Below are 57,671 nucleotides of genomic sequence, written 5' to 3'. Positions count from 1 at the left end.
GAGCGCCAGGTAGGCGCCCAGCGAAAAGCCCACCAGGTGGGATGCCTCGGCACTGCGGCTGGCGATCAGGGCCTGCATCTGCGCGCGCGTGCGGGCCTCGTGCAGGGGCACGTGCTGCACGTCGATGTTGTCGCCCAGCAATGGCGTCAGGCGCGACCACATGCGCGCATCGCACAGGGTGCCGGGGATGCAGTCCACGCGCGTGCGGGGTTGCGGTGTCGGGGTTGGGCTGTTCACGTCGGTCATGGGGCGGGGAAAGAGCGGCATTATCGGTCATTTTGCCCGGCAGGACGGGCCGGCCCGGGCGCCATGGCAGTTTTTTCAATAGTGCGAGGCTGGCAAGGCCCCGGCATTATGGTAGGCTGATGGCTCGACCGGCCAGTGCGCCGGCCGCGCACGTTTTACACCGTATGCAACCTACTAATTAAAAGGAAATACCATGGCGATCAGTCTGCAAAAAGGCGGCAATGTCAACCTGAGCAAGGAAGCTCCCGGCTTGAAGAAAATCGTGATTGGCCTGGGCTGGGACCCGCGCGCCACCGATGGCGCCGCCTTTGACCTGGACGGCAGCGCCTTCCTGCTGAAAACGGACGGCAAGGCCCGTTCCGACGCGGATTTCATTTTTTACAATAACCTGAAGTCGGCCGACGGCTCCATCGTCCACGCGGGCGACAACACCACGGGCGGCGGCGACGGCGACGACGAGAAAATCGCCATCGACCTGGCCAACGTGCCGGCCGACATCGACAAGATCGCCGTGGCCGTCACCATCCACGATGCGGAAGCGCGCAAGCAGAATTTCGGCATGGTGGGCAAGGCCTACATCCGCTGCCTGAACGGCGACAACGGCGCGGAAATTGCCCGCTACGACCTGTCGGAAGACGGTTCGACGGAAGCGGCCATGATCTTCGGCGAAGTCTACCGCGCCGGCAGCGAATGGAAGTTCAAGGCCATCGGGCAGGGCTTCAAAGGCGGCCTGGGACCGCTGGCACGTTCTTTCGGCATCAACGCCTAAGAGCTCCGGAAAACGGCCCATGGCGGCGTTGCGTCACCTCGCCGTACTATTCGTACTGTCTTCGGTGACGCGCCTTGCCCTGAACCGTAGTCCGAAGCTCTTTCAGCTTTGTATAGAACCCGGAACGGCAGTGCATGGCGGCGTTGCTCCGCCATGGACTGCCTGTACATGCGTACTGCCTGCGGACGACGCGCCTTGCCCTGGGCTGCTGTCCGACGCTTTCACACCTGAATAAACAATTCCATGGAAAACCTGATCAAGGGGCAGCGCCTGGCGCTGTCCGGCCTCGTCGCGGGCAATGCCGTGCAACTGGGGCTTGCCGGTGCCGGCCTGGCGCTGGACTTTGCCTGTTTCGGCCTCGATGCCGCCGGCAAGCTGGCCGACGAGCGCTACATGACTTTCTTCAACCAGCCGCGCACGCCGTGCGGCGGCGTGGAAGCGGCGGCGCCGTCCGGCGATGCGGCCGGTTTCCGCTTGCAGCTGGACCGTTTGCCAGCCTCCATTGAGCGCCTGGTCGTCACGGCCGCCGTCGATGGCGCCGCCACCATGGCGCAGCTGGGCAGCGGCCACCTGCGCCTGCTCGATGGCGGGCGCGAACTGGCCCGCTTCGCATTTGCCGGGTCTGATTTTGCGCAGGAAAAAGCCGTCATGCTGTTTGAACTCTACCGCAAGGATGGCGGCTGGCGCTGCATGGCCGTCGGCCAGGGTTTCAACGGCGGCCTCGATGCCCTGGTCGCGCATTTTGGCGGCGAGGTGGCGCAGCCGGCCGCCGAGCCTGCACCGGCGCCGAAAATTTCCCTGTCGAAAATCTCGCTGACCAAGGCGGGCCAGACGCACAAGGTATCGCTGGAAAAGGGCGCGGGCGCGCCGAAGAAACTCACCGTCAAGGCTACCTGGGTCGATAACGGCGATGGCGATGACGATAACGACGATCTGGACTTGCGCGTCGGCATCCTCTTGCCGAATGGCCAGATGCGCTTCATCCAGGCGCCCGATACGCCCGGCAGCTTCGACAGCATGCCCTTCGTGCGCCACCTGGGCGATGTGGCGGGCGCGTCGGGCAAGGAGCCGGCCACGGAAACGGTGGAAGTCAATCCGGCGCTGGCGCGGCATTACGGCGGCACGGTGGGGCTCGTCTTCAGCGTGTACTCGGCGCTGGCCAACGGCGCCGTGTCGGTGGCGTCCATGCGGCCGAAAATGGTCATGCAGTATGGCGAGCAGGTCGTCGAGTGCGATTTCGACTTCCGCCTGTCCAAGGCGGCCGACGATGACACGGTCTACACCTATGTGATCGGCATGGCCCGCATCACGCCGGACAGCATCATCCTCGAACCGTCCGGCAAGACGTCCGATCCCGGCAGCGAGGCAACGCCCTGGCTGAGCTGGCAGGGCGAGAACCTGCAGCTGGCCGTCAACGGCCCCGTCGTCTTCAAGGGCGAGGACAAGGAAGACGAGGACGATTTCAATGCCGGCAATCCGCGCCGTTATATTGCATAGGAGATATTGATGGAAACCTTGACCAAGGGACAGCGCTTGCCGCTGGCCAATCTCGTTCCCGATGGCGTGCTGGAACTGGGCATCGCCGCGCAGGGCCTGGCGCTCGATGTGGCGTGTTTCGGCCTCGACGCCGCCGGCAAGCTGGCCGACGAGCGCTACATGACTTTCTTCAACCAGCCGCGCACGCCGTGCGGCGGCGTGGAAGCGCGCACGGGCAGCGGCGGCGACCTTGCCGCCTTTGCCGTGCAGCTGGGGCGCTTGCCGTCCGCCATAGACCGCCTCGTCGTGACGGCGTCCATCGACGGCGGTGGCGTGATGTCGCAGCTGCAATCGGGCCACGTGCGCCTGCAGGCGGGCGGGCGCGAACTGGCCCGCTTCGCCTTCGCGGGTAATGATTTCGCCCAAGAAAAAGCCGTCATGCTGCTTGAACTCTACCGCAAGGACGGCGGCTGGCGCTGCATGGCCGTGGGCCAGGGTTTCAACGGGGGCCTGGACGCGCTGGTGCGCCACTTCGGCGGCGAAGTCGAGCAGGCCGCGCCTGCGGCGGCGCCGGCATCGGCCGTCATGCAGTCCAAGCTGAACCTGGAAAAGCGGGTGGAACGCGAGGCGCCGCAGCTGGTCAGCCTTGTCAAGCAGGCCGGCGTGTCCTTGCAAAAAGTGGGTTTGTCGGAACACCGCGCCAAGGTGTGTCTGTGCCTCGATATTTCCGGCTCCATGGGGCGCCTGTATAAAGAGGGCCTGGTGCAGCGCTTTGCCGAGCGCATCCTGGCCCTGGGCTGCAAGTTCGACGACGATGGCGAGATCGATGTTTTCCTGTTCGGCAAGAACGTCCACCATCCGGCACCGATGGCCTTGAGCAACTGCAATACCTATGTGGGCCAGGCCATACAGCGCCATCCGCTCGAGGGCGATACGCGCTATGGCGCCGCCATGCAGGCCATCCGCGCCTTTTATTTCCCCGATGCCCGTGGCGGCGAGCGCACGCGGCCCGTCGCCGCCGCATTGCCCGTCTACGTCATGTTCGTGACTGATGGCGGCACGAGCGACCAGGCGACGACGGAAAAGCAGCTGCGCTGGGCCAGCCATGAACCCATCTTCTGGCAATTCATGGGCATCGGCAAGGGGCGCAAGTCGAAGAGCAAGTTCCTCGCCGCCTTTGCCGATTCCGACTTCCCCTTCCTGGAAAAGCTGGACGAGTTGCAAGGGCGCCTGGTCGACAATGCGAATTACTTTTCCGTCGGCTCGCCCGACGAGCACAGCGATGCGGAACTGTATGACTTGCTGATGACGGGATATCCGGGCTGGCTGAAACTGGCGAGGGGCCATGGCTTGCTGAAGTAGCATCTTCTCCAGCCGGATTTCCAGCCTCGCCCATCCCGGATGAGGCTGGAATGCCACAAGCGCAAGAGATTTGTAAATTGAAGTAAATAACAATGGTTCGCATTTGCTTTGCTCATTGCAGTCGTGGCATGCTTTCGGTGTGCCCTCACGCCGCGGCGTAGCGCCTCATCCGTAGCGTCTCGATTACTTTCTTGGTCCAATGCATAAAATCCTTTTCCATTGTCTGGCGGGCGGCAGCCTGCTCGTTGCCGGCGCCGCCCAGGCGCAAACCACCACCGGCGATGCCGCCGTGAAGCCCGCACCAGCACCTGTACCGGCCAAGGCGCCGGCCGTCGATGCGCCTGCGACCGTCAGCGTGACGGCCGAACGTCCCACGGGCCGTATCGACCGCCAAGTCTACGACGTCAAGTCCGACGTCGGCAGCACGAACGGCACGGCGGCCGATGCCTTGAACAACGTGCCGTCCGTGGCCGTCGATCCCGATGGCAGCGTCTCCCTGCGCGGCAGCAGCAATGTGCAGATCTTGATCGATGGCAAGCCATCGGCCATGCTGCAGGGCGACTCGCGCGGCGCCACCCTGAATGCCATGGCGGCCGACGACATCGAATCCGTGGAAGTGATCAACAATCCCGGCGCCCAGTTCGGCAACGAGGCCGGCGGCGGCCCGATCCTGAACCTGGTGATGCGGCGCAACCGCAAGCCGGGCGGCTTTGGCACCGTGAATGCGAATGCGGGCATCGCCGGGCGCTACAACAGTGCCGTCTCCGGCAGCTACAACGAAGGTCCCTGGGGCTACCAGGGCGGCATCAATGTGCGCCACGACGGCCGCAATTCCGTGGGCGAAGTCAGCCGCGAACGCCTGGACCGCGGCACGGGGGCGTTTGCCCCCAGCAGCCAGCAATCCACCAGCAATGGCTTGAACGACTCGCTGGGCTTGAACGGCACCGTCAATTACAACCTGAACGCCAGCGACACCCTGGCCGCCAGCGCGTCGTTTAACGGCCGCAGCAATGACCAGCGTTCGCTGGACCGCTACCTCAATGGCGACAGCCTGGGCAACACCATCGGCGACTACACGCGCAGCACCGTGCGCAATGGCGACAGCCGCAATTACAGCTGGGGCGGTCGCTACGACCACAAGGGTGAATTGCCGGGCGAAACCCTGAAGATCGATCTGCGCGTGTCCTCGTCCACCAATGAAAGCGACAGCGATTACGCGAATGCCTACGCGGTGGCGCCCGTCAACGCCTTCGACAGCCGCGCGCGCCAGCACAGCGAGACGGGCAACCGCATCGTCGACTTCAGCGGCGACTACGAGCGGCCGCTGGCGGGCGGCACGGCCAAGCTGGGCTACAAGGTGGCCGACAACAAGAGCAGCTTCGACACCCTGTACGCGGACATCAACCCGGCCAGCCTGGCGGAGACCGTCAACCCCATGCGCAGCAACCGTTTCGAGATGGACGAACGCACCATCGCCCTGTACGGCTCCTACCAGATGCGGCTGAACGAGCGCTGGGGCGCGCTGGCCGGCCTGCGCGCCGAGTACACGGACCTGAACGTGCGCCAGATCACCAGCGGCAGCGAGGCCAGCAATAATTACATCAACTACATTCCCAGCCTGTTCGCCACGTACAAGGTCAGCGACGAGAGCAATTTGCGCTTCAGCTATGCGCACCGCATCCGCCGTCCGAACGCGGGCGACCTGAACCCCTACGTGGTGTACCGCGACGAGTTCAATGTGTCGGCCGGCAATCCCAAGCTGAAACCCACGCAGACGGATTCGTACGAGATCGGCTATGAAACCCGGCTGTTTGGCCTGGAAAGCAGCTTGCGCGCCTACCACCGGCGCGACACGGATGCCATCGTCGATTACCGTTACTTTATCAGTGACAATGTGCTGCTGACCACGCGCCAGAACGGCGAAGGCAGCCATTCGAGCGGCCTGGAGTTCAGCGTCAGCGGCAAGCTGACGCCATCCCTGACCCTGAACACGAGCGGCAACCTGGCGCGCAGCCAGCAGACCAGCTCGGACGACCTGGGCAATCTCAGCACGCGCACGGCGAATGCCCTGAGCGGCCGCGCGCGCCTGAACTACCAGTTCGACACGAGCAACCAGCTGCAGCTGGCCCTGCAAATGCAAGGCAAGATGCTGTCGGGGCAGGGCTACCGCTCGCCCAACAATACCTTGAACCTGAGCTGGCGCCACACGGTGACGCCGCAATTGAGCCTGGTCATGAATGTGACGGATGTGTTCAGCACCAACAGGATGGAAACCGTCATCAACAGCGCCTCGCTGCGCGAGACGAGCACGCGCCGCTTCGACGGGCGCATGCTGTACGTGGGCCTGTCGTACCGCCTCGGCGGCGCCACGACGGCGGCGAAAGAGGGCGAGCGCGAGCCGCGCTTCGGTCCGCCTGGTGGCCGCGGCCCCGGTGGCCCGGGCGGCCCCGGCGGTCCGGGCCCTGGCGGGGAAGGGTGATGCCCGCCTGACGTTGCGGCGTCAGGCGGTGGCGATCTCCTGGAGGAAGGCGACAAAACTGTCCGCATGGCGCGTGAACTGCCAGGCGCCGGCGCCATGCGCGGCCGTGTAGACGGGCGCGTCGCCATCGGCGATGGCGTGCAGGTCCAGGCAATACGGATCGGCGCCCGCGTCGGCAATCACCAGGTAGCCTTCCGGCCAGCCGCCGATGCTTTCCTGCGTGACAGGATTCCACGCATAGCCGTGCTGCGCCTCGATCAGCTCGGCCGCGCCATACAGGTTCAGGCCCTGAAAATAGTCCGCATGCGCGATGTGCACGCGCAGGGGCGAGTAGCAGGCGAGGAAGCGTTGATAGTGCTCTGGCAAGGTCCAGCGTGCATTGATCTGCGTCATGTCCGCCGTGCTGGCGATGGCCAGCCAGTTTGACGGCTGCGCCAGGTCCTGTTCGCGCCGACGGCGGGTCGCCAGTTTCTGCTCCAGCCGCGCGGCCGCTTTTTCCAGGGGCGTGCGCGGCGCTGCCAGCGAGGCATGCGTGGCGGGCGGCGCAAAGCCGTGGCCATCCGGGCAGCCGTCCGCCTGCCAGGCCAGCACCTCGGCCACGCGCAGCTGCTCCGCCTTCCAGTGGCCGGGATCGACCATCAAGCCCCGGTCGAAGGGCTGGCCGCTGAAGACGGCCAGGCTCTTGATGGCCTTGGCGCGTGCGCTGCGCCCGGCATCTTCCCTGGTGGCGAGCGCCACCAGCGGGCCATACGCGGCCTTGCCCATGCTCTTGAACATGCCGTCGACGGCCCAGTAGCTGAGGTCGGGCACTGCCAGGCAGTCCGTAAAGAAGTCGCCGCACTCGCCCGGCTCGGCCAGCGCGATGATGTCCGTCATGAGGAAGTTGCGCCAATGCAGCAGCTGGCCCTCCCTGGCGTAGCCGATGAGGATGCCCAGCACGGCGCGCCGCTCGTCCACTCCATGCTTGTTGATCAGCCGGTCTTTCAGGCGCGCGAACTTATTGCCATCCGTTTCGTCAAACAGCTTGCGGTGCAGGGCGGCCAGGGGCGTCACCGCCATCAGACGGCCATCGCCGCCTTGATGGGCGCATGGTGTTCATAGCCTTCCAGCGAGAAGTCGGACGGTTCGATCTTTTCCAGCCATTCCGGTTCGTACTTGCCCGTCTTCGCGTAGTCGGGCACGCGCTCGGAAATGACGAAACGCGGCGCCGGGAACGGCGTGCGTTTCAACTGTTCTTCCACCATGTCGAGGTGGTTTTCATAGATGTGCGCGTCGCCGATGAAATACGTGAACCAGCGCGGCGTGTAGCCCGTCAGGCGCGCCACCAGGTGCAGCAGGGCGGCCCCTTCGGCGATGTTGAAGGGCGTGCCCAGGCCGATGTCGTTGCTGCGCACATACAGGCACAGCGAGATTTCGCGCGTGCTGGCGTTGGGGATGAACTGGTACAGCAAATGGCAGGCGGGCAGGGCGACGGCGTCCAGCACGGCCGGGTTCCAGCCGTGGAACAGGATGCGGCGGCTGCCGGGATTGTTCATGATGGTGTCGAGGCATTCGCGCAGCTGGTCGACGGCCTTGTACAGCAGCACTTTCTGCACGCCGTCCTCGACGATGGGGGCGATCAGCGTGAAACCGTTCGCTTGCGCGTCGGCGATCTGCGCGGGCTTGGCCGCGTCGAGCAGCTTGTACGCGGGCCATTGCCGCCATTGCACGCCGTACACGGGACCGAGGTCATCCTCGCCTTCGCGGTAGGGATTGGCCAGCCATTGCGCGTTTTCATTCGCGTTCTGGTCCCACACCTTGCAGCCCAGGGCGCGGAACTCGGCCGCATTGCGCGAGGCGCGCAGGAAGGCGCACAATTCGCCGATCACGGATTTGAAAGCCAGCTTCTTGGTCGTCACGGCAGGGAAATTGCCATTGGCCAAGTCGAAACGCATCATGGCACCGGGTACGCTCAGGGTGCGGATGCCCGTGCGGTTGTCTTGCCAGCTGCCAGTGTCGAGGACGGTCTTGATCAAATCTTGATATTGCTGCATGTAACACTCTCCAACGGTAAGGATGGTGATTGTAACGCAGGCGCGACAGGCGGGATGCGGGGCGCATAGATAATTACGCGGCTGCCTTACCTGCAATCATGACTCTGTGGTAATTTGTGTGTCCCTAAGGAAATACAGAAATGGCAGATGCTGCACCATGTTCTTGCGACAATTCGTAAATAATAATAACGCCGCCGTGGTGGAGATGAGCAAGGCCGATTTTCTCAGGGCAAACCTGCGCCTGATCCTCGCCTGGCCCCTGCTATGCCTGGCCCTGTGCGCCGTGCTGTGGACGGCCACCCTGCTGCAGCTGGAAGCGGAAAAGAAGGTGGCCCAGCAGCAGGCGCTCGACAGCGTGGCCTCGCAGGCTAAGGCGTATGGCCAGTATCTGCTGCGCACCCTGGAACAGATGGACCAGCTGACCCTGCAGCTCAAGTATGAATGGGAAAACTCGCACGACCACCTGCGCCTGGACCAACTGAAGACGCAGGGCATGTATGCCTTGCAGCAATTTGCCATCGTCGCCATCCTCGACCGCAAGGGCCATGCCGTGACGGCCACGGCGCCCCTGACGCGGCTGCGCACGAACGAGCGCAGCGATTTCCTGCTGCGCCACTGGCGCAGCAATTCCAGCGCCCTGCGCATCGCGCTGGGGCGGGCGAATGGGGCCAACGGCGCCGCGGCGCCCGGCGCCGACGACAGCCTCGTGCACTTCACGCGCCGCCTGGAAGACGAGGACGGCAATTTTGACGGCGTGCTGCTCATTTCCATCCATTCCAGCTATTTTTCCGAGTTTTATGACAGTGTCAACTTTGGCAAGCTGGGCATGTCCGCCATGGTGGGCGAGGAGGGGGAGCTGTTCAGCACGCGCCTGGGGTCGCGCGTGCTGCCCGTGCACGGGGGCCAGCGTAGCCAGGGCACGCCGTTTCTCGACACGAGTTTCCTGGAAACGGACAGCGGCGCCATGGAATCGGGCGGCCGGGTGGCTTTTTCCGACAAACAAAATCGCTACGTGGGCTGGCAGGCGCTGAAAGCCTATCCGTTCACGGCCGTCGTCGGCCTGGCCGACAGCGAAATGCTGCATCCCTACGAGGAAACGCGCACCATCTATACCGTCATCGCCCTGGGCGTGACCGTGCTGCTGCTGGCTTTCACGGTGATTGCCACCGTGCTGTCGCTGCGCCTGGGCTGGCGCCACCACCAGTCCGAAGGCGTGCGCAATGCCTACCGCATGGCCACCGAAGGCACGAGCGACGGCTTTTACATCATTTCCGCCCTGCGCGGCGACGATGGCGCCATCGCCGACTTCGAGATCGTCGATTGCAACGAGCCGGGCGCCGGCTATTTCGGCGTGCGGCGCGAGCAGCTGCTGGGCATGCGGCTGCAGTCGCGCGCGCACGAGCCGTATTTCCGCGACCTCATCCATAATTACCGGGCCGCCATGCAGTCGGGCTTTTCCGAGGAAGAGATCGAATTGCCGGATGGCAATCCATTCAAGCTGCGCTGGATACGCCGGCGCCTCGTGCGCAGCGGCGACCGCCTGGCCGTCACCCTGCAGGACATCAGCACGGCCAAGGAGCACGAGCGCGACCTGCGCCGCCTGGCCAACGAGGATGGCTTGACGGGCTTGCCCAACCGCTACTGGCTGCAGCAGTTCCTGCCCGGGGCGCTGGCGCGCGCCGCCATCGCGCAGCATATGCTGGCGCTGCTGTTCATCGACCTGGATGGCTTCAAGGATATCAACGACACCCAGGGCCACGCGGAAGGCGACAAGGTGCTGCGCGCCGCCTCCTTGCGCCTGAAGGCCGTGCTGCGCCCGGGCGACCACGTGGTGCGCCTGGGCGGCGACGAATTCGTCGTCGTGCTCGACCCGGTGGAAGACGACAGCCGCGCCGAGCAGGTGGCGCAGCGCATCGCCATCGCCTTCGACGAGCCCTTCTACCTGGGTAGCGAACGCCATAAGATGGGGGCGTCGATCGGCATCAGCCTGTACCCGCGCGACGGCGCCGAGACGGAAGTGCTGCTGAAAAACGCCGATATCGCCATGTATGCCGTGAAAGTGGCGGGCAAGGGCCACCACCGCTTCTTCCAGCCCGAATTGTTCGAAACCATCCGCAACCGCCGCGAACTGGAGCAAAGCCTGGTGGCGGCGCTGGAGCAGGACCAGTTCCTCGTCGTCTACCAGCCGAGGGTGGACGCCATGAGCGGGCAGCTGTGCAGCATGGAAGCGCTGGTGCGCTGGCGTCATCCGCAGCACGGCATGGTGCCGCCGCTGGAGTTCATCCCCGTGGCCGAGAGCAGCGGCCTCATTTCGCAGCTGGGCGAGGTCGTCATCGAAAAAGTGTGCCAGCAGATGGCGCGCTGGCAGGCGGCCGGGCAGGAGCTCGTGCCCGTGTCCATCAACGTCTCGGCGCGCCAGTTCGGGCGCGGCGACGTGCACCAGGTGCTGGCCTCCGCGCTGGCGCGCCACCGCATCGACGCGCGCATGATCGAGGTGGAGATCACGGAATCGGCCATGATGGATGAACAGAACCGCGCCGTGGAGCAGCTGTCGGCCATCCGCGCGCTGGGCGTGCGCCTGCTGGTGGACGATTTCGGCACGGGATACTCCTCGCTGTCGCAGCTGCAGAAATTCGCCATGGATGGCTTGAAGATTGACCGCGCCTTCACCATGGAACTGGGCCGCTCGGAGCAGGGCGAGGTCTTCGTGCGCGCCATCCTGTCGATGGCGCATGCGCTGGGCATGAGCGTGGTGGCCGAAGGGGTGGAAACGCGCGAGCAGCTCGACATCCTGCGCGCCTTGCAATGCAATGAGGTGCAGGGCTATTTCATCTCGCGTCCCGTGCCGGCGGAGCACATGCTGGCGCTGATGCGCAAGCGCTTCTTGATACCGCTTGCCGCCCCCGTGCTGCCCCCCTACAGCACCGTGCAGAGCGCAGAAAACAACGTCGTTTCATAAAAAGAGCGATCGTTCGCTTTTTTTTCAAAAATATTATATGCTTCGCTCATGCCGTCTGTGAATTGGAGTTCACGGCGGCAAGAAAAGTGCAGGACGGGCGAGATGGACTGCCCGAGACAGTGTGCCGAAGAAACTGAACACGCCTGGAATAGCCGTCGCGGACGGACGAGAGCTGTGGCCGGGAAGTCCAGCCGTGCACATGCACGGCGGGCATCGCAGGCGACACACCGCGCCGCGCAGCAGGTTTTTTTGCCGGGTGTTTTAATTCATATAATAAAGAGAGACCAACTTGAAACATAAATATCTGCCCCTCCTGATCGTCGCCGCGTTTGCCGGCATTTCCTCCACCGCACAAGCTTCGGGCTACCGCTTCGGTTCGCAAAGCGTATCGGGCCAGGGCACGGCCGACGCTAACAGCGCCGAAGCCGCCGACGCCTCGACCATTTTCTACAATCCGGCCGGCATGTCGCGCCTGGAAGGCACGCAGCTGGTCGGCGGCGGCACCATCGTCGTGCCCCATTCGACCTACGATGACACGGGGTCGAAGACGTTCACGGGCCGCAACCCGGGCGGCACGACCAAGGATTACGCGCCCGACGCGGTCTTTGCGCCAGCCTTGTACGCAAGCAAGAAGGTCAACGACCAGTGGACCGTCGGCATGGGCCTGTTCGTGCCGTACGGCGCCAAGCTCGATTACGGCAACGACTGGAGCGGCCGCTATGCGATCACCAACATCAAGCTCGAAGCCATCGCCCTGAATCCGTCCGTGTCCTTCAAGCTGGACCAGCACCATTCCTTCGGCTTTGGCGTCACGGCCGAATACATGAAGGCCGAACTGGGCCAGGCCGTCGACGTGCCGGGCACCGTGGCCTTCCTGGGCGCGCATGCGCCAGCCGCATCGCAAGCCTTCCTGGCCAATATCGCCAAGACGCAGGGCCTGGCCGCGGCGCAGGCTGCCGGCGCCGCCCTGCAGGGCGCCAAGGATGGCCATGCCTCGATGGATGGCGATGACTGGGGCTTCGGCTTCAACCTGGGCTACCTGTACCAGCTGAACGAAGGCACGCGTTTCGGTATTTCCTACCGCTCGTCCATTTCGCACAAGCTGAAAGGCGACACGATCTGGGACTTCTCGCAAGTGTCGAACAACGCCGCCGTGAATGGCTTCATTTCCGCCGCCTCGGGCAAGGTCAATTCCAAGGCGCTGGTGGAAGTGCGCACGCCGGAAACCGTGTCGATCAACGCCTTCCACCAGATGGATGACAAGTGGGCCTTGATGGGCGACGTCACCTGGACCCGCACCTCGCGCCTGGAAAACCTGGATATCCAGTTCCCGCCGACGGCCGAAGGCCCGGAACGCATCCGCCAGAACTGGAAGGATACCTACCGCGTGTCGCTGGGCACCAACTACAAGTACAGCGAAAACCTGCTGCTGCGCGCCGGTATCGCGCACGACCAGGCGCCCGTGCGCAGCGCCGAACTGCGCCACCCGGCCTTGCCGGACAGCGACCGCATGCAGTACTCGATCGGCGCCAACTGGAAGCTGAACGCGAACTCGTCGCTGGACCTGGCGTACAGCTACATCGACTTCAAGGATGCTGACGTGAACTACACGAATAACTGCTCGCCAGTGACGCCTGGCTGCACAGGCAACGGCGAAACCACCAAGGGTCTGTTCAAGACCCGCATGCAGTTGATCGGTCTTGCTTATAACTACAAGTTCTAAGCAGGTAGTGGCGGCCGACCCGGCCGCCATGAAATGAAAAAAGCGCCTTCGGGCGCTTTTTTTTTCACGACGGTGGTGGCGTTGGGTTACGCGCTGCGCGCTACCCCGACCTACGCCGAGCCGTGTTGCTCATGTCCTGGCGCGCATGGCCTGGTCCAGCAGGGTCAGGGCCAGGCGCACGGTGTCGTCGTCCATCTCCAGCAACTGATCTCCCACATACCATTCCACCACGCTGTGCCCGGGCAGCGCCGCGTGGCTGGCGCGGCCGAACAGCCAGATGCCGTGGTCTGCGGCCAGCTGGTTGCGGATGGCGATGGCCCTTTCGCGCGAGACGGGCAGGTGCAGATGCAGCATATTGGCCTGCGGCTTGGCGGGGTTGACGGCGATCGATGGAAAATCGCGCAGCAGCGCGTACAGCCATTGCGTGCGCGCGAAATACTGTGGTATGGCGGCGAGGCGCGCGTCGAACTGCATGGCGGCGGCCACCACGTAGGGCGTGCGATGGACGATGTTGCCGCCCTGGCGGCGGAACCATTCGCGGGCCCGCTCGACAAAGGCGCGGCTGCCGGCCAGCATGGCGCCGCCGAGGCCGCCGATGCCCTTGTACAGCGACACGTAGACCGAGTCAAAACCGTCGCAGATGGCGGGCAGCGGCTGGTCGAAACCCGCTTGCGCTTCCCACAGGCGCGCGCCATCCATGTGCAAATGGATATTGCGCTCGCGGCAATGCCGTTTGATCTCGCTCAAGGCATCCCATGACGGGCACTGGCCGCCGATTTCGCGCATCGGCAGTTCGACCTGCGCGGCGCCCAGCGCATCGGGCACGGCGCGCAGCTCGTCCACCGTCCACGGGCGGTGCGGGTCGCCCAGCATCAAGCCCTTGAAGTGGTCGAGCAATTCATGGTTGCCCCGCTCGTGGCGCAGGATGTGCGAGGTCGGATGCAGCGCCACCAGGCGCGAGCCCCGGTCCTGGCAGGCCAGGCGCAGGGCCGTGACCTGTGTCATGGTGCCCGTGATGCAGAACACGGCCGCCTCGAAACCGAGCAGGCTGGCGATCTTGTCCTCGAACCGTTCGATCAGCGCGCCTTCGCCATAGGTATCGTGCGCAACGTCGTTGGCCTCGCACCAGGCGGCCATGGCGGCGAAGGTGGCCGCCGGCGTCGGCTGGCGGTGGCCGGGCAGGACGGTATGGCAGCGCTGGCGCAGTTCGGTGTCGGTCAAGGCGGTCAAGGCAGTTTTTCCTTACAGGGTGGCCGTGGCCAGTTTCGCGCCGAAGCCGATGAACATGGCGCCCACGCCGCCGCCCATGCCGGCCGACAGGCGGCGACGGCGGCGGAAGGTTTCGGCCAGGCGGGCGCCGACAAAGATGATGGCCGTCAGGTAGGTAAAGCTGATGACCTGGCAGATCAGGCCCAGGCCGATGAAGGACAGCACGGGGTTAGTGAAGGCCGGGTCGACGAACTGGATGAAGAAGGAAATGAAGAACAGGATGGCTTTCGGGTTCATCAGGCTGATGACCAGGGCCTTGCGGAACGGATCGCTTTCCTTGGCGGGAGCCGCCACGGCCGCCGCTTCGCCGTCGGCTGGCGCGGGCGCGCGCAGCTTGCGCCAGCAGCCTATCAGCATCTGCAGGCCGATCCAGCCCAGGTAGGCCGCGCCGATGTATTTCACCACGTAGAACAGGGCCGGGCTGGCTTTCAGCAGCGAGGCGACGCCGCAGGCCGACAGCACCATCAGGATCAGATCGCCGGCAAAGATGCCGAAGGCGCCCTGGTAGGCGGGCCGCACGCCGCGCTGGGCGGCCACCGACAGCACGTACATGGAATTGGGGCCGGGCAGGATGACGATGAAGATGGTCCCCAGTAAAAAGGTCCAGAAGTCAGTGATGCCCAGGTTGGCGTGGAATAAGGCGTTCATGGCTGTTTTTGCTTAGTTGATCTGTACGTGATGAAATTGCAGTGCGGCAAGGTTGGCATAGATGCCACCCAGGGCGACGAGCGACGCATGCGTGCCCGTCTCGACGATCCTGCCGTCTTCCATGACGATGATGCGGTCAGCCCGCTGCACGGTCGCCAGGCGGTGGGCGATGATGACGGTGGTGCGGCCCACCATGGCCGCTTCCAGCGCCTTTTGCACGAGGCGTTCCGATTCCGCGTCCAGCGCGCTGGTCGCTTCGTCGAGCAGCAGCAGCGGCGGGTTTTTCAGCAGGGCGCGGGCGATGGCGATGCGCTGGCGCTGGCCGCCGGACAGGCGCACGCCCCGTTCGCCGAGGAAGGATTTGTAGCCGTTCGGCAGGCGCTCGATGAATTCGTGGGCGGCCGCCATCTTCGCTGCCGCGATGACTTCCTCGTCGCTGGCGCCGGCGCGGCCGTAGCGGATATTTTCCATGGCGTCGGCCGAGAAGATCACCGTATCCTGCGGCACGATGCCGATGGCGTCGCGCAAGGTGTGCAGGTCCAGCTGCTTGATGTCCACGCCGTCGAGGCGGATGCTGCCGCTTTGCGGGTCGTAGAAGCGCAGGAACAGCTGGAACAGCGTGGTCTTGCCGGCGCCGGACGGGCCGACGACGGCCACCGTTTCGCCGGCGCGGATGTCGAGGCTGACGTGGTCCAGCGCGGCGGTATCGGGGCGCGACGGATACGAGAACACCACGTCGTCCAAGGACAGGGCGGCGCCATTCGCGGCGCGCGCGGGCAGGGGCAGCGGCGTGGCGGGCGATGCGATTTCCGACTTGACGGCCATCAGTTCCAGCAGGCGCTCGGTGGCGCCGGCGGCGCGCTGCGCTTCGCCCATGACTTCGGACAGGGCGCCGATGGCGCCGGCCACGATGGAGGCGTACAGGATGAACTGGCCCAGATCGCCGCCCGTCATCGAGCCTTCCAGCACGGCGCGCGCGCCCAGCCACAAGACAAACACGATGGTGCCGAAGACCAGCAAGATGGCGATCATGGTCAGCAGGGCGCGGGCGCGGATGCGGCGCATGGCCGTCATGAAGGCGCCTTCGACGGAGTCGCCAAAGCGTTTCGATTCGATTCTCTCGTGCGTGAACGCCTGCACGGTGGGCATGGCGTTGAGGATTTCGCCGGCCATGGCCGAGGCGTCGGCGATGCGGTCCTGCGAGTCGCGCGACAGCTTGCGCACCTTGCGGCCAAAGACGATGATGGGCACGACGACGAGGATGAGCAGGCCGATGATGATGCCGGCCAGCTTGGCGCTGGTGACGAACAGCATCACCAGGCCGCCCAGGAACAGCAGCACATTGCGCAGCGCCATGGAGATGCTGGTGCCCACCACGGCCTGGATCAGGGTCGTGTCGGTGGTGATGCGCGACAGGACTTCGCCCGTCTGCGTCGTTTCAAAGAATTCCGGGCTTTGCGTGACGACGTGGCGGTACACGGCGCTGCGGATGTCGGCCGTGACGCGCTCGCCCAGCCACGACACCGTGTAAAAGCGCGCTGCCGTCGCCAGCGCCAGGATGGACGCCACGCCGAACAGGGCGAGGAACACCAGGTCGACGTGCTGGATGCTTTTCGAACCGGCCGCGCCGCCGAAACCGAGGTCGATCATCTGCTTGAAGGCGGCGGGAATGGCCAGGGTCGAGGCGGCGGCCACCACCAGGGCGATACCGGCCAGGAAGAACTGCTTGCGGTACGGCGTCAGGAAGGGCATCAAGCCCTTGAAGGCGGCCAGGCTGCCTTTTTTTAGTTCGCGGCTGGTGCCGGTGTCGGGGGAAGGCGTTGCGGCTACTGCGGTTTTGCTGGTGCTGCCTGTTTCTGTGCTGGTTGTCATTGTTTTTCGCTTGGTAGGTACTGTATTTTGTATTGCTTATAACTTCATCGGCTGCACGTAGCCCGTCATTTCCAGGTAGGCGCGGCCGACCGGCTGGCCGTCGCGTTCCACCGTCACGGCGCCTTCCCAGTACACGGCGCCGGTGGATCTGCGCGAATCGAGTTCCTGGTCCGGCTGCAGGGGCTTGACCTGCCAGCGCGTGGCGCCCGTGCGGATCTGCGTGGCGACCGGGTATTCGGCTTGCGTGCGGGGCGAACGCCACAGCTGCGTGGGCGTGAAATCGACGTCCCCGGGCGCGAACTGCGTCATCTTACCGGACGCGTCGCGCCATGTCGCGTGCGCCCATAGTTTAGCACCTGTCTTGCTGCGGATCTGGAAGGCCATCAGGGCGCCGCCGTCATCGAGGTTGGCGCCGATCCAGTTCCAGCCGCTGGCATCCGCATCGAGCACCTGGCTGGACCACTCGTGATCGAGCCAGGTGGTGCCCGTCACGGCTTCCGGCTTGCCGCCCGCGCTGGCGATCGTGCCGCGGGTAGCCAGCTGCGGCAGGCTGTAGTAATAGCTCGATTGCGCCGGGCGCGCGCCCTTGCGCGAGTAGCCGCCAACGCCTTGCAGCAGCACGGGCTGGGTGGGGGCGAGGGTCAGCTGCAAATTGAAATCGCGCGCGGCCAGGCTGACCAGATACGTGCCGTCGGCCTGGCGCCGCATGCGCCAGTCGTCGAGCTTGACGTCCGTGTCGCCCACCCTGGCGTAGGCCAGGCCAAAGCCTTCGCGCGCGCTTTTCTCGTCGTGCAGCAGCTTGCCCACCTTCGGGTCGGACAGGGCCGCATGGCCGATGATCAGCTGTTTCGGCGCAAAGGCGCTGGGGTTGTCCGCGTCCGTGGCCGTGGCGCTGCGGAAGAAGGTGACCTGGTAGCCCAGCTGCTCGCCAGCGGCGGTCTTGACCCAGCCCGTGGCGTACCACCATTCCGTTTTATAGGCGGGATGGGCGCCGAAATCGTGCGGCAGGCGCAGGGTCTGGCCGGCCGGCAGCGGTGTGACGGGGGCGAAGGCGGGCGGCGCGGCCAGGGCAGGCAAGGCCAGCGCCAATGACAAGATGAAAACACGGCGCATTACCAGTCCTCCCTGACGGCGCGGATGGGGCCAGCGGACAGCGCCTGGCGGCCCGCGACGAGGGCCGTGAGGGCCGCAGCCGTCAGCAGGGCGCCGGCCACGGTGGCGATCAGGGGCCAGGGCAGGTGCAGCTGCATGGTCCAGTGGAACGATTGCGGATTGACGATGAAGACCAGCACAAAGCTGATCAAGAGGCCCAGGATAAAACCGGTGGCGATGCCCAGCGCCGTCAGCGCGCCGCCCTCGAGCGCCAGGATGGACAGGATCTGACCCTTGGTCACGCCCACGTGGCGCAGCATGCCGAATTCGCGCGCGCGCGCCAGGGTCTGCGCCGAGAAGGTGGCGGCCACGCCGAACAGGCCGATGACGATGGCGATGGCTTCGAGCAGGTACGTGACGGCGAAGCTGCGGTCGAAGATCTGCAGGCTCAGGGCGCGGATGGCCGAGGGGTTCGACACTTCCAGGCTGGCGCCGAAGGGAAGGGCCTTCAGGCGCTGCTGCAGCTGCTCGCCCGTGGCGTCCTTTGCCAGCCACAGGGCCGCGTCGCTGACGTCCATGTCGCCGGTCAGGGCGCGGTAGTCGGCCAGCGGCATCTGGATGGCGCCGGACGAGCGCGCATAGTCGCGCCAGATGCCGGCGATGAAGAATGGGTGCAGGCCGCCCGCCAGCGGCAGCTCGATGCGCTCGCCCGGCTTGCGGCTGTACAGGTCGGAGGCCGCCTCGGACAGCCACACAGGCCGGCTGCCTGCCGGCACGGGCAGGGAATCGCCTACCAGCACCATGCTTTTTTCCGGCGCGGCCAGGTTGATGGGGCGCGCCAGCAGGATGACGTTGGGGCGGTCGGGCGCCAGCGACAGCGAGCGCAGGCGCTGGAAATCCACCCTGGCTACGCCGGGCAGGGCGAGGATGGCATCCTGTTCACGGGGGTTCAGGCCCCCGGTACCCGCGCCGGAGACCGTGCGCGCATACAGGTCGGCCGGCAGGATCTGCAGCAGCCAGTCGTCGACGGAGACGCGGAAACTCGACACCATGATGGCCATGGCCACCATCAGGCTGAAACTTGACAGCACGCCGCCCAGGGCGATGCCGGCCTGGCCCGAGGCGTTCGCCAGGCGCGCCAGGGTCAGGCTGCGCACGGGCGCGTGGCTGCTCGCCTCCGTGCGCAGCCACGCCCCTTGCAGGGCGCGGAAGACGGCGGCCGCCAGTTGCGGCATCAGGGCGATGGCGCCGATCAGCAGCAGGGCGATGGACAGGTAGCCGAACAGGGGCAGTTCGAACACGGGCGGCAGCAGGGTCAATGCGCCGGCCAGCAGCAGGCAGGCCAGCGCGGGCCAGGTTTTCGCCAGGTGTGTCGTCACGACTTCCTCGCTGCCCGATTTCAGGGCGATGGCGGGAGCGGCGCGCGCCGCTTCCAGCGCGGGCGCGGCGCAGCCCAGCAAGGCGACTCCCAGGCCCAAGGCAAAGTAGACGAAGGCGGCGACGGGCGTGAACTGCACCTGCGGCTGCACGCCCGCGAAATAGCCGGCGCCCAGGTCGCCGCCGAAGAAGCGCAGGGCCACGGCGGCCATGGCGTAGCCGCCGGCGATGCCCAGCGCCGCGCCGACGATGCCCAGGCTGGCGCCTTCCAGCAGCACCTGGCGCAGCAAGGTGCCCCGCTCCATGCCCAGCACGCGCAGCAGCGCGAACTGGCTGCGGCGGCGGATGACGGACAGGGCTTGCGTGGAGAACACGAGGAAGGCCCCCGTGAACAGGGCCACGAGGGCCAGCACCGTCAGGTTGACGCGGTAGGCGCGGCTGAGGTTATTGTTGCGGCTGTTCTGGTTCTCGTCATTGGGCTGGCCCACGCGGAAGCGTCCCGGATACTGCGCCTCCAGCGCGCGCGCGAGATCGGCCTGGAAGGCGTCGCGGTTGACGCCCTGGCGCAGTTTCAAGTCGATGCGCGACAGCTTGCCGGCCTTGTTGAAGCGCCACTGCGCCGCGCCGATGTCCATCACGGCGATGCGCTGGCCGGCGCGCGCCCGCTGCAGCGAACCGGCCACGCGCAGCGTCACGCTGCCGGTGCCCGACTGCAGGGCAAGCGTGTCGCCCTGTGCCACCTTGAGCCAGCGCAAGGCGGCCGGCGATAAAAAGATGGCGTCGTCGGCCAGGGTGTCGAAAGGCTGGCCTTCGGCCGGTGCGCCGATCAGGTCGGGCGAGATGAAGCCGGCGCGGAAGACGTCGAGCGCCAGGATGTGCAGCGCCCCGCCATCCTTGCCGGTGCTGCCGGCCACTCCGGCCTGCAGTTCCAGCACGGGCGAGGCCACGGCCACGCCGTCGCGCTGCGCCAGCCACGGGTAGATAGCTTCATCGAACAGCGCTTCGCGTCCGGCCACCTGCACGTCGGCCTGGCCGGACAGGCTTTTGACGGCCGTGGAAAATTCATTGAAGGCGGCCGCGTTGATCAGGTGGATGGCAAAGCCCAGCGACACGCCCACGGCGATGGCGAGGATGGCGACGAAGGCGCGCACGGGATGCGCGCGCCATTCGCCCAGCAGCAGCCAGCGTGACAGCAACCGCGTACCCGCAGGGTATGCTGCCGGCGCACTCAATTGGCGCATTCGACGGCCAGGCGTTCGCCGGCGCGGCGGGCCTTCAGCTGGGCCGCGTCGCGGTTCTTGTCGCCCGCGCCAACGGCGTCCTGCGCCGCCCATTTCTGCTCCAGGCGTAGCTGTGCGCAATGCTTGTCATGGATTTCGGCCTGTTTCGAGGCCCGGGCGCGCGCCTGGTCTTCCAGTTGCTCATGCTTCTTGCGCGCCGCTTCCAGCTGGCTGGCGACCCGCTCCTGGCGCGTGGCCGCGCCCTTGTCGACGGCAGGCGGCGGCGAGGGCACTTCCAGGATCTGCAGCTGCCCGCCCGCGCAGGGCGTGGCGCTATAGCTGGTGTGGCCATCCTGCACGCATTTGTAGACGTCCTGCGCGCCGGCATGGCCGGCCAGGCCCGTGCAGAGGACGAACAGGAAGAATGGCGTTTTCACAGGATTTTTCCCGGATTCATGATGTTCTGCGGGTCCAGCGCCTGCTTCACGGCGCGCATCAGCTGCAGTTCCAGCGGCGACTTGTAGCGCGCCAGGTCGTCCTTCTTCAGGGCGCCGATGCCGTGTTCGGCCGAGATCGAGCCGCCAAAGGCGTGGACCTGGTCGTGCACGATGCGGTTGATGGCGTCCTGGTTGGACAGGAAGTCGCGGTCCGTCATGCCGGGCGGCGGCGCCACGTTGTAGTGCAGGTTGCCGTCGCCCAGATGGCCGAAGCACACGAGCTGGCAGCCGGGGAAAGCCGCTTCCAACGCCGCATCCGTGATGCCGATGAAATCGGCGATGCGGGAAATGGGCAGCGAGATATCGTGCTTGATGTTCTTGCCCGCCTGCGCCTGCGCCAGCGGAATGTGCTCGCGCAGCTGCCACAGGCCTTCGGACTGCGCGACGGAACTGGCGACGACGGCGTCGTCGATCAATCCGTCTTCCAGGGCCGCGCCGATGCTCGCTTCCAGCAATTCCACGGCGTGCGCCTCGGACTGGCTGCTGGACAGTTCCAGCAACACGTACTGCCCGTGCGCGTCGGCGAAAGGCCGCGGCAGTTGCGGGAACTGCTCCGCCACCAGTTGCAGACAATACCGCGACATCAATTCAAAGCCCGTCAGGCTGGCGCCGCAATGGTCCTGCATCAACGAGAGCAGGCGCAGGGCGTGGGCGGGCGTAGGCATGGCGGCCAGCGCCGTGATGCAGGCCTTGGGCTGCGGATACAGTTTCATCACCGCGCCAGTGATCACGCCCAGGGTGCCCTCGGCGCCGATGTACAGGTCGCGCAAGTCGTAGCCGGTATTGTCCTTGCGCAAACCGCGCAAGCCGCTCCAGATCTCGCCTTGCGGCGTGACCACTTCCAGGCCCAGGCACAGTTCGCGCGTGTTCCCGTAGCGCAGCACGGCCGTGCCGCCCGCATTCGTCGCCAGATTCCCCCCGATGGTGCAGCTTCCTTCGGCCGCCAGCGACAGGGGGAACAAACAGCCGGCGGCGGCCGCCGCTTCCTGGATGGTTTGCAGGATGCAGCCCGCGTCCACGGTGATGGTGCGGTTGACGGGATCGAGCGCGCGGATGGCGTTCAGGCGCGCCAGCGACAGCACGATGGCCGTGCCGGCGGCGTCCGGGATGCTGCCCAGCACCAGGCCCGTGTTGCCGCCTTGCGGCACGACGGGAATGCGCCATTGCGCGCAGGCGCGCAGGATGGCCGCCACCTGTTCCACCGTGGCGGGGCGCAGCACGGCCAGGGCCTTGCCCGTGAACCGGTCGCGCCAGTCGGTGAGGAAGGGCGCCATGTCGGCGTCCAGGGTGAGGACGTAGGCATCGCCCAGCAGGGCGCGGGCGGCGGCGAGGAAATCGGCTTGTTCGCTCATGGACTGTTCATTCATTTCTTGATGCTCACCTTGTTCACTTTGTCCAGCAGCTCTTTGGCCATGCGCTTGGCCGCTTTTTTATATGGGCGCAGATACAGCACGGCGCAGATGAAATACAGGCAGACGATGGCTGCCTCGCCCCAGGCCATCATGGCCGAGACGCGATTCGTGTCGCTGTAGCCGCGCACCACGCCCTCGGTAAAATACAGCAGGATCACCATGGATGACCATTGCAGCGTGTAGACGTCGCGCTTGATCACGCCATACAGGGGGATGAGCAAGGGCGCGGCCTTCAGCACGACCCAGGAGCCGCCCGGCTGCAGGGGGGCGACGAGCATTTCCCACAGCACGCACCAGACGATCAGCGCGGCCAGGCTGGCAATCGCGCCCCAGTGCAGGTATTTGTGCAGCGCGCCGTGCATCATGCGCCTGCCAGTTTCGCGGCGTTTTCCGCCAGGCGCTTGCCCAGGGCGATGGCCAAGCGTTTTTCATCGTCGCTCAAGGCCTTGTCGCCGCCTATGCCCGACCAGTGCGTGGCGCCGTAGGGCGAGCCGCCCGTGGACGTCGTCATCAGTTCCGGATGCGTGTAGGGCAGGCCCATGACCAGCATGCCGTGATGGAAGAGGGGGATCATCATCGACAGCAGGGTCGATTCCTGGCCGCCGTGCAGGCTGCCCGTGGAGGTGAATACGCAGGCGGGCTTGCCGGACAGGCTGCCGGCCAGCCAGTCGCTGGCCGTGCCGTCCCAGAAGTACTTCATGGCGGCGGCCATGTTGCCGAAGCGCGTGGGCGAACCCAGGGCCAGGCCCGCGCATTCCTGCAAGTCGTCCAGTTCCACGTAGGGCGCGCCGTCCAGCGGCACGTCCGGCGCCGTGGCCTCGGCCACCGTGGAGACGGCGGGCACGGTACGCAGGCGGGCATCGCAGCCTGGCACGCTTTCCACTCCCTGGGCTATCAGTTCGGCCAGCTGGCGCGTGGCGCCATGGCGTGAATAAAACAATACAAGAATAATCAGATTGGTTGGCTTCATCGTTGGTATTATAGGGCGCTTTACAGCCTGATACGACTGCTGTCATGGCGCCGTTCTGATTTTGCACATGTTTTCAAACTATATCTTCCCGTTCTTTCAATACCTGTGGCGGGTCCTGGGCCTGGGCCTCGATACCGTGCGCGGCCTGACGTGGTCTGAAACGCGCGACCTGCTGCAGTTCGCGCGCCGCCGCGTGCGCGAGGAAAGCCTGCCGCAGGTGGCCGGCAGCCTCACCTTCGCCACCGTGTTCGCGCTGGTGCCGCTGCTCACCCTGGCGCTGGCCATCTTCACGACGTTTCCCCTGTTTAACACCTTCCGCCACGCGCTGGAAGACTATTTCGTGCAAAGCGTGATGCCCAAGGGGATATCGAACACCATCCTCGACTACCTGACGACATTCGCCTCGAAGGCCACGCGCTTGTCGGCCATCGGCGCGGGCGCCCTGATCGTCACCTCGGTGGGCATGATGGGCTTGATCGAGCGCGTCTTCAACCGCATCTGGCGCGTGCGCCAGGAGCGCCGCTGGACCAAGCGCCTGCTCGTTTACTGGGCCATCGTCACCCTGGGTCCGCTGCTGGTGGGCGTGTCGCTGACGGTGACGTCGCGCCTCTTCATGGCCACCAGCGGCGTGGTGGGCGCCGTGCCTTTCCTGGGCACCGTGTTCTATACCCTGGTATCGATCGGCCTGACCATGCTGGCGTTCACCCTGCTGTACATCGCCGTGCCGAACCGCGACGTGGACTGGCGCGACGCGGCCTGGGGCGGCCTGCTGGCGGCGCTGGCGTTCGAGGTGGCCAAGCGGGGTTTCGGTGAATTCATCCAGGAATTCCCCACCTATTCGCGCATCTACGGCGCGCTGGCCGCGCTGCCGCTGTTTCTCGTGTGGATATACCTGAGCTGGATGATCACCCTGGTGGGCGCCTTGCTGGTGGCCGCCTTGCCCGTCGTGAAATACGAGCGCTGGTGGTACGAGGCGGCGCCGGGCAGCGAATTCGTCGACGCCGTCGCCATCCTGAAAGTGCTGCACCGGGCTTGCCACTGCGCCGATTCGGCCCTGGTGGGCGCGGCCGAGATCCGCCGCAGCACGCGCCTGGGCTTCGAAGAGATGGAAACCCTGCTCGACAAGATGGTGCAGCAGGGCTGGGTGGGACGGGTCAACGTGGAGGGCGCCGTGCGGGTGCAGTGGGGCAAGCGCGTGGCCGACAGCTCCGACCACTGGGTATTGCTGGGCAACGTCAACCGCATCAGCCTGGCCGATGTCTACCGCCTGTTCGTCTTCGGCGGCATGCGCGTCAATTCCGGCTACCCGGCCGGTTCCACCAACGAGCGCGACATCATGGCGGCCGAGGAAGCGGCCGCGCTGGCGGCGCAGGTGGAAAACGCCGTGGAGCAGGGCCTGGGCATGAGCCTGGCGCAGCATTTCGGGGTCGTCAAATGCAATTGAGCAGCCCTTAGCAAGCCTGAGAGCCTATCCCGGCAGGGAGCGTCTTCTGCTGGCAGTTCATCCGGAGCGCGGACAAGGCGTGAGGAGGATGCGAGGCACGCCACGCGGTCACGCGGCGACGCGCAACGCAGTCCCCGCTTCTGAGGGGCGCCAGCAGGGGATGTAAACATCTGCTGGGATAGGCGCTCAATACACCACGGGCCGCAAGGCTGCCTGCAGCGCCACCTTGCTGAACGCCGCCGCATCGTGCGCGCGCACCACGCCCAGGTAATACGTGTCTTCGCCGCCGTGCAGGTTGACGAGGCGCAGCCGATGCGGCGCCAGGTGGCGGGCGATGGCGGTCAGGCCTTCGGCCATGGCGTCGCCATCCTGCCTGTCCGCCCAGGCAAAATCCTGCAGCGCGGGCAAGTCGATCAGCTGGCCGATGCGGGCGATCTGCTCCACCGACTTCCAGTCCAGCGTGGTGCCATGGCCCAGCGCATCGGCGGCCGTCGACCAGAGCAGGAAAAAACACGCTGCCTCGGGGGTGTCGCCGTCGTATTCCTCTTGCGGGTCGTCCTCGGCCAGTTCCTCCAAAGTGATGTCCACGCAGCGCTGCGCCAGTGCCGCATCGCCCGGCAAGAGCAGGGCGGCCATGGCGCGCAGCTGCCCGCGCTCGGCCTTGGCCAGGATTTGCGCGGGCGTAAAGCTGCGCTGCGGCGGCGCTTTCTTTTGCGTCAGGCCGAGCGATGCGCTCAGCTGGGCCGTGATGGCCGCCTTGAAGTGCTCCACCGTGTCGAACTGTTCCAGCAACTGGCCCGTGAAATCCATGCTCCAGGCCATGCCGTCCTTGACGACATATAAAAAGTCGCTCTGCACGGCCACGCCGCGCAAATGGTGGGCGGGCGGGTACAGGGGCGTGAAGGCCGGTTTGCCATTCAGGGTCAGCATGCAGGCCAGGCCTTGCGCATCGATGGCGAAGATCAGGTTCTTGCGCAGTTTGGGCGGCGACGACGTGGTGGCGCAATCGATGGCTTCGTACTGGCACGGCGCCAGCACCTCGCCCTGGCTATTGACCAGGCCGAACAGGAAGCGGCCGCCGATGCGCTGGCTGACGATGGCGATCTTCTTTTTCGTGCCGAAATCCTGCACGGAGCTGTAGACGGCCGGCAGCACGAGCTTGCCCGTCTTGTCGATCACGCCGTGCACGTTGCGCTCGTCGTCATCGCCCGTCTGGCGTTCGACGTCGATCAAGCCATCGTCGCGCTGGCAGATGTTGTCCACGCCGTCCATCAGCATGGCGCCATCGGGCAGGCGCAGCAGGCCGCTGGCGCCGTCCGGCGCGATTTTCTGCACCAAATGGGGGCTGATCACGTACAGGGCGCCCGGCGAGGACGGCAGCGCCACGCAGCCGTTCAAGTCCAGTACGCCGTGCGCGTCGGGCTGTGCGGCGGTGGCAAAGGTGAGCCAGCCATCGCCCGCGTCGCCGCAGTCCAGCGCTACCACGTTCTGCGACAGCGGCACGATCCAGCGGCCGTACGGCGTGACGAGGCCCAGGACCTCGGGCTGGCCGGCCTTGCCGACCTCATAGCACAGGGCGTCTTCCACCCAGGCGCGCACGTCCAGGCCTTGCAGGAATGGCAAATCTTCCGCATCGAGCTCCTCCACGTCGGCCAGCTGCGCGCTGGCCGTGGCCGACCAGTAGCCGCTGGCTGGCGCCGCGCCCGCCAGTGACAGCAGGGGCGCCAGCGCTGCCTGGTCGCCGCGCAGCAGGGCCGCATGCAGCGCCTGTCCTTCGGCGCGCAGGGCGTCGAGGGCGGCAGCGTAGTCCGGCGTGCCGATGTCGTGCGGGATCAGCTGCACGCAGTCGAGCACCAGCCGGGCCTGGGCGCCGGCCAGCAGGGCGCCGATGGCGCCGCGCGCGACGATGGCGGCCGCGTCGCGCGGCGGCGCCATCAGGGCCGATAGCGCTTGCCAGCTGGCCTGCGCCTGCGCCAGCGGCGCGGCCAGCACGCAGGGGGCGTCCTCGCCATCGCCGTAGACGGGCCAGGCGACGGTTTGCGTGCCGGCGCCGATGAGCAGCTTGAACAGCATGGGCGTGTCCAGCCGCCATTCGGCCAGGCCCGTGATGGCCTCGGTGTCGAAATCGGCCTGGCCGGGCAGGACGGCTGTGCTGAACAGGGCTGCGGTAGTGATCATTGATATTTATCTGAAAGTGAACGGGGTATTCAGGGCGATGGCGGCATGACCCAGTGCGCCAGCTCGCTGCGTTTCAAGCCCAGGCGTTGCGCCACGGCGGCCGCCTCGAAGGCCCACAGGCCGTAGTAGCCGCCCAGGCCCCGCGTGCGCAGATGGCCGTTGAACCAGTCTTCCTGCACCAGCGCCGCGTGCCAGTTGGCCAGGTAGCGCCGCAGGTGCGCCAGCTGCTGCGCGGGATCGTCCGCGTGCAGGCAGTCGTACAGGGCCGTGTAGGGTGCGGCGAAATACCATTCCTCGACGGCGGGACGCTGCGGATCGACGGCGGCCAGCAGCGCCTCGTACACGCCATCCTCGCCGTCGAAGGCCGTCTGCAGGGCGGCCAGGCGCATGGTCAGGTCGTGGCGGCCGAACAGCAGGGTGGCTCCCAGCAGCTGCAGGGAGCGCGCGTAATCCGTCAATTGTTCGAAATCAAAGGCGGGCAAGGCATCGTCACCGTAGGCGTCGGCCAGGGCAGCGCGCGCCGACTCGCAGGCGGCGACGGCCGCTTCCAGCGCCGTTGCCACTTCCGGCAGGGGCAAGCCCGCCGTGTAGCGCAGCGAAAAGACCTGGTAAGCCGTGCTGGCGGCCGCGCACGCCCAGTAGGCGGCGTCGCCGCCGTCGCTTTCCGCCTGCGCCTGCGCGCGCGCATAGGCGGCCAGCAGGGTATCGAGGTAGCGCAGGTTCTGCGCAAAATCAAAGGCGGCGGGCGGCGCCTGGCGCGGCGCATGGGGCCAGGCCGCGGGCGACGGCGCGGGCGGACAGGCGCTGGCGCAATCGCGCTGGATGGCCCAGTCGGCAAACACCTGGCGCAGATAGGCGGCCGTGTCGTCGTCGTGGGCGATGGCGCCGGCACCCACCAGGGTCGTGCCCAGCAGCGTGTAGCCGGGGAAGCGGCTGCTTTCGTAGGCGATGGTGGTGACGCTCTGGATGGCCTTGCCGTCGCTCAGGTCGCGCACGCGGAAATACACCTCGTCCCAGCCCGCCAGCGGCGGCGCCGGTGCTGCATCCGGCAGGGTGGCCCAGCCGCCGTCGGCTTGTTCCGCATAGGCGTCCAGCAGTTCATCGAGGCCGCCGGGACGGTCGATGCGGTTGTTGGCGTCGTACTGCAGGCCCAGTTCGGCCGCAAAGGCGGCCGCGTGGCGGCCGGTGAACACGAGGTACTGGGCGCTCAGGGTGCCGACCAGCAGGTCGGACTCTTGTCCGGCGACGCCCAGCGCCTGCGGCAGCCGGTACCAGTGGTGGCCGGGGATGCCGGCCATGGGGCCGCCCTCGGCCGCCTGCGGGTTGGCGCAGCGCAATTGCTCCAGCCAGTCGTAGCGCTCGCGTCGCGCCGCCTCCGTGCCGCTGCCGCGGCCAGTCAATTCGTCAAACAGGGTATTCAACAACATGGTGCGTCTATCCTAGAATCCTCAACAACACGCGCGCGGCAGGCCGTCATGCCGGCGTGCCTTGTGCGAACGCAAACAGCGCGTCCAGCACGGCGTCCGGCTGCTCGGCCATCAATTCGTGCCCGCTGTCGACCTGTACCACGGTGCCATGCGCGATGGCAGACGTCAGCAGCCGGGTCGATTTGGGCGGCGTCATCATGTCGCGCGCGCCGACAATGAATAAAGTGGGGCAGTGTACCGAAGCGGCGGCGATTTCGCCGTTCGCATAGGCATTGCAGGCATAAAAATCCGTGTGAAACACGTGATCGGGGTTGAGGGCGGCGATGCGCTGTTTCAGGCGCCGCGCGCCGCCCATGGCATAGAAGCCTGGGCCGGGAAACGACGGCTTTTGCGCGATCGACGAGTGCGACCAGATATTGACCATGTCGATGGCCGCCTGTTCATCGTTGAGCGACGTCTCCAGCAGCGCCGGCGAGACTTTCATCGGGTAGATGGAACCGAGCATGGCCAGGTGGCTGACGCGATCCGGCGCCAGGTACGCCGCTTCCAGCGCGATCAGTGAGCCCATGCTGTGGCCGATGAGCATGGCCCTGGCCGCGCCGGCCCCGTCCAGCACGGCGAGGATCCAGCGCGCCAGTTCCTCGACCCTGGTTTTCGCCGCGCCGCCGCTGCGGCCATGGCCCGGCAAGTCGACGGCCAGCACGTTCCAGCCGTGGTGGGCGAAATAGCGCGTCTGCAAGGCCCACACGGAATGGTCGTTCTGCGCGCCGTGGATGAAGACGGCCGTCGGCTGTTCCGGCTTGAATGGCTTGCCACCCGTGTAGCAGTAAGCCGTGGTGTTATCGATGGTGAACTGCATGTCAGGCGCCTTTCTGCGACAGTTTCAGGCCACGGGCCAGGTCTTCGATCAAATCGTCCGCGTTTTCCAGCCCCACGGACAGGCGCATGGTGCCCTGCGTGATGCCCGCCTGCTCCAGCTGTTCGTTGGGCACGCGGAAATGCGTGGTGGAGGCGGGGTGGATGACGAGCGACTTGGCGTCGCCCACGTTGGCCAGGTGCGAAAAGATCTTCAGGCTGTCGACGAAGCGCTGGCCTGCCGCGCGGTCGCCGCGCAGGTTGAAGGTGAAGACGGCCCCCGCGCCTTTCGGCAGCAGGGTCTTCGCCAGCGCGTAGTCGGGATGCGACGGCAGCTCGGGATAGGACACGGATTCCACGGCCGGATTGGCGAGCAGGAAGTCGATGATTTTGCGCGTGTTGGACACGTGCCGGTCCATGCGCAGGCCCAGGGTTTCGATGCCCTGCAGGACGGCGAAGGCATTGTGCGGGCTCATGACGGCGCCGAAATCGCGCAAGCCTTCGCGCCGCGCGCGCAGGGCGAACGGCGCCACCGTCGATTCCTCGGCGAAGACCATGCCGTGAAAACCCTGATACGGTTCGCACAGTTCGGCAAAGCGGCCCGTCCTGTCGTAGGCCGCCTGCCAATCAAAAGTGCCGCCGTCGACGAGCAGGCCGCCGATGGCCGTGCCGTGGCCGCATAAAAACTTGGTGGCCGAGTGGAACACCAGGTCAGCGCCGTGCTCGAAGGGGCGCAGCAGATACGGCGTGGTAAAGGTCGAATCGAGCATCAGCGGCAGGTGGTGCTCGTGGGCCAGGGCGGCAATCCGGGGGATGTCCAGCACGTCGAGGCCGGGATTGCCCAGGGTTTCCGCGAACAGCATTTTCGTATTCGGGCGGATGGCTGCGCGCCAGGCGTCCGGGTCGCGCGGGTCGACGAAGGTGGTGGCGATGCCGAAGCGTTTTAATGTGTAGGCGAGCAGGTTGTGCGAGCCGCCGTACAGGGCGCGTGAGGCGACGATGTGCGATCCGGCGCCGGCGATGGTGCACAGGCCCAGGTGCATGGCGGCCTGGCCGCTGGCCGTGGCGATGCCGGCCACGCCTCCTTCGAGGGCGGCGATGCGCTCTTCCAGCACGGCGTTGGTGGGATTCGAGATGCGCGAGTACACGTGGCCGGCCCGCTCCATGTTGAACAGCGAGGCCGCATGGTCCGAACTCTTGAAGGCGAACGAGGACGTGAAGTGGATGGGCGTGGCGCGCGCGCCCGTGGCCGGGTCGGGCGCGGCGCCCGCATGCAGGGATAGGGTGTCAAAGCCGGGATATTTCGGGCCGCTCATGGTGTCTCCGCCAAGTTTTATAGTGGCAAGATCGTAACCTGATTTGCAGTTGAGCAAAAGGGCTGCCGTGCGGGGCGCATGGCGCCGTGCCCGCGGGCAGGGCGTGTAACCTGAAGTGTAAAAAAAGTGACCGGCGCGGCGCGGCGGTGGTAGGATATCGGATCAGCGATATTCGGGCTGTTTTACCTGTGCGCGTGCGCCGCGCCGCAGTATAAACGGCCACGTGCCAGCGAAATCCTGGGCTTCAGGCGAACTCTCATCGCATGTCCACCAGGAAAGATTTTATGCCCGCAATATCGTTCGACGGCGCCCTTGCCGTTCCCGGACCATCTGTCGTCGACGGCCTGTGCCACGCAGGCTGGGTCATGCAGGACCATTTCATTCCTCCCGAACTGAGCCGCCAGTTGGCGGCCGAATGCGTGCAATCCATGCTAAATGGCAACATGAAGGGCGCCGGCGTGGGCAGCGGCCATGCGCCGCTGCTGCAGCCGGAGATCCGCGGCGACCATATCGAGTGGCTGGAAACGGGGCGCTCCAGCGCCTGCGACCGCTACCTGGCGCACATGGAAACACTGCGCCAGACGCTGAACAGGGAGCTGTTCCTGGGCCTGGACGAATACGAAAGCCATTTCGCCCTGTACGGGCCGGGCGCCTTTTACCGGGCCCATCTGGACCGTTTTCGTGACGACGACAAGCGCACCGTCTCCGTCGTGCTGTACCTCAACGATGACTGGCTGCCCGAGCACGGCGGCGCATTGCGGCTGCACCCCGATGGCGGCCCCAGCGTGGATATCGCGCCCGAAGCGGGGCGCATGGCCATGTTTTTGTCGGCCGAACTGCTGCACGAGGTGCTGCCGACGGCGCGCCAGCGCTTGTCGATCGCCGGCTGGTTCCGCCGCCGCGGCTGAAAACGCCGGCGCAAAACCACGGCGCGTCGCGCGCGCGGCCGGTGCCATGTCCCGGCCCGGCGCCTGTCCCCATGAACCGCCGTGCTGGCCCGCGGCGCCGCGCATCGGCCCGCCGCGTTTTTCAGGCCCGTCTTTCCCCTCGATTTGATTACGCGCAAGGCTGGATTTTTCCGCAGGCATAGGCTACAGTCGCAGTAAGGGCTTAGAATAACTAAAATACCACTCACGCGGACAGGACGGCCAATATGAAAGTATCTGAAATTCTCCAAGTCAAGGGCAACATCCTCTACACGGTCACGCCTGACCAGCCCCTGCTTGACGCGGCCAATACCATGGCTGAAAAAGACATCGGTTCGCTGGTGGTCATGGAATTTGGCGACCTGGTCGGCATGCTGACCTTCCGCGAGGTGCTCAACGCCTTGCATGAAAACGCGGGCCAGATCGGCGGCGGCACCGTGCGCAAGCACATGGATGACCACCCGATCACCGTCACGCCCGACACCGAAGTCAACGAAGTGCGCCGCATCATGCTTGAAAAGCACGCGCGCTACCTGCCCGTCATGAACGCCAAGACCTTGCTGGGCGTCATCTCCTTCTACGACGTCGCGCGCGCCGTGCTGGAAGCGCAAAGCTTCGAAAACCAGATGCTGAAAGCCTACATCCGCGACTGGCCGGCCGAAACGGCGGACTGAGCTTCGTTCATGCAGTCAACACAACGCCGGCGGATGCCGGCGTTTTGCATGGGGCAGGGCGGCTGACGCCGCCTACGCCGCCCCCTGCAGCGCCTCGTTGTTCAGCCAGCTGCCCAGCGCGCTGGCCGTCATGGGGCGGGCGAACAAAAAGCCTTGCGCCATGGGGCAGCCCAGCGCCTGCAAAATCTGCGCCTGGCGCTCGTCTTCCACGCCTTCGGCGATCACGGCCAGGCCCAGGTTGCGGCCCAGCTGGATGACCATTTCGGCGATGCTGCTGCCGCGCGCGGAACCCGTGATTTCCGTCACAAAAGCGCGGTCGATCTTCAGGCGGTCCACCTGCAGGCGCTGCAAATAGGACAGCGACGAGAAGCCCGTGCCGAAGTCGTCGATGGCGATGCTCACGCCCGTCTGCTTGATCTGCCACAACATCTTGATCAGCATGTCCGGCTCTTCCATGGCCATCGATTCCGTGATTTCCAGTTCGATGAACTCGGGCGGCGCCTGCGTTTCCTCCAGCGCCGCGCGCAGCATTTCCAGGAACAGCGGGTGGCGGAACTGCACTTGCGACACGTTGACGGACATGACGAAGTTGCGGTGGCCTTGCTCGCGCAGCAGCACCAGTTCGCGGCACGCCGTGCGCAGCACCCATTCGCCCAGGTCGATGATGATGCCGGAATACTCGGCGATGGGGATGAAACGGTCGGGCGAGATGAACTTGCCGTCCGGCGTCTGCCAGCGCAGCAGCGCTTCGGCGCCCACGGGACGGCGCGTCGTCAGGTCGATCTGCGGCTGGTAGACGACGAACAGCTGGCCCTGGCTGAAGGCCGTGCGCAGCGCGTGCATCATGCGCACGCGCTCGCGGATTTCGATGCCCATGCTGCGCGAAAAGTAGAAGTGGCCGGCGCGCTGCTGGCTTTTCGCCCGTTTCAGGGCGATGTCGGCGTCCTTCAGGGCGTCGGCGCCCGTGCCCGTGTGCTCGCCCAGGCGCACCAGGCCCAGGGTGGCGGACAATTGCACGTCCTGGCCGTCGATGCTGAACGGGGTCTGGAACAGGGCCAGGATATTGGCCGGATTGACTTGCGAGGAGTCGCCCAGCACGCAGAAGATGTCGCCGCCCAGGCGCGCCACGGTCAGCTGCGAACCCAGCTGGGTTTGCAACCGGCCCGCCACGGCGACGAGCAGCAGGTCGCCGAACTGGTGGCCCAGCGCGTCGTTGGTCTCGGCAAAGTGGTCCAGGTCCACCAGCGACAGGGTGGCATCGTCGCGCGCGGGGCCGGCCAGGGTGGCGTCGAGGATTTCCACCAGGCGCGTGCGGTTCGGCAGCTTCGACAACTGGTCGTAAAAGGCGGCATTGTGCAGGTGCGACACCAGCTCGACGTTGTCCAGGCCCACGGCGACGTTGCTGCAAAACACTTCCAGCAAGCTTTCATCGATGGCGGTGAGGGGGCGCGGCAGCAGCAGGTAGGCGGCCGCGTCGCGGCTGGACTTGCCGGCGAAGTACAGGGTGGCGTAATCGTGCGCATACACGTTGCGCCGCTGCGTCAGGGTGTGCTCGATGGCGGCCATCACGCGGGGATTCTGCAGGCCGCACAGGGCGCTGTGCGGCAAGCCGGAAAAACTGCCCGTGCAGGCCGCGACGAGCAGCTCCTTGCCGCCGCTGTCGGGCATGTCCTGCACGCACAGCAGGCCATCGGCGCGGATGCCCAGCAGGTCGGCGATCTGCGCCAGCACGCCGGCCGAGAAGTTTTGCACGCCGTGCAGGGCCATCAGCTGCGTGCTGGCGTGCACGATCTGGTCCAGGCCGCGCCGGCTGCTGCTGATCGAGCGGATCTGCTCGTACGAGCGGATGGCCGCCGTCACCGTGGTAAACAGCTTGATGCGCGTCAATTCCGACTTGGTCTTGTAATCGTTGATGTCGAAATCGCGGATGGCGTCGATTTCCGGCGCATAGCCGGGCTGCCCCGTGCGCAGGATGATGCGCACGTCCGTCATTTTGAGGGTTTCGCGGATGTAGCGCACCAGGTGCAGGCCCGCGTCGTCCTGTTCCATCACCACGTCGAGCAGGATGACGGCGATGTCGCTTTCGTGCTTGAGCAGCTCGCGCGCCTGGCCGGCCGAATAGGCGTGCACAAATTCCAGCGGGCGGTGCTGCATTTCCAGGTTGCCCAGCGCGAAAGTGGTGGTGGAGTGGACGTCTTCATCGTCGTCGATGATCATCACCCGCCAGACGCTGCGCGGTGTGGCCGTCAGCGGCGCTGGTTGCTCATCGAGGAATACCAGGTCGTCGTGATCGTCCTTGTTGGCGTCAAGGGGGATGATCGGTGCGGGCATGTATAGCTTCTCCAGGATGACTCGATATTTTTTACGAGCGCGTCAAAAAAGCCCATGGCGTTGTTGCGTTGCCCTTACCGTACTTGTACTTGCGTACTGTCTTCGGCAATGACGCCCGGCCCTGGGCATTTTGTGACGTGCTCTCGGCGCAGCCTAAATCTGGGTTGGCGTTCAGTATTGTGTGCCGCGCTCTGATCCAAGTATATAGCTATTTAATAAGCAAAATGTTTTTTTAAGTCTATTCTGTACGGCAATATTTCTTGCATTGCATGATTGCGACGCTTATTTGGTATTTTTTATGCGAAAAAATAACGCGGGATTTTAAAATGGCGGTTTGGGGCGGGGCGAAAGGCGCGGCGGGAGGGCGGGTGGCGGGTAAATATCGGGCAGTGGCCTGGCATTCGCGGCATGGCATGCCCCGCAGGCTGGTAGAATTGAGTTTTCCAGTCCATCACACTTCCTACTATGTCCGGCAATTCTTTTGGCAAGCTGTTTACTGTTACCACTTTCGGCGAATCGCATGGTCCGGCCATCGGCTGCGTGATCGACGGCTGTCCGCCGGGCTTGGTCCTGTCGGAAGCCGATATCCAGCCCGAGCTGGACCGCCGCAAACCGGGCACCTCGCGTCACGTGACACAGCGCCAGGAATCCGATACGGTCGAGATTCTCTCCGGCGTGTACCAGGGCGTGACGACGGGTACGCCCATCGCGCTGCTGATCCGCAATGAAGACCAGCGCAGCAAGGATTACGGCAATATCGCGGAAAGCTTCCGCCCCGGCCACGCCGACTACACCTACTGGCATAAATACGGCGTGCGCGACCCGCGCGGCGGCGGGCGCTCCTCGGCGCGCCTGACGGCGCCCGTGGTGGGCGCGGCGGCGATCGCCAAGAAATGGCTGCTGCAGCAGTACGGCACCACCTTCAAGGGCTGCATGAGCCAGCTGGGCGACATTCCCGTGCCGTTCCAGTCCTGGGAGCACGTGCATGCGAACCCCTTCTTTGCCGCCAGCGGCGACGCCGACCTGATCGCCCGCATGGAAGCGGCGATGGACCAGCTGCGCCGCGACGGCGATTCCATCGGCGCGCGCATCGACGTCATCGCGCAGAACGTGCCGGTCGGCCTGGGCCAGCCCATCTACGACAAGCTCGATGCCGACATCGCCTACGCCATGATGGGCATCAATGCCGTCAAGGGCGTGGAAATCGGCGCCGGTTTCGACTCGGTGGCGCAAAAGGGTTCCGAGCACGGCGACGAACTGACGCCGGAAGGCTTCATCGGCAATAACGCCGGCGGCGTATTGGGCGGCATCTCGACGGGGCAGGATATCAGCGTGTCGATCGCCATCAAGCCGACGTCGTCGATCCGCACGCCGCGCCGCTCGATCGATAAAGAGGGCAATCCCGTGATGGTGGAAACGTTCGGCCGCCACGATCCCTGCGTGGGCATCCGCGCCACGCCGATCGCCGAAGCCATGCTGGCGCTGGTGCTGATCGACCACGCGCTGATGCACCGCGCGCAGTGCGGCGATGTGGCGGTGAATACGCCGAAGCTGAAGTAAGCTGAAGTTTGTCGGATTACGGGCCTGCGGCCCTGATCCGACCTACGACTTGGATGGTCGTTTTCTCGTTTAACAACGACGCTTGCGACACCTGACAAAACCGTAGCGAGCGGAAGGGCGAGGTGGCTGAGAAGCGCAACCGTACTAAGTACGGGGGCGCCGAGCCGGTGAGCATCGCAGGCCGCCTATACCGACGCGCAGTAGGTTTGGTCAGGTGTTCTCATGCTACCTTGTTCGCCACCAGTTCCAGTTGATGGCGCATCTCCACCGACTGCACCAATAACGCCCGGATATCGTTGATCAGGTTGAATTCCGTCTGGTTCAGCTGGATGGGCGGGAAGCTGTCGTCCCAGTCGCCATACAAGAAGCCCGTGGGATGGCCGTTGGCCGACAGGGGCAGCACGACGAAGCTGCGCGCTTCCGACAGCGTCGCCTTCCACCACTGCGGCAGTTTGGCGGCAAATTTCGGGTCGCGCGCATTGTCGATGAAGATCACGCGGTCGCTGTTGAGGGCCGCGTGGAAGACGTTCGGCTCATACGCGTCGCCAAATACCATCAGGTCCTGCAGGTCGGCCGTGCCGTCGCCCAGGCTGATGCGCGCCGAATACAGATGGTCCTTGTGGTTGCGCACGAAGGCCACCGAGCGCGAAAAATCAAAGCCCTGATGCAGGGTTTCCAGCGCCATCGACACCATCTGGCCCGGGCTGGCGCTGCCGATGGCGCCGCGCAGGTCGGCCAGGCCGCTGATCAGGACGCGGTTGCCTTCGGCGCGCATGCGCGTCGATGCCAGCTGGCGCGCGCGCCGTTCGGCCGGTTTCGACAGGGGCGCGATCGACAGGTCTGCCGCCGCCATGGCCTTGGCCTTGTCGACGGCCGCCACCAGGTCCGTGGCGGCGATGCCCAGCGTGCCCGCATAGTCGTCGATCAGCGCGTGCACCTGCGCCGTGCCGGCCGCATCGTCATGCCACAGCGAGTCGGCGCAGCGCGCCGCCATCGTCGACAGGCCCGCCATCCAGTCGGCGCCGCTGACGGGCAAGTTGTCGGGCGACGGGTCCATCGGCCGCATGCCGCTGATCAGGTGCTGCGGCAAGCCCCAGTGGGCGGCCGTGGCATAGCCCACTTCAGGCAGCGACAGGCCGAGGATTTCGCGCGCGGCGGCCGCCTCGTTGCCCGGTCCCGCGTGCGCTTGCATGCGGGCCCAGAAATCCGTCATGTAGAACGTCACCATCATGCGTCCCAGCGTATGCAGCATGGAGCAGACGACGGCCTGCTCGGCCTGCAGGCTGCCCGCGCTGGTGGCCACCTGCTGCGCCACCATCCCGGCCAGCACGGCCTTTTCCATTTCCACGTGGGCGCTGACGGAGTCGGGCGAGGCCTGCGACAACTCCTCGATCAGCTTCAGGCCCAGCGCCAGGTGGCCGATGGCGTCGATGCCCAGCACCAGCACGGCCTTCGACACCGTGTTGACCCTCTGGCCGAAGGCCGAATACATGCCGCTGTTGGCCAGCCGCAGCACCTTGTGCGTGAGGACGGGGTCCGACAGCACCGTTTGCGTGATGTCGAATTCGTGGTCGTCCTCGCCGCGCATGGCGCCCAGGATGGCGCTGATGGCTTTGGCGAAGCCGGGCATGTCGCCCTGCTGGCGCGTGCGCGCCCACAGCAGGTCCAGGGTGTTTTTGCCGAGCTGTGTCGGCACCGTGTAGTGGCCTGGATTCATTGCACCCCTCCGCGCGGTTCATGGGCAGGCGGCGTGGGCACCAGCGCCGCATAGGTTTTTTCGCTCAAGGCCGATAGCGCGGCATGGGCCGGCATCGGTTTGCCCGTCAGGTAGCCTTGCACATAGTGGCAGCCGCGCGATTCCATGAAATGCATCTGCTCTTCCGTCTCCACGCCTTCGGCCACCACCGACAGGTTCAGGTGCTTGGCCAGGTCGAGAATGGTGTTGCAGATGGCCGCGTCCTTGCTCGATTCGGGCAGGTCCTTGATGAAGGTGCGGTCGATCTTCAGCACGGAAATGGGGAAGCGCTTCAGGTAGGCCAGCGAGGAATAGCCGGTGCCGAAATCGTCGATGGCGATGCGCGCGCGGCGCTCCGTCATCTTGCCGAGGATGGTTTCCGCGTGCACGGGATCGATCATCAGGGTGCCTTCCGTGATTTCCAGCACCAGGTGTTCGCCCGAGAGTCCCGAAAAGGCGATGGCGTCATCGAGCACGTCGAGGAATTTGTCGTTGCGGAACTGGCGCGGACTGATGTTGACGGAGATGTACAGCGCCCGCCTGGCCACTTCCTGGAACTGCTTGAGCTGCACGCAGGCGGCCTTCAGCGCCCAGGCGCCCAGCAGGTTGATCAGGCCATTCGCCTCGGCGATGGGGATGAAGCGCACGGGCGGCACCAGGCCCAGGGTCGGGTGCTTCCAGCGCATCAGGGTTTCGAAGCCCTGGATCTGCCGCGTGCGGGCGTCGACGATGGGCTGGTAGAACAGCAGGAATTCGCCTTCGCGCACGGCGTGGAACATGGCCGCTTCCAGCGAGATGTCATGTTCCGACGGACCGTTCAGGCGCGGGCTGTAGACGAGGCAGCGGGCCTTGCCCGTTTCCTTGGCGCGCGACATGGCCGCATCGGCCAGCGCCACCAGGCGCACTTCGTCTTCCGCATGCAGCGGATAGATCGATACGCCGACAGACGCCCCCACGTAGATGGTGTGGCCATCGACTTCGAACGGCGCCTGCAGGGTGGCCAGCAGGCGGCCCGTCACCAGCTTGATCTGCGCGTCCGTGGCGCTGCCGGGCAGCACGGCGACGAATTCATCGCCGCCCACGCGCGCCAGGGTGTCGCTGTCGCGCAGGGTCTTGCGCAGGCGCGCCGCGGCCAGGCGCAGCACGGCGTCGCCGACGGGGTGGCCCAGGCCATCGTTGACCTTCTTGAAGCCATCAAGGCCGATGGTGGCCACGGAAAAGCCCTGGCCCGAACGCGCCGCCTGGGCGATCACCATGCGGATGCGGTCCGACAGCAGCAGCCGGTTCGGCAGGCCCGTGAGCGCATCGTGCGTGGCCATGTGGCGCAGGCGTTCTTCCGTGTTGTGCTGGGCCGACGTGTCGCGTCCCACCACCAGCAGCTCGGCGATGCCGGCCCCGTTCATATACGAAGACAGGCGCAGCTCGAACCAGATTTCCTGGTCCGGCGTCTGCAGGCGCACTTCCAGGCGGCCCGGTTCTTCCAGGGCGTCTTCCAGCGCCGCCTGCAGCGCCGCGCGCGAGGCCTCGGCCGCCAGCGGCAGCAGCAAATGGCCGGACAGGCCGCTGGGCGCGCCGAACAGGGTGGCTGCGCGCTTGCTGGCAAACAGGATCAAGCCGTCCGCATCGAGGCGGAACACGACGTCGCCAGCCTCTTCCATGAGGTTGTCCAGCTCGTGGCGAGCTTCGCGGTGGGCGGCGGATGGGGTACTGGAAAACATCGTGCTGGCTTTTACCTTTTTTTATCAGTGCTGGAACCCGCGGCAGGGCAGGGCGCCAGCGAAAACAGTGCGTCGCGCGGCTGGTCCGCCGCCGGGCACAGGGTTACTATCGGAACGCGATCCACACGAAATGTATCATTGAAAAGCACCCGATTACATGAAATAGAGCAACATTGCTTCAGGTTTTGTAAATATTTCTGCGGCGCTTGACGAAATCTGCATGCTTTTCGGCGCAGCGCTTTTTATCCGTCCTCCTGCCGCCGTGGCGCGCTTGCCCCGCTGGCGCGTTTGCGCTAGTCTGGCTGGCAGACGACGGGGATGGCGTGCCAGTGGCGGCAAGGGCGCCATGATAACAAATCGCAACGGAGATACCCATGAATGCCTTTGACACGCATGAAGTTTTCAACCAGGCAACGCCGTTTGAAAACGTCAATCTGTTCGCCTGCGACCCCGCCCTGGCCGAGGCGCTGCTGCGCGAAGGGGGCGGCGCGGCGCTGCAGGAACTCGACGCGCTGGGCGAGCGCCTGGGCCGCGCGGACACGTACGCCCTGGCGCGCGAAGCGAACCGGCACGGGCCCGAATTGCAGCAGTTCGACTGCGCCGGCCGCCGCATCGACGAAGTGGCCTTCCATCCCGCCTGGCATGCCCTGATGGACATCCTGATCGGCGCCGGCACGCATGCCGCGCCCTGGGCCGCGCCCGGTCCGGGTGCCCAGGTGGCCCGCGCGGCCGCCTATCTATTGGTGGGGCAGGTGGAAAACGGCGCGCAATGCCCCGTGACGATGACCTACGCCTCCGTGCCGGCTCTGCGCCAGGCGCTTGATCTGCCGCAAATCGCCGCCCGCTGGCTGCCGAAGATCCTGTCGCGCGAGTACGATCCCCGCTCCTTGCCGGTGGAACAGAAGCGCGGCGCCCTGGTCGGCATGGGTATGACGGAAAAGCAGGGCGGCTCCGACGTGCGCAGCAATACCACGCGGGCCACCCCCGTACCGGCGGACGAAGCGCGCGCCCTGTTCGGCGACGAGGCCGGCGGGGCCTGGCGCATCGTCGGCCACAAATGGTTTTTCTCGGCGCCGCAAAGCGATGCCCACCTGATCCTGGCGCAGGCGGACGAGGGCGGTTTGTCGTGTTTCTTCGTGCCCCGCTACCTGCCCGACGGCAGCCGCAACCCCATCCGCGTGCAGCGCCTGAAGGACAAGCTGGGCAACCGCTCGAATGCCTCGTCGGAAGTGGAATTTGCCAATGCCTACGGCTGGCTCGTGGGCCAGCCGGGGCGGGGCATTCCCACCATCCTGGAAATGGCCAGCCACACGCGCCTCGACTGCGTGCTGGGCAGCGCCGGCATCATGCGCGCCGCCCTGACGCAGGCGCTGCACCACGCGCGCCAGCGGGCCGTGTTCGGCAAGCCGCTCGTCGCGCAGCCCCTGATGCAGAACGTGCTGGCCGACCTGGCGCTCGAATCGGAAGCCGCCACGGCCTTCGCGCTGCGCCTGGCGCGCTGCTTCGATGAAAAGGACGATGCGGGGCAAGCCATGCTGGCGCGCGTGCTTACGCCGGCCGGCAAATACTGGATCTGCAAGCGCGGGCCCGGCTTCGGCGCGGAAGCCATGGAAGTGCTGGGCGGCACCGGCTACGTGGAAGATGCGCCGCTGGCGCGGCTGTACCGCGAACTGCCCGTCAACTCGATCTGGGAAGGCTCGGGCAACGTCATGTGCCTCGACGTCTTGCGTGCCTTCGGCAAGTCGCCCGCCGCGCGCGACGCCCTGGCGGCCGAGCTGGCGCTGGCCGGCGACGAGCATGCCGCCTTCGTTGCCTATCGCGCACGCCTGCTGGCCGACCTGGACGGGCCGCAAACGGATGAGTTTGGTGCGCGGCAATTATCGGAGCGCATCGTGCTGGCCGTGCAGGCCGGCTTGCTGCTGCGCCACGCGCCGCCCTATGTCGCGCAAGCGTTCCTGCAGTCGCGCCTGGTGCAGGCGCCGGGCGGCGCCTACGGCCGCTTGCCGGCCGGCACCGATTGCGCGGCCATCCTGGCGCGCGCGCTGCGCGAGTGCTGATTTGTCCGCGGCGGCGGCATGCCGCGCGCCGGCAGGGCGGCATGCTCTGCAATTATTTCGAAAATTCCGGCCACAGGCGGGCTGCGGGCTGGGATAATGCTGGAATCCATGATTTTATCGACACACAGCGCGCCTGCGGCCCAGGTTTGCCGCCGCGCCAGAGAGTAGAGAAAGAAAAACAATATGAAACAAGATCCACGCTTCCCGAATTTGTTCATTACCGATCACCCTTTGATCCAGCACAAACTGAGCCACATGCGCGAGCACGACACGTCGACGCGCACCTTCCGTGAATTGCTCAAGGAAATCACCTTGCTGATGGGCTATGAAATCACGCGCGACCTGCCGCTGACGACGCGCGAAATCAGGACTCCGCTGGTCACTATCGACGCGCCCGTGATTGCAGGCAAGAAACTGGCCATCGTGCCTATCTTGCGCGCCGGCATCGGCATGAGCGATGGCTTGCTGAACCTGGTGCCATCGGCCAGGGTCGGCCACATTGGCGTGTACCGCGACCCGGCCACCCACATGCCCGTGGAATACCTGGTGCGCCTGCCCGACCTGAACGAGCGCACCTTCATCCTGTGCGATCCGATGGTGGCGACCGGCAATTCGGCCGTGTATGCCGTCGACGTGCTGAAGAAGCGGGGCGTGACGGACGAGCAGATCATCTTCCTGGCCCTCGTGGCCGCGCCGGAAGGCGTGACCGTGTTCCAGAACGCGCACCCGAACGTCAAGATGTTCTGCGCCGCGCTCGATTCCCACCTGGATGACCACGCCTACATTGTGCCGGGCCTGGGCGACGCGGGCGACCGCATCTTCGGCACCAAATAAGCGCATTCAGGCGAGTATTGCGATGGCAACCTTGATCGATCCGGATTTTCGCGCCCGTTTGCGTGCCTTGAATGAAAAATATGCGGCCGGCGTGCCGGCGCTGATGCTGGCCATCGCGCAGGCGCAACAGCGCTGCGACAGCGAGGGACCGCGCCTGGAGCCGCTGACGCAACTGCACCGGGCCCTGCACGCCGTGGCCGGCTCGGCGGCCACCTTCGGTTTCGCCGCGCTGGGCCAGGAATGCCGGCGCCTCGAACAGCTGGTGCGCGGCCTGCTCAATGAGCCGGGGCAGGTGCTGGCCGACTGGCCGGCGCTGAGCGGGCAGGTGGGCGCGCTGCTGCGCTGGGCGGGACGCGATGCGGCCGCCACCCACTTCAGCGCATGAGGGACAACGTTCAGGCGATGTGGTTGCGATGATTCATTTGATGCAACGCAAAGCATTGGCGTCAAAGTTTAGGATATAGTGTGTCCATGCCGCTGGTACAGGGCGCCGCAAGACGGGGATTTGGCTATTAAAGTGGTGTTCGCAAGTTTATTTTGCGAAAGAATGGTTTTTCTCAGTTTTGTTGGTATAATTGGGCATCGTTGGATTCGAGGTAGTAGTGCAGTTTGTCTGTCATTTCTTTCTTGCTTCAAACGATATAACGGGCGCAAGCCCAACTTAACTGAAATAGGAAATTGTAATGGCAACTGGCATCGTAAAATGGTTCAATGATTCGAAGGGTTTCGGCTTTATTACCCCTGACGAAGGCGGCGAAGATCTGTTCGCTCACTTCTCGGCTATCCAGTCGAACGGCTTCAAGTCCCTGCAAGAGAACCAACGCGTTTCTTTTGAAGTGACCGCTGGCCCTAAAGGCAAGCAAGCTTCGAACATTCAGCCAATCTAATACGCTGGATCAAACGAAATAAAGAAATCCTCGGTCTCCGGGGATTTTTTTTCGCCTAAATTTCCGTGAGGCAGGGGTTTTTCGTGCGCTGCCGGCACATGTGGCCCCTGGGCGCCATGCTTTGCCCTGCTGTGTGGCGCTGCCGGCGCCTGCTGTGGCACCAGTGCGCGCCCTGGTTGGTAAGCCATCGACGCCACGATGCCGGACAACACCGTCGCGAGCGGCAGGCCGAAGGGCGGGAAGCGCTACGTTACCGTGAGTACGGGACCGCCGGAGGGGCGAGCATCGCAGGCCGCCCATGCCGTCGCGCAGCAGGCTGTGTCCAGCGCCCTCGGAGGGCGTGGTCAGGCGGCGGGCACGCGCCAGTAATCGGCTTGCGCATAGCTATGCCGTAAAAAATCCACGAATGCCCGTATGCGCAGCGGCAGGTGGCGGCGCTGGGCGAACACGGCGTAGATGTCGTTGCCCGGCGCGGCAAACTGGTCCAGCACCGTCACGAGCTGGCCCGATTCGATCTCCGCGCCCACTTCCCACATCGAGCGCCATGCCAGGCCCTTGCCGGCCAGCGCCCAGTCGTGCAGCACTTCTCCATCGTTGCACACCATGTTGCCTGCCACCTTGAGGGTCACATTCTTGCCATTTTCGCGGAAGGTCCAGCCTCGCTGGCTGCCTTCGCTGCTGATCGCCAGGCAATTGTGCTTGGCCAGGTCGGCCGGGATGCGCGGCGTGCCTGCCCGTTTCAGGTAGGCGGGCGAGCCGACCAGCACGCGCTGGTTGTCCGCCAGCTTGGTGCTCACGAGGGAGGAATCGGACAGGCTGGCGATGCGGATGGCCACGTCGATGCCCTCGCCGATCAGGTCGACGAGGCGGTCGTTCAGGTTCAGCGATACCGTCACGTCGCGGTGCTCGGCGACAAAGGACGGGATCAATGGCGCCACGTGCTGGCGCCCGAAGCCGGCCGGCGCGGAAATGAGCAAATGGCCGCTGGCCTTCACGCTGCGCACGGCCACTGCCGCTTCCGCCTCTTCCAGTTCGCCGAGGATGCGCTGGCAATCTTCCAGGAAGGCGGCGCCTTCATTCGTCAGGGCCAGCTTGCGCGTCGTGCGCTGGAGTAACTTGACGCCGAGGCGCTGCTCCAGCGCATCGAGGCGGCGGCCTATCATGGCCGGGGCGATGCCTTCCGCGCGCGCGGCGGCCGACAGGCTGCCCTTGGCCACCACTTCCACGAAGGTCGATATTTGTCTGAATTGCCCCATGCCGTGCTCCCACGCTGCCATCACTTGTGATAAAAACGCATAGATGAAGTGATTTTTAATCTCGTTTCCATGCCTTATAGTGCAATACTATAGAACAAACGCGCCGCCTGGCAGAGTGTTTTTTGCGCCTCTGTCCGGCGTGCCAGCGCAGTAGATCGGCTTATACTTGGCTCACCAGATTACCTTTGTTTATATTTATTAAAACCGGAGAACTTCATGACGCAGAACACGATCGCACTTCCCGAAGGCATGCACATCACGGGTGACATCGCCCCCGGCTACGAACAGATCCTGACGCCGGCAGCGCTGGCGCTGGTGGCCAAGCTGACGCGTGCATTCGAACCGCGCCGCCAGCAATTGCTGGCCGTGCGCGTGGAGCGGGCCAAGCGGCTTGACGCGGGCGAGCGTCCTGATTTCCTGCCAGAAACTGCGCACATCCGCGACGGCGACTGGAAGATCGCGCCGATCCCGAAGGCGCTGGAATGCCGCCGCGTGGAAATCACGGGCCCCGTCGAGCGCAAGATGGTCATCAACGCCTTCAATTCCGGCGCCGACAGCTACATGACGGACTTCGAGGATTCGAACACGCCGAACTGGGATAACCAGCTGACGGGCCAGATCAATATGTACGACGCCGTGCGCAAGACCATTTCGCTGGAGCAAAATGGGAAGTCCTATAAGCTGAACGACAAGATCGCCACCCTCGTCGTGCGTCCGCGCGGCTGGCACCTCGATGAAAAGCACGTGCTGGTCGACGGCAAGCGCATTTCCGGCGGCATCTTCGATTTCGCCCTGTTCATGTTCCACAACGCCAAGGAGCAGCTGGCGCGCGGCGCCGGCCCGTATTTCTACCTGCCGAAGATGGAATCGCACCTGGAAGCGCGCCTGTGGAACGACATCTTCGTCATGACGCAGAATGAGCTGGGTTTGCCGCAAGGCACGATCAAGGCGACGGTGCTGATCGAAACCATCTTGGCCGCGTTTGAAATGGATGAAATCCTCTACGAATTGAAGGAGCACAGCTCGGGCCTGAACGCGGGCCGCTGGGATTACATCTTCTCCTGCATCAAGAAATTCAAGCTGGACAAGGATTTCTGCCTGGCCGACCGCGCCAAGGTCACGATGACGGCGCCGTTCATGCGCGCCTATGCCTTGCTGCTGTTGAAAACCTGCCACAAGCGGGGCGCACCGGCCATCGGCGGCATGGCGGCCTTGATCCCGATCAAGAACGATCCAGAAAAGAACGACATCGCCATGGGCGGCGTGCGCAACGACAAGGCGCGCGACGCCACCGATGGCTACGACGGCGGCTGGGTGGCCCATCCGGGCCTGGTGGAACTGGCCATGGGCGAGTTCACGAAAGTGCTCGGTGATAAGCCGAACCAGATCGACAAGCAGCGTCCCGACATCGACGTGAAAGCGGCGGATTTGCTCAATTTCCAGCCGGAAGCGCCGATCACGGAAGCAGGCTTGCGCTACAACATCAACGTGGGCATCCACTACCTGGGCAGCTGGCTGGCCGGCAATGGTTGCGTGCCTATCCACAACCTGATGGAAGACGCAGCCACGGCCGAGATCAGCCGCTCGCAAGTGTGGCAATGGATCCGTTCGACCAAGGGCGTGCTGGAAGATGGTCGCAAGGTGACGGCCGAGATGGTGCGCGCCATGATCCCGGAAGAACTGGCCAAGGTGCAGCGCGATGCGCCGGGCGGCAATGGCCCGACCTACGTGCGTGCGGGACAAATCTTCGAGGAAATGTCGACCTCCGAATCGTTCGCCGAGTTCCTGACCTTGCCGCTGTACGAAGAAATCTGATCCTGATCAAGTAGATCGATAAAAAAATCCCGGCGATGCCATCAGCATCGCCGGGATTTTTTATTGCGGCAAGAGAAGCTTAAAAATTATTCTTCCACATCCTGAGCGCCGCAAATGCTTCCACGGGCGAGGCGTCGGCGGCCAGCTTGCCTTCCACCTTCAGGCTGGTCAGGATGGCCGGTTCGCGGTAGCGCAGGAAGGGGTTGGTGGCTTTTTCCAGGCCGATGGTCGACGGCACGGTAGGCAAGCCCTGCTGGCGTTTTTCCGTATCGACGGCAACGCGCTCCTGCAGGGCCAGGTTGCCCGGCTCGATGGTGCTGGCGAAGCGCAGATTGGACAAGGTGTACTCATGCGCGCAAAATACCTCGGTATCATCGGGCAGGGCGGCCAGCTTGCCCAGCGAATCGGCCATCTGGCCCGGTGTCCCTTCGAACAGGCGGCCGCAGCCGCCTGCAAACAGGGTGTCGCCGGAGAACAGCCAGGGCGCGTCGCCGTGCTCCGTACGCTGGCGTACGTAGGCGATATGTCCCTTGGTGTGGCCGGGCACGTCGATGACGGTCAGCTGCAAGCCCAGTTCGGCCACGTAGGCGACATCGCCTTCGGCAAGCGGTTCCGTGATGGCTGTGATAGCCTCATTGCGCGGGCCGAATACGGGCACGGCGAAATGCTGCAACAATTCAGGCACGCCGCCCGTGTGGTCGGCATGGTGGTGCGTGAGTAAAATGGCGGACAAGGTCAACTGATGGGCTTGCAGCGCATCGAGGATGGCCATCGCATCGCCCGGGTCGACCACGGCGGCATGGCGACCGTCGTGGATGAGCCACAGGTAGTTGTCGGCAAAGGCGGGCACGGCAAGTACCGATAAAGCGTGTTCGGGAGATTGAGTCATGAGTCAAAGAGAAAACTGAATGGACAGTGTGGCATCCGAAAAATCCATTATAGCGCTTGACGGCTGGCTGCAGACACCGGCCGGTCTCTACGTGCGTGCCTGGGAGCAGCAATGCCTCGACAGCCTGACGGTCGACATCTTCGGTTACAACGCCGTGCAGATCGGCTTGCCCCAGCTCGACGCGCTGGCCGCCAGCCGCATGCCGAACAAGTGGATGCTCGATTCGCGCCTGCCGTTGTCCGCGCCGCAGGAGAGCCGCACGACGCTGGTGGCCGCGTTTGACGAGCTGCCGTTCGACTCGCAAAGCCTGGACCTGGTGGTCTTGCCGCACGTCCTGGAATTTGCCGCCGAGCCGCACCAGGTCTTGCGCGAAGTCGAGCGTGTGCTGATCCCGGAAGGGCGCGTCATCGTCTGCGGCTTCAATCCGGCCAGCCTGTGGGGCATGCGCCAGGGGCTGGGAAGGGTCACGGGACGCCATTACCTGCCGCAGGCGGGCGAACTGATCTCTATGCCGCGCATGAAAGACTGGTTAAAATTGCTGAACATGGGCGTGAGCCAGAGCCACTTCGGCTGCTACGCGCCCGCCTGCAGGACGGAAAAATGGCTGCGCCGCAACGCTTTCATGGACAAGGCGGGCGCGCGCTGGTGGCCATATCTGGGCGCAGTGTATATAGTGCAGGCGATCAAGCGTGTCAAAGGGATGCGTTTGATCGGTCCGGCGTGGACCAGGAAACCGGCGACGGCGCCCGCAGGCGCACCGGTCACGAATAAAAGGCGGGAACAGCAAGATGGATAAGGTAGAAATTTACGCCGATGGCGCATGCAAGGGCAATCCGGGCACGGGCGGCTGGGGCGCCCTGATGGTGGCCGATGGCGCCAAGAAAGAAATTTATGGCGGGGAACTGAACACGACGAATAACCGCATGGAATTGAAGGCCGTGATCGAAGCCTTGACGGCGCTCAAACGTCCCTGCCAGGTCGTGATGTATACCGATAGCCAGTACGTCCAGAAGGGCATCAGCGAGTGGATCCACGGCTGGAAGGCGCGCGGCTGGAAAACGGCGGCCAAGGCCCCCGTGAAAAACGTCGACCTGTGGCAGGCGCTCGACACGGCCCAGGCCGTGCATGAAGTGGAATGGCGCTGGGTGCGTGGCCACAACGGCCATCCGGGCAATGAACGGGCAGACGAACTGGCCAACCTGGGCGTGGAAACCGTGCGCGCGTAAGAACGCCCAACCAAACCTGCTGCGCGTCGCGCTTTGCGGCCTGTGATGCTCACCGTACTAGTAGAGTACGGTTGCGCTTCTCGGCCACAAATCACTGCCGCTCGCTACGGTTTTGTTGGGCGTTTGAACATGTCTGGGTGCGATTGCAGCAGCACACAGGTTTGTTATACTGTGCCCTTCGCTTTTTGCTTTTAAGACTGAATCCGCCATGCGTCAAATTGTTCTCGATACTGAAACCACCGGCCTGAATCCGCGTACGGGCGACCGCATCCTGGAGATCGGCGCGGTCGAGCTGAACAACCGCATGCTGACGGGGAATAATTTTCACCACTACATCAATCCCGAGCGCGATTCGGAAGAGGGCGCGCTCGCTGTCCACGGCCTGACCACCGAATTCCTCAGTGACAAGCCGAAATTCGCGGAAATCGCCGACGAATTCCGTGCCTACATCGCTGGCGCCGAATTGATCATCCACAACGCCCCCTTCGATATCGGCTTCCTCAACGCGGAATTCAAGCGCCTGAACCTGCCGCCTGTGCACGAGCAGGTGCATGGCGTGATCGATACCCTGGTGCAGGCGAAGGAAATGCATCCCGGCAAGCGCAACTCGCTGGACGCCCTGTGCGACCGTTACGGCGTCTCGAACGCCCACCGCAAGCTGCACGGCGCGCTGCTCGACTCCGAATTGCTGGCCGACGTCTACCTGGCCATGACGCGTGGCCAGAACAGTCTCAGCATGGAAGAGGAAGTGGAAGTGGCCGCCGACGGCGCCACCCTGGAAATCGTGCCCCTGGCCGAAGTCATCTTCCAGAGCGCCACGCCCGACGAACTGGCCGCCCACGAAGCCACCATCGCCGGCCTCGACAAGGCAGCCAAGGGCCAGTGCATCTGGAGCGCCGTCACGGCACCGCCAGCGCCCGCCTGAGAAAAAGCAGGGCGCGCCAAATTTCCTGCCGCCAGCCCTTGCGGATGCCGCAACACCTATGCGATAATTCGCCTCGCTTCGGGAGGTTAGCTCAGGGGTAGAGCACTGCATTCACACTGCAGGGGTCGCAAGTTCGAAACTTGCACTTCCCACCAGAATTCGTAATGAAATCAAGTAGTTACATGAAAGCCCTCTAGTAAAATAGAGGGCTTTTTTTATGGGTGTAAATTCCGGGTGTAATTTACTTCGCCACCACCAGTGCCGACAGCTTATCCAGCGCCATGCGCTGAGCATCCACCTGCAAGTGCGCATAGCGCTGGGTTGTTTGCACATTGGCATGCCCGAGAATTTTGCTGATGGTGTAGAGGTCCACGCCCAAGCCCAGCATGATGCTCGCGCAAGAATGGCGTAGGTCATGGAAATTCACATGAGGCATGCCAGCTTTCACGCGCGCCCGGCGCCAGGACGATTGCACGCCGTACAACGTCATTTCCAATGGAAAATATTTCAGCCATGGCCGCAGGGCCGGGATGATCGGCACCACGCGCATACGAAGTGTTTTAGTATTGCTGGCAGGGAAGGTGATCGAATCTTTCCCAATATGCTCACGCTGAATCTGAAATAGTTCGCCGCGGCGCGCGCCGGTGAGCAGTGCCGCCCATATAGCAGCCTGCGCGATCGGCGTGCAGAAGGCTGCGATCTTCCTCACCTGCTCAACCGTGAGAAACACCTCACGCTTGTTGTTGACGGCCACGTTATCGATCCGCAAGCCATAGTTTTCAGGAATGAGGCGCTGGCGCCATGCCAACTGCAATCCTTTTTTTGCACAGGCCAATGACCGGTTCACCGTCGCTGGCGCATAGGCAGGCTCCAGTTTTCCGGTTTTCTTATTTGCTATGAGCTTGCTCATGTCACGGATAACATGATCGGCAAACTCCTGGGCCTGGCTTGCTTTGTAGCGCTCCGCCCAAGGTCCAAGTCGTTTCGCATGATGCTTCGACGTGTCGCTACTACGCAAACTGGCGGCGTGCTCGACGTAGAGCGCGAGGATGAAGGCCATCGGCGGGTCACCGGGAATGTGCACCTGTTGGCTTTTCGGAGCGCGCGCAACCGCTGCACGCAGCTCTGCCTCAGCTAACTTGGCATCACTCGTAGTTGCGCCTTCCGGCAACTTTCTGTGAATTCTTTTGCCATCGACCATGATGCCGACGTGCTTCCTGCCTTTTTTGTCGTCCCAGATGGACATTGGTTGTTCTCCTTTAACCAGTTCTTGCACTCTTCAAGGTCGTAGCGCTTGGAGCGCGCACCGACCGGTGTATATGGCAGGCTTACGAGAACAAGCGCGCCTATGCTGCTGCCACCTATCAAGCTGAGGTAGATGCGTACCAGAGCGAACTTACGGCGCTTGCAAAGCACAAGAGCGCCACAACTGCGGAGGAAGAGAAGCACCGAAAAGAATCTGAAGCAATCCTCGGCAAGCTTGATGCGGCTGAAAAATCCTTCTTTGCCGACCGGAAATACCGCGACGAAGAAGAGCGCATCCGCAAAGACACTCTTGCTGCTACCTCTAACGATGCGATGAATAAGTACATTGCAAACATCAATCAAGAGGCGCAAAAGATCGAGGAGGCAAATCGCGGCCGCGAGGTCTCGCGCGGCTCGATCGAGCGCGAAGCCGTGGCGCAGCTGGACCTGGCGATCGCATACCAGAAGCAGTTCATGGCCGGCCAAGTGGCGGCGGGCGCAACGGACGCAGAACTGGCGCAAGCGCCTGCCATCCTGAAGTATCTGGAAGACCAGCGCGCCGCGCGCTTGCGCCTGGCTCAAGGGCTGGACGCGCAAAGCGACGCCAAGCACATGGAAAACCTCGCCAACCAAGCCATCAAGGACTGGGACCGCGCTGGCAAATCTATTGCTGACAGCTTGTCTACGGCGTTCGGTAGTGGCGGCAAGGCCATCGGCCAGATGTTCAAGGCCTACAGCGAAGGCGTCGCTGGGCAATTACGTGCACAGAAAGAGCTGCGCGAGGCCAAGAAACTGAGCGACGACAACCCGGACAAGATCGATGCTATTAATCAGGCGCACCTGTCCGGCACCACTGCGCAACTGAAGTCGTACGCGGATATGACCACGGCGGCTCAAGGCTTTTTCAGCGAGGGATCAAAAGGCTACCAGGCTATGGCGGCTGCCTCGCAGGTAATGCATGCGGCGGAAGTGGCATTGACGGTCGTCAAGGGTATTAATGCCGTGCTGACGCAAGGGGAGGGCGATCCTTACTCGGCCTTTGCCCGAATGGCGGCCATGGCGGCAATTGTTGCCGGGCTCGGCGTCGCCATCGGCGGCGTCAGCGGCGGATCGGACACGACAGCCAAGGACCGTCAGGCTGCCACGGGCACCGGCACGGTGCTGGGCGACTCGTCCGCAAAATCGGAATCGATTGCCCACTCGCTGGCCATCATGGAGAAAAACAGCGGTCTTGGCCTGGCGCACACCATTTCGATGGATTCATCCCTCAAGCAGATGGTGGCCGGCATCGGCAACCTGGCCGGACTTTTGGCGCGCTCCGGTGTGGTTGCCGAAGGCGGTGGTGCCGCTGCTGGCGTGCAGACAGGCACGAATGTGCTTGGCGGCACGGTCGGTACGTTACTTGGCGCCGCCGGCGGTGCGTCGATTGGCGGCGGCCTGGGTTCGGTGTTCGGGCCAGTAGGTACCATTGCCGGCACGATTGCAGGCGCGTTGATCGGGTCTGTCGTATCGAAACTATTCAATACCAAGACGTCGATACTCGACCAGGGTATTACCGGCAAGGCAACGTCGCTTGGCAATGTAGATGCCGTTGGCTTCACTGCCCAGGCCTACGCCGACGTCAACAAAACAAAAAAGGCGTTTGGTATTTCGTACAGCAGCAAAAATAGCACCGAGACCACCGCGCTGTCGGATGAAATGAATCAGCAGTTCAGCATGATCATCAGCAGCATGGGCGACACCATCCGCAGCGCGGCCGGCGTGCTGGGCCTGGGCGGCGAAGCCTTCAACGCCAAGCTCAATACCTTTGTGGTCGACCTGGGCAAGATCAGCCTCAAGGATCTGACTGGCGAGGAGCAGCAGAAAGCCCTTGAAACAGCCTTTTCCAAGCTGGGCGACGACATGGCCAAGTTCGGTGTGGCCGGCCTGCAGCAGTATCAGGCGGTGGGCGAGGGCTACCTGGAGACGCTGGTGCGCGTCACCAACGATTACATGCAGGTGTCCGACGTGCTGGCCGTGCTGGGCAAGTCGTTCAACACCACCGGCCTGGGCGCGGTGGCGCTCAGCGAAAGCCTGATCGCTGCGGCCGGCGGTCTCGACAAGCTGACCAGCGGTACCAGCTACTTTGTCGAGAACTTTCTTTCCGAAGCTGAGCGCATGGCGCCGATTACTACGTCGGTGAAGGACGCCATGGGCAAGCTGGGACAGTCGGGCGTTACCACGGTCGAGCAGTTCAAGGCCCTGGTGCTGGCGCAGGACCTGAATACGGCCGCAGGCCAAGCCATGTATGCGCAGCTGATCACGTTGGCTGAGCCATTCAAAAAATATGCTGAATATACCGCCGCGCTTGCTGCGGCGACTGGTGATTTTGTTGCCGTTGAGAAAACAGCCAGTGAAATCGCCAGCGAGCGGCGCGACCTGCAGCAACAGCTGAACGAACTGACGAAAAGCGAAACGCAGCTGCTGGCCATCCAGCGCGCCGGCATCGCCGACGTCAACCGTGCACTGTTCGACCAGGTTCAGGCGGCCAAGGCCGTGGTATCGGCCAAGGATGCACTGGCCAAGGCCTACGACACGGAATCGGCGGCGGCCAAGACGGCGCTGGACAAGTCGAAGTCGTGGGTGACCACGCTCAACGGCCTGAACGCCAGCATGGCCCTGGGCGCCCAGTCGACGCTGACGCCGGAGCAGAAGTACGCCGAAGCACGGGCCCAGTTCGAGAAGACCCTGGCGGCCGCCAATGCCGGCGACACGACGGCGCAGTCCGGGCTGTCCGCTGCCGAGCAGGCGTTCCTGACGGCCTCGCAGGTGGTCAACGCCTCGGACGCCAAATACGTGGCCGATTACGCCCGCGTGATGGCGGCCAACGACGAGGCGCTGAAATGGGCGGGCATGCAGGTTGACGTGCAGCAGGCCAGCCTGGATGCCCTGACGGCGCAGGTATCTGGCCTGATCACCATCAACGACAGCGTGCTGACGGTGGCGCAAGCCATCGCCAACCTGCAGGCGGCGATGGGCGTGTCGAGCGGCCTGGGCGTGGAATTTACCAATGCGCCGGCGGTTGCCGCTTCGGCCGCTTTGTCGAGCACTCCCGCGCCGGTGGTCTTCGATGCCGCCCGGTATTCAGCTGGATCGAATGCCGGATCGGATGCGCTCGTTGCGGAAATCCGTGGTCTGCGCGAGGACAACAAGAAGCTGAACGAGAAGATCGACAAGCTGAATGCGGACGCCAACAAAAATGCTGGTGCTCAAATCGCCAGCAACTATGACGCCAACAAGCAGGCAGCCAAGGAGATCGTGGCCGGCGTCGAAAAATCAACCAAGTCCTCTGCGTGGGCAAAACAAGTGGAGTTTTCGAAATGAACGATGGGCAATTTCTGGAATGGCTGCAGGATGACGCGGCGCACCGCACGGCCCTGATCGAGGTGCAGGTGAGCGTGGCAGGCGCCGAAGTGACGCGGTATATCGCTTCGCGCTCGTATATCACCGGCCCGCTGGAAGTGCCGCCCAATACCGCGTATCTGGCCCTGGCCACGGGGGGCCTGGCCTTCACGGAGCAGATTAGCCTGACGGGCGAAGCGGGCCTGTCGGGCGGCGATATCGAGCTGGCCAACACCGACGGCTCGCTCGACGTCTGGCTGGCCGACGTCTGGCGCAATCGGCCGATCAAGGTCTGGTTCGGCGACCTGCGCTGGCCGCGCGCGGACTTCCGCCTGGTCTTCGATGGCCTGGTCGCCGATGTCAGCAGCGCTGGCCCCGAATCGATCAACCTGGCGCTGCGCGACAAGATGCAGCGCCTGGATACGCCGATTACCGAGGCCAAGCTGGGCGGCACGACGTCGAACAAGGATGTGACCTTGCCGGTTCCTTTCGGTGAATGCTTCAACGTGGCGCCCCTGCTGACGAATCCAGCCACGCTGGAGTATGGCTTCCTGGGGGCCGTCGAGTCGAGTTTCGAGGTACGCACCAATGGCAAACCGATTGCCGTGGCCCTGAACGACCAGGCGGGGCGCTTCAACCTGACCAGCGATCCGTTTTCCACCACGATCACGGTCAGCGTGCAGGGCGACAAGGGCGGCGGCTACCTGCCACGCATCGCGCCGCTGGTGCAGCGCATCGCTACCGCCTACGGCAAGGCGGCCGACCGCTTCACGCTGGCCGACCTGGATCTGGCCAACCTGGCCGCCTTCGACGCCTCCCACCAGCAGCTGGTGGGCTTGTACGTGGCGGACCGGATGAATCAGGCCGAGGCCATCCAGCAACTGGCGGCCAGCGTAGGCGCGCAGGCGGTCATGTCGCGCACCGGCCAACTGCGCCTGGTGCAGGTCGCGCTGCCGGCTGCCGGCGTGCCGGTGGACATCGGGCCCGCGCAGATGATGCAGGGCTCGCTGCGCCAGGTGGAGCGCCTGCCGGTGGTGGCGGCCGTCAAGATCGCCTACGACCGGAACTACACATTGCAGCCCAGCCTGACCACCAGCATCCCGGCCGAGCACGCCGACATGTATGCGACGGAATGGATGACGGTCACGGCCGTCGACGAGGCGGTGCGCACGCGCTACCGCCTGACCGACGACCCGCCGCAGATTGAAACCTGCCTCAAGCAGGACGAGGATGCTGCGGCGGAAGCGGCCCGGCGCCTGGCGCTGAACAAGGTGCAACGCACCATTTATGAATTTGAAGGCAAACCTGAAATGATGATGCTGGAACTGGGGCAGCCCGTGGTGTTGCGCAATCGCCGCTACGGCCTGCAAGATGGCGTGCCGGGCGTGGTGGTGCTGCTGTCGCACCGGTGGCTCGATGGCCGCGTGACGGTGGGAGTGCTGGCATGAGCGCCATCGGGGGTTCGCGCGACAAGCGTTTGCAGGCGTCGGCTGTGCGCTTCAGCACCACGGCGGACGGTAAGGCCATCCTGATGTCCGGCGCCACACCCGTGTTTCGCGTCGACAGTAGGGGCGCCGGGGCGCCCGCCTCGATTGCCATCACTGCCAAGCCCGTGAATGTGGTGGGTGATATCGTTTTTTCGGTGTCGGCCGGCACGACGCTGACGGTCAACGGCAACGTGGCCACGGTCAATTTTGCCAGCATGACCACCGACACGGCCACCGTGCAGGCGCGCATCCGCGAATTCGGCGTCGACTACATCGCCAGCTATATGGTCAGCAAGGTATTCGATGGCGTGGCGGGCGACACGGGCCTGGCCGGCATCAACACCGCGCAAGCCTTCGCCTACAAGCGTGCCGTCGCCGTGCCCGTCGATTCCCCGGGCGACGTAATTTACACCTTTGCCAGCGCGGCCATCACGGCGCCGGCCGGCAATGACCTGGCGAATGGCTGGTCGAAGATTATCCCAGCCGGTACGGCGCCGCTGTATGTGCGCGTGGCGGGCGCCAGTTCGCGCACTGCCACGGACAACATCGCTGCCAATGAGTGGACTGCGGCCGTGCTGTTGGCCAGGGACGGCACGGCTGGGGCCGATGGCAGCAATGGCACAAACGGCGTCGATGGCCTGAACGTGGCGCCGGTGCGCATCTATCAGCGCGGCGAGAGCAGCATCGCGCCGGCGCTGCCGAGCACGGCGTGCACATTCACGTTTGCCACGGGCGCGCTGACGGGCCTGAACAATGGCTGGTCGACGCAGGTGCCAGTGGCGGGCGGCGCCTACCTTTTCACGTCGGGCGCCACGGCCGCCGCGCGCGGCGCCACCGATGACATCCCGGCCAGCGAATGGGCGGCTGCCGCGCGCCTGGCCGCCGATGGCGTGACGACCTATACCTGGGTCAAGTATGCAAATAGCGCCGTGGGCGGCGGCTTTTCGGACTCGCCCGTCGGCATGAGCTATATCGGCCTGGCCTACAACAAGGCGGTGCCGATCGAGAGCGACAATCCGGCGGACTATGCGTGGTCGCTGATCAAGGGGGCCGACGGCACGAATGGCAGCAACGGCGTGAACGGTGCACCGGGCGTGGACGGGAAAACCACCTACACCTGGATCAAGTACGCCGACAACGCCGACGGCACCGGGATGTATGACACGCCGCGCGCCAGCACCCTGTACCTGGGCCTGGCCGTCAACAAGCCCGCCGCGGCCGCCAGCACCAACAAGGCGGACTATACGTGGTCGAAGTTCCGCGGCGACCAAGGCGTGGCTGGGCCGTCTGGCCAGCGCGGTACCGTGACGATCACGGCGCCTGACTATTCGACCTGGTCGGATGCATCGGCCGTGTACGAGCTGGGCCGGGCCGGCTACGGCGCACCGATCAACCGCGATGTGGTCACCCTGTATGACGCCGCGCATGCGGTGACAAAGTTTTACATCGATGGCGCCTGGATGGCACTGGGCACGGTGTTGAACGGGAATTTGCTTGTGGACGGGACGGTGGCGGCGAAGGCGCTGAATGCCGACAAACTGTCTGCAATCAGGGCAATTCTTGGTGATGTGACAGCGGGAACGATCGGCAGCTCCGTGATTTACGGTGGGGCAGGCTATCCAGGCCCTGCTTTTGCCTGGCCTATGGGCACTGGTGGAGGGAAGGGTTTTCATTTGAGCGCAGCGGGCTTGTTGATGGGGGACTATAACGGCGGCATGCCTGGTTCCCAGTACCTCGCGGTCACCGCAGATGGCAGTATCTCCGCACCAGGATTTACGATTTCCGGGGGCAAGGCCAATTTCTCCGGCAACGTCGTCTCGGGCACTGGAAGTGGATTTCGCATCGAAATGGGGCCGGATGACCCTGTCTATGCCTTCTGGGCCGGCGCCGGCGCCAAAAATGACGTCAATGCGATTTTCTATCTCAAGCGCAATGGTGCTGGCTATTTCGGCGGGGCGTTGACCGCCGGGGCGCTGAGAACTGCGGTGACGAGTCCGGAAATTAACCCGAACGCGCAATTAATCAATGGCCCCTTCGGTTCGAATGGCGGATTGATCACGGTGATCTGCAGCTTTGATTGGCAACGCAGCCTGGGATCGAC

Annotated in this window: 42 protein-coding genes, 1 tRNA gene and 1 pseudogene (1 of these 44 running past the window's edge); 22 read left to right on the top strand and 22 right to left on the bottom strand. The window is 64.6% G+C overall.

Going from position 1 to position 57,671, the window contains the following annotated elements; all coding sequences use genetic code 11:
- Window positions 1-237, bottom strand: partial view of an alpha/beta fold hydrolase gene (locus AC07VL_RS21255; RefSeq protein WP_494807596.1) — the 5' end (the start) only. Its footprint begins 534 nt before the window's first position; 237 of the gene's 771 nt are visible here — the first part of the coding sequence; it begins with the start codon at window positions 235-237; its stop codon lies off the left edge, out of view.
- A gap of 202 nt (window positions 238-439) precedes the next feature.
- Between AC07VL_RS21255 and AC07VL_RS21250 the strand changes: the two genes are divergently transcribed.
- From AC07VL_RS21250 to AC07VL_RS21235, 4 genes are all read left to right on the top strand, one after another.
- A complete protein-coding gene (locus AC07VL_RS21250; RefSeq protein WP_290599752.1) occupies window positions 440-1,015 on the top strand; it encodes a TerD family protein in 576 nt (191 codons plus the stop codon).
- A gap of 243 nt (window positions 1,016-1,258) precedes the next feature.
- Window positions 1,259-2,512, top strand: a complete 1,254-nt coding sequence (locus tag AC07VL_RS21245; RefSeq protein WP_494807595.1) for a TerD family protein — start codon at window positions 1,259-1,261, stop codon at window positions 2,510-2,512.
- 9 nt (window positions 2,513-2,521) lie between these two features.
- Window positions 2,522-3,853: a VWA domain-containing protein gene (locus tag AC07VL_RS21240; RefSeq protein WP_494807594.1), complete on the top strand. Its 1,332-nt coding sequence runs from the start codon at window positions 2,522-2,524 to the stop codon at window positions 3,851-3,853.
- A gap of 199 nt (window positions 3,854-4,052) precedes the next feature.
- Entirely contained in the window at window positions 4,053-6,332 is a 2,280-nt protein-coding gene (locus tag AC07VL_RS21235) for a TonB-dependent receptor domain-containing protein (protein ID WP_494807593.1), read from the top strand.
- Between the two features lie 21 nt (window positions 6,333-6,353).
- Here the strand turns inward: AC07VL_RS21235 and AC07VL_RS21230 are convergent, their stop codons facing one another.
- Both AC07VL_RS21230 and AC07VL_RS21225 read right to left on the bottom strand, forming a co-directional pair.
- The gene (locus tag AC07VL_RS21230; RefSeq protein WP_494807592.1) at window positions 6,354-7,391 is read right to left on the bottom strand and encodes an SMI1/KNR4 family protein; all 1,038 of its coding nucleotides are present in this window, start codon (window positions 7,389-7,391) and stop codon (window positions 6,354-6,356) included.
- Window positions 7,391-8,365: a thymidylate synthase gene (locus tag AC07VL_RS21225; protein ID WP_494807591.1), complete on the bottom strand. Its 975-nt coding sequence runs from the start codon at window positions 8,363-8,365 to the stop codon at window positions 7,391-7,393. The genes AC07VL_RS21230 and AC07VL_RS21225 overlap by 1 nt, the downstream gene beginning before the upstream one ends.
- 157 nt (window positions 8,366-8,522) lie before the next feature.
- On the opposite strand from AC07VL_RS21225, the gene AC07VL_RS21220 reads away from it, so the two are divergent.
- Together AC07VL_RS21220 and AC07VL_RS21215 are read left to right on the top strand one after the other, a co-directional pair.
- Window positions 8,523-11,324 (top strand): bifunctional diguanylate cyclase/phosphodiesterase, encoded by a 2,802-nt coding sequence (locus tag AC07VL_RS21220; RefSeq protein WP_494807590.1) that lies wholly within the window; start codon window positions 8,523-8,525, stop codon window positions 11,322-11,324.
- 289 nt (window positions 11,325-11,613) lie between these two features.
- On the top strand, window positions 11,614-13,047 hold the full coding sequence (locus AC07VL_RS21215; protein WP_494807589.1) for an OmpP1/FadL family transporter: 1,434 nt from the start codon (window positions 11,614-11,616) through the stop codon (window positions 13,045-13,047).
- A 129-nt stretch (window positions 13,048-13,176) separates the two neighbouring features.
- Here AC07VL_RS21215 and AC07VL_RS21210 read toward each other — a convergent pair whose 3' ends face one another.
- Genes AC07VL_RS21210 through wrbA form a run of 9 tightly spaced genes read right to left on the bottom strand, consistent with a single transcriptional unit; the run spans window position 13,177 to window position 23,404 of the window.
- The gene (locus AC07VL_RS21210) at window positions 13,177-14,268 is read right to left on the bottom strand and encodes a threonine aldolase family protein (protein WP_494807679.1); all 1,092 of its coding nucleotides are present in this window, start codon (window positions 14,266-14,268) and stop codon (window positions 13,177-13,179) included.
- Between the two features lie 21 nt (window positions 14,269-14,289).
- On the bottom strand, window positions 14,290-14,964 hold the full coding sequence (leuE, locus tag AC07VL_RS21205; protein WP_494807588.1) for a leucine efflux protein LeuE: 675 nt from the start codon (window positions 14,962-14,964) through the stop codon (window positions 14,290-14,292).
- A 12-nt stretch (window positions 14,965-14,976) separates the two neighbouring features.
- Complete coding sequence (locus AC07VL_RS21200; protein ID WP_494807587.1) at window positions 14,977-16,836, bottom strand: ABC transporter transmembrane domain-containing protein; 1,860 nt, start codon at window positions 16,834-16,836, stop codon at window positions 14,977-14,979.
- Between the two features lie 36 nt (window positions 16,837-16,872).
- The gene (locus AC07VL_RS21195; protein ID WP_494807586.1) at window positions 16,873-17,949 is read right to left on the bottom strand and encodes a lipocalin-like domain-containing protein; all 1,077 of its coding nucleotides are present in this window, start codon (window positions 17,947-17,949) and stop codon (window positions 16,873-16,875) included.
- On the bottom strand, window positions 17,949-20,546 hold the full coding sequence (locus tag AC07VL_RS21190; protein ID WP_494807585.1) for an FtsX-like permease family protein: 2,598 nt from the start codon (window positions 20,544-20,546) through the stop codon (window positions 17,949-17,951). Before AC07VL_RS21190 ends, AC07VL_RS21195 begins: the two co-directional genes overlap by 1 nt.
- Complete coding sequence (locus AC07VL_RS21185) at window positions 20,534-20,962, bottom strand: DUF4124 domain-containing protein (protein ID WP_494807584.1); 429 nt, start codon at window positions 20,960-20,962, stop codon at window positions 20,534-20,536. The genes AC07VL_RS21190 and AC07VL_RS21185 overlap by 13 nt, the downstream gene beginning before the upstream one ends.
- Window positions 20,959-22,374: an FAD-binding oxidoreductase gene (locus AC07VL_RS21180; RefSeq protein ID WP_494807583.1), complete on the bottom strand. Its 1,416-nt coding sequence runs from the start codon at window positions 22,372-22,374 to the stop codon at window positions 20,959-20,961. Before AC07VL_RS21180 ends, AC07VL_RS21185 begins: the two co-directional genes overlap by 4 nt.
- Window positions 22,375-22,385: 11 nt before the next feature.
- Window positions 22,386-22,796, bottom strand: coding sequence for a DUF2069 domain-containing protein (locus tag AC07VL_RS21175; protein ID WP_494807678.1), 411 nt, complete (start codon window positions 22,794-22,796; stop codon window positions 22,386-22,388).
- A complete protein-coding gene (gene wrbA / locus AC07VL_RS21170) occupies window positions 22,796-23,404 on the bottom strand; it encodes an NAD(P)H:quinone oxidoreductase (protein ID WP_494807582.1) in 609 nt (202 codons plus the stop codon). Before wrbA ends, AC07VL_RS21175 begins: the two co-directional genes overlap by 1 nt.
- 67 nt (window positions 23,405-23,471) lie before the next feature.
- On the opposite strand from wrbA, the gene AC07VL_RS21165 reads away from it, so the two are divergent.
- Window positions 23,472-24,848: a YihY family inner membrane protein gene (locus AC07VL_RS21165; RefSeq protein ID WP_494807581.1), complete on the top strand. Its 1,377-nt coding sequence runs from the start codon at window positions 23,472-23,474 to the stop codon at window positions 24,846-24,848.
- A 186-nt stretch (window positions 24,849-25,034) separates the two neighbouring features.
- Here the strand turns inward: AC07VL_RS21165 and AC07VL_RS21160 are convergent, their stop codons facing one another.
- From AC07VL_RS21160 to AC07VL_RS21145, 4 genes are read right to left on the bottom strand one after another with little or no spacing between them, the layout of a single operon-like run.
- Complete coding sequence (locus tag AC07VL_RS21160) at window positions 25,035-27,026, bottom strand: WG repeat-containing protein (RefSeq protein ID WP_494807580.1); 1,992 nt, start codon at window positions 27,024-27,026, stop codon at window positions 25,035-25,037.
- Between the two features lie 29 nt (window positions 27,027-27,055).
- Window positions 27,056-28,453 (bottom strand): PoNe immunity protein domain-containing protein, encoded by a 1,398-nt coding sequence (locus AC07VL_RS21155; protein WP_494807579.1) that lies wholly within the window; start codon window positions 28,451-28,453, stop codon window positions 27,056-27,058.
- Window positions 28,454-28,499: 46 nt separating this feature from the next.
- The gene (locus AC07VL_RS21150) at window positions 28,500-29,312 is read right to left on the bottom strand and encodes an alpha/beta fold hydrolase (RefSeq protein ID WP_494807578.1); all 813 of its coding nucleotides are present in this window, start codon (window positions 29,310-29,312) and stop codon (window positions 28,500-28,502) included.
- 1 nt (window position 29,313) lies between these two features.
- On the bottom strand, window positions 29,314-30,624 hold the full coding sequence (locus tag AC07VL_RS21145; protein ID WP_494807577.1) for an O-acetylhomoserine aminocarboxypropyltransferase: 1,311 nt from the start codon (window positions 30,622-30,624) through the stop codon (window positions 29,314-29,316).
- A 284-nt stretch (window positions 30,625-30,908) separates the two neighbouring features.
- Between AC07VL_RS21145 and AC07VL_RS21140 the strand changes: the two genes are divergently transcribed.
- Window positions 30,909-31,532, top strand: coding sequence for a 2OG-Fe(II) oxygenase (locus AC07VL_RS21140; RefSeq protein ID WP_494807576.1), 624 nt, complete (start codon window positions 30,909-30,911; stop codon window positions 31,530-31,532).
- Between the two features lie 245 nt (window positions 31,533-31,777).
- On the top strand, window positions 31,778-32,224 hold the full coding sequence (locus AC07VL_RS21135) for a CBS domain-containing protein (protein ID WP_092709205.1): 447 nt from the start codon (window positions 31,778-31,780) through the stop codon (window positions 32,222-32,224).
- 72 nt (window positions 32,225-32,296) lie between these two features.
- Here the strand turns inward: AC07VL_RS21135 and AC07VL_RS21130 are convergent, their stop codons facing one another.
- Window positions 32,297-34,555: a putative bifunctional diguanylate cyclase/phosphodiesterase gene (locus AC07VL_RS21130; RefSeq protein ID WP_494807575.1), complete on the bottom strand. Its 2,259-nt coding sequence runs from the start codon at window positions 34,553-34,555 to the stop codon at window positions 32,297-32,299.
- A 465-nt stretch (window positions 34,556-35,020) separates the two neighbouring features.
- Here AC07VL_RS21130 and aroC point away from each other — a divergent pair, with 465 nt between their 5' ends.
- Window positions 35,021-36,115 carry a chorismate synthase gene (gene aroC, locus AC07VL_RS21125; protein ID WP_494807574.1) on the top strand — a complete coding sequence of 365 codons (1,095 nt, stop codon included), beginning with the start codon at window positions 35,021-35,023 and terminating at the stop codon, window positions 36,113-36,115.
- Between the two features lie 220 nt (window positions 36,116-36,335).
- On the opposite strand, the gene AC07VL_RS21120 is transcribed toward aroC, so the two are convergent.
- Together AC07VL_RS21120 and AC07VL_RS21115 are read right to left on the bottom strand one after the other, a co-directional pair.
- The gene (locus AC07VL_RS21120; protein ID WP_494807573.1) at window positions 36,336-37,832 is read right to left on the bottom strand and encodes an HDOD domain-containing protein; all 1,497 of its coding nucleotides are present in this window, start codon (window positions 37,830-37,832) and stop codon (window positions 36,336-36,338) included.
- Entirely contained in the window at window positions 37,829-39,568 is a 1,740-nt protein-coding gene (locus AC07VL_RS21115) for a putative bifunctional diguanylate cyclase/phosphodiesterase (protein ID WP_494807572.1), read from the bottom strand. The genes AC07VL_RS21120 and AC07VL_RS21115 overlap by 4 nt, the downstream gene beginning before the upstream one ends.
- Window positions 39,569-39,942: 374 nt before the next feature.
- Between AC07VL_RS21115 and AC07VL_RS21110 the strand changes: the two genes are divergently transcribed.
- The 4 genes from AC07VL_RS21110 (at window position 39,943) to AC07VL_RS21095 (ending at window position 43,346) form a co-directional block, all read left to right on the top strand.
- Complete coding sequence (locus AC07VL_RS21110; RefSeq protein ID WP_494807571.1) at window positions 39,943-41,625, top strand: isovaleryl-CoA dehydrogenase; 1,683 nt, start codon at window positions 39,943-39,945, stop codon at window positions 41,623-41,625.
- A gap of 183 nt (window positions 41,626-41,808) precedes the next feature.
- Window positions 41,809-42,459, top strand: a complete 651-nt coding sequence (upp, locus tag AC07VL_RS21105) for a uracil phosphoribosyltransferase (protein ID WP_494807570.1) — start codon at window positions 41,809-41,811, stop codon at window positions 42,457-42,459.
- 22 nt (window positions 42,460-42,481) lie between these two features.
- A complete protein-coding gene (locus AC07VL_RS21100) occupies window positions 42,482-42,844 on the top strand; it encodes an Hpt domain-containing protein (RefSeq protein ID WP_494807569.1) in 363 nt (120 codons plus the stop codon).
- Window positions 42,845-43,142: 298 nt separating this feature from the next.
- Window positions 43,143-43,346 carry a cold-shock protein gene (locus tag AC07VL_RS21095; protein WP_010398811.1) on the top strand — a complete coding sequence of 68 codons (204 nt, stop codon included), beginning with the start codon at window positions 43,143-43,145 and terminating at the stop codon, window positions 43,344-43,346.
- A 344-nt stretch (window positions 43,347-43,690) separates the two neighbouring features.
- Here AC07VL_RS21095 and AC07VL_RS21090 read toward each other — a convergent pair whose 3' ends face one another.
- Window positions 43,691-44,602 carry a LysR family transcriptional regulator gene (locus tag AC07VL_RS21090; RefSeq protein WP_494807568.1) on the bottom strand — a complete coding sequence of 304 codons (912 nt, stop codon included), beginning with the start codon at window positions 44,600-44,602 and terminating at the stop codon, window positions 43,691-43,693.
- A 216-nt stretch (window positions 44,603-44,818) separates the two neighbouring features.
- Between AC07VL_RS21090 and aceB the strand changes: the two genes are divergently transcribed.
- On the top strand, window positions 44,819-46,417 hold the full coding sequence (aceB, locus tag AC07VL_RS21085; protein WP_494807567.1) for a malate synthase A: 1,599 nt from the start codon (window positions 44,819-44,821) through the stop codon (window positions 46,415-46,417).
- A 79-nt stretch (window positions 46,418-46,496) separates the two neighbouring features.
- Here the strand turns inward: aceB and gloB are convergent, their stop codons facing one another.
- Window positions 46,497-47,306 (bottom strand): hydroxyacylglutathione hydrolase, encoded by an 810-nt coding sequence (gloB, locus tag AC07VL_RS21080; protein ID WP_494807566.1) that lies wholly within the window; start codon window positions 47,304-47,306, stop codon window positions 46,497-46,499.
- Window positions 47,307-47,325: 19 nt separating this feature from the next.
- Between gloB and AC07VL_RS21075 the strand changes: the two genes are divergently transcribed.
- The 4 genes from AC07VL_RS21075 (at window position 47,326) to AC07VL_RS21060 (ending at window position 49,612) form a co-directional block, all read left to right on the top strand.
- Window positions 47,326-48,102, top strand: a complete 777-nt coding sequence (locus AC07VL_RS21075; RefSeq protein ID WP_494807565.1) for a class I SAM-dependent methyltransferase — start codon at window positions 47,326-47,328, stop codon at window positions 48,100-48,102.
- A complete protein-coding gene (gene rnhA / locus AC07VL_RS21070) occupies window positions 48,095-48,532 on the top strand; it encodes a ribonuclease HI (protein WP_092800349.1) in 438 nt (145 codons plus the stop codon). The genes AC07VL_RS21075 and rnhA overlap by 8 nt, the downstream gene beginning before the upstream one ends.
- A gap of 208 nt (window positions 48,533-48,740) precedes the next feature.
- Window positions 48,741-49,457, top strand: coding sequence for a DNA polymerase III subunit epsilon (dnaQ, locus tag AC07VL_RS21065; RefSeq protein ID WP_494807564.1), 717 nt, complete (start codon window positions 48,741-48,743; stop codon window positions 49,455-49,457).
- Between the two features lie 80 nt (window positions 49,458-49,537).
- Window positions 49,538-49,612: transfer RNA gene (locus AC07VL_RS21060), tRNA-Val, on the top strand.
- An 86-nt stretch (window positions 49,613-49,698) separates the two neighbouring features.
- Here the strand turns inward: AC07VL_RS21060 and AC07VL_RS21055 are convergent.
- Entirely contained in the window at window positions 49,699-50,703 is a 1,005-nt protein-coding gene (locus tag AC07VL_RS21055; RefSeq protein WP_494807563.1) for a tyrosine-type recombinase/integrase, read from the bottom strand.
- 332 nt (window positions 50,704-51,035) lie between these two features.
- On the opposite strand from AC07VL_RS21055, the gene AC07VL_RS21050 reads away from it, so the two are divergent.
- From AC07VL_RS21050 to AC07VL_RS21040, 3 genes and pseudogenes are all read left to right on the top strand, one after another.
- Window positions 51,036-54,065, top strand: a complete 3,030-nt coding sequence (locus AC07VL_RS21050; protein ID WP_494807562.1) for a hypothetical protein — start codon at window positions 51,036-51,038, stop codon at window positions 54,063-54,065.
- Window positions 54,062-55,531, top strand: a complete 1,470-nt coding sequence (locus tag AC07VL_RS21045; RefSeq protein ID WP_494807561.1) for a hypothetical protein — start codon at window positions 54,062-54,064, stop codon at window positions 55,529-55,531. Before AC07VL_RS21050 ends, AC07VL_RS21045 begins: the two co-directional genes overlap by 4 nt.
- A pseudogene (locus tag AC07VL_RS21040) lies at window positions 55,528-57,671 on the top strand (hypothetical protein); the annotation flags it as partial. The gene AC07VL_RS21045 and the pseudogene AC07VL_RS21040, both read left to right, overlap by 4 nt.

Source organism: Janthinobacterium sp. GW821-FHT03C08, assembly GCF_059420905.1.
This window is presented reverse-complemented; position numbering and strand designations above follow the sequence as displayed.

Bases quoted from the DNA above. Each gene is read 5' to 3' on its own strand.
- AC07VL_RS21250 (WP_290599752.1), top strand. From the start codon at position 440: ATGGCGATCAGTCTGCAAAAAGGCGGCAATGTCAACCTGAGCAAGGAA.
- AC07VL_RS21245 (WP_494807595.1), top strand. From the start codon at position 1,259: ATGGAAAACCTGATCAAGGGGCAGCGCCTGGCGCTGTCCGGCCTCGTC.
- AC07VL_RS21240 (WP_494807594.1), top strand. From the start codon at position 2,522: ATGGAAACCTTGACCAAGGGACAGCGCTTGCCGCTGGCCAATCTCGTT.
- AC07VL_RS21235 (WP_494807593.1), top strand. From the start codon at position 4,053: ATGCATAAAATCCTTTTCCATTGTCTGGCGGGCGGCAGCCTGCTCGTT.
- AC07VL_RS21230 (WP_494807592.1), bottom strand. From the start codon at position 7,391: ATGGCGGTGACGCCCCTGGCCGCCCTGCACCGCAAGCTGTTTGACGAA.
- AC07VL_RS21225 (WP_494807591.1), bottom strand. From the start codon at position 8,365: ATGCAGCAATATCAAGATTTGATCAAGACCGTCCTCGACACTGGCAGC.
- AC07VL_RS21220 (WP_494807590.1), top strand. From the start codon at position 8,523: ATGTTCTTGCGACAATTCGTAAATAATAATAACGCCGCCGTGGTGGAG.
- leuE (WP_494807588.1), bottom strand. From the start codon at position 14,964: ATGAACGCCTTATTCCACGCCAACCTGGGCATCACTGACTTCTGGACC.
- AC07VL_RS21200 (WP_494807587.1), bottom strand. From the start codon at position 16,836: ATGACAACCAGCACAGAAACAGGCAGCACCAGCAAAACCGCAGTAGCC.
- AC07VL_RS21195 (WP_494807586.1), bottom strand. From the start codon at position 17,949: ATGCGCCGTGTTTTCATCTTGTCATTGGCGCTGGCCTTGCCTGCCCTG.
- AC07VL_RS21190 (WP_494807585.1), bottom strand. From the start codon at position 20,546: ATGCGCCAATTGAGTGCGCCGGCAGCATACCCTGCGGGTACGCGGTTG.
- AC07VL_RS21180 (WP_494807583.1), bottom strand. From the start codon at position 22,374: ATGAGCGAACAAGCCGATTTCCTCGCCGCCGCCCGCGCCCTGCTGGGC.
- AC07VL_RS21175 (WP_494807678.1), bottom strand. From the start codon at position 22,796: ATGCACGGCGCGCTGCACAAATACCTGCACTGGGGCGCGATTGCCAGC.
- wrbA (WP_494807582.1), bottom strand. From the start codon at position 23,404: ATGAAGCCAACCAATCTGATTATTCTTGTATTGTTTTATTCACGCCAT.
- AC07VL_RS21165 (WP_494807581.1), top strand. From the start codon at position 23,472: ATGTTTTCAAACTATATCTTCCCGTTCTTTCAATACCTGTGGCGGGTC.
- AC07VL_RS21160 (WP_494807580.1), bottom strand. From the start codon at position 27,026: ATGATCACTACCGCAGCCCTGTTCAGCACAGCCGTCCTGCCCGGCCAG.
- AC07VL_RS21155 (WP_494807579.1), bottom strand. From the start codon at position 28,453: ATGTTGTTGAATACCCTGTTTGACGAATTGACTGGCCGCGGCAGCGGC.
- AC07VL_RS21150 (WP_494807578.1), bottom strand. From the start codon at position 29,312: ATGCAGTTCACCATCGATAACACCACGGCTTACTGCTACACGGGTGGC.
- AC07VL_RS21145 (WP_494807577.1), bottom strand. From the start codon at position 30,624: ATGAGCGGCCCGAAATATCCCGGCTTTGACACCCTATCCCTGCATGCG.
- AC07VL_RS21140 (WP_494807576.1), top strand. From the start codon at position 30,909: ATGCCCGCAATATCGTTCGACGGCGCCCTTGCCGTTCCCGGACCATCT.
- AC07VL_RS21135 (WP_092709205.1), top strand. From the start codon at position 31,778: ATGAAAGTATCTGAAATTCTCCAAGTCAAGGGCAACATCCTCTACACG.
- AC07VL_RS21130 (WP_494807575.1), bottom strand. From the start codon at position 34,555: ATGCCCGCACCGATCATCCCCCTTGACGCCAACAAGGACGATCACGAC.
- aroC (WP_494807574.1), top strand. From the start codon at position 35,021: ATGTCCGGCAATTCTTTTGGCAAGCTGTTTACTGTTACCACTTTCGGC.
- AC07VL_RS21120 (WP_494807573.1), bottom strand. From the start codon at position 37,832: ATGAATCCAGGCCACTACACGGTGCCGACACAGCTCGGCAAAAACACC.
- AC07VL_RS21115 (WP_494807572.1), bottom strand. From the start codon at position 39,568: ATGTTTTCCAGTACCCCATCCGCCGCCCACCGCGAAGCTCGCCACGAG.
- AC07VL_RS21110 (WP_494807571.1), top strand. From the start codon at position 39,943: ATGAATGCCTTTGACACGCATGAAGTTTTCAACCAGGCAACGCCGTTT.
- upp (WP_494807570.1), top strand. From the start codon at position 41,809: ATGAAACAAGATCCACGCTTCCCGAATTTGTTCATTACCGATCACCCT.
- AC07VL_RS21100 (WP_494807569.1), top strand. From the start codon at position 42,482: ATGGCAACCTTGATCGATCCGGATTTTCGCGCCCGTTTGCGTGCCTTG.
- AC07VL_RS21095 (WP_010398811.1), top strand. From the start codon at position 43,143: ATGGCAACTGGCATCGTAAAATGGTTCAATGATTCGAAGGGTTTCGGC.
- AC07VL_RS21090 (WP_494807568.1), bottom strand. From the start codon at position 44,602: ATGGGGCAATTCAGACAAATATCGACCTTCGTGGAAGTGGTGGCCAAG.
- aceB (WP_494807567.1), top strand. From the start codon at position 44,819: ATGACGCAGAACACGATCGCACTTCCCGAAGGCATGCACATCACGGGT.
- gloB (WP_494807566.1), bottom strand. From the start codon at position 47,306: ATGACTCAATCTCCCGAACACGCTTTATCGGTACTTGCCGTGCCCGCC.
- AC07VL_RS21075 (WP_494807565.1), top strand. From the start codon at position 47,326: ATGGACAGTGTGGCATCCGAAAAATCCATTATAGCGCTTGACGGCTGG.
- rnhA (WP_092800349.1), top strand. From the start codon at position 48,095: ATGGATAAGGTAGAAATTTACGCCGATGGCGCATGCAAGGGCAATCCG.
- dnaQ (WP_494807564.1), top strand. From the start codon at position 48,741: ATGCGTCAAATTGTTCTCGATACTGAAACCACCGGCCTGAATCCGCGT.
- AC07VL_RS21055 (WP_494807563.1), bottom strand. From the start codon at position 50,703: ATGTCCATCTGGGACGACAAAAAAGGCAGGAAGCACGTCGGCATCATG.
- AC07VL_RS21050 (WP_494807562.1), top strand. From the start codon at position 51,036: ATGAATAAGTACATTGCAAACATCAATCAAGAGGCGCAAAAGATCGAG.
- AC07VL_RS21045 (WP_494807561.1), top strand. From the start codon at position 54,062: ATGAACGATGGGCAATTTCTGGAATGGCTGCAGGATGACGCGGCGCAC.